Annotated in this window: 54 protein-coding genes and 2 pseudogenes (1 of these 56 only partly in view); 36 read left to right on the top strand and 20 right to left on the bottom strand. The window is 62.3% G+C overall.

Features of this window, described 5'->3' with window-relative positions; all coding sequences use genetic code 11:
- Positions 1-351 carry the 3' portion of a Ros/MucR family transcriptional regulator gene (locus U1708_RS17230; protein ID WP_332747232.1) on the top strand. It extends 147 nt beyond the left edge of the window, so only the last 351 of its 498 coding nucleotides appear in the window; its start codon lies beyond the left edge, outside the window; its stop codon occupies positions 349-351.
- A gap of 346 nt (positions 352-697) precedes the next feature.
- Here U1708_RS17230 and U1708_RS17225 read toward each other — a convergent pair.
- The 3 genes and pseudogenes from U1708_RS17225 to U1708_RS17215 all read right to left on the bottom strand — a co-directional run bounded on the left by U1708_RS17225 (position 698) and on the right by U1708_RS17215 (position 6,046).
- Positions 698-4,916: pseudogene (locus U1708_RS17225) on the bottom strand (strawberry notch-like NTP hydrolase domain-containing protein).
- 36 nt (positions 4,917-4,952) lie between these two features.
- The gene (locus U1708_RS17220) at positions 4,953-5,807 is read right to left on the bottom strand and encodes a DUF7146 domain-containing protein (protein ID WP_332747230.1); all 855 of its coding nucleotides are present in this window, start codon (positions 5,805-5,807) and stop codon (positions 4,953-4,955) included.
- Positions 5,804-6,046 carry a hypothetical protein gene (locus U1708_RS17215; protein ID WP_332747229.1) on the bottom strand — a complete coding sequence of 81 codons (243 nt, stop codon included), beginning with the start codon at positions 6,044-6,046 and terminating at the stop codon, positions 5,804-5,806. The genes U1708_RS17220 and U1708_RS17215 overlap by 4 nt, the downstream gene beginning before the upstream one ends.
- 235 nt (positions 6,047-6,281) lie before the next feature.
- On the opposite strand from U1708_RS17215, the gene U1708_RS17210 reads away from it, so the two are divergent.
- Positions 6,282-6,551 carry a hypothetical protein gene (locus U1708_RS17210; protein WP_332747228.1) on the top strand — a complete coding sequence of 90 codons (270 nt, stop codon included), beginning with the start codon at positions 6,282-6,284 and terminating at the stop codon, positions 6,549-6,551.
- Positions 6,552-6,555: 4 nt separating this feature from the next.
- Here U1708_RS17210 and U1708_RS17205 read toward each other — a convergent pair whose 3' ends face one another.
- Positions 6,556-7,848 (bottom strand): DUF8535 domain-containing protein, encoded by a 1,293-nt coding sequence (locus U1708_RS17205; protein ID WP_332747227.1) that lies wholly within the window; start codon positions 7,846-7,848, stop codon positions 6,556-6,558.
- A gap of 113 nt (positions 7,849-7,961) precedes the next feature.
- On the opposite strand from U1708_RS17205, the gene U1708_RS17200 reads away from it, so the two are divergent.
- Entirely contained in the window at positions 7,962-8,858 is an 897-nt protein-coding gene (locus U1708_RS17200) for a lytic transglycosylase domain-containing protein (RefSeq protein WP_332747225.1), read from the top strand.
- A gap of 197 nt (positions 8,859-9,055) precedes the next feature.
- Here the strand turns inward: U1708_RS17200 and U1708_RS17195 are convergent, their stop codons facing one another.
- From U1708_RS17195 to U1708_RS17180, 4 genes are all read right to left on the bottom strand, one after another.
- The gene (locus U1708_RS17195; protein ID WP_332747223.1) at positions 9,056-9,844 is read right to left on the bottom strand and encodes a helix-turn-helix domain-containing protein; all 789 of its coding nucleotides are present in this window, start codon (positions 9,842-9,844) and stop codon (positions 9,056-9,058) included.
- 408 nt (positions 9,845-10,252) lie between these two features.
- Positions 10,253-11,149, bottom strand: a complete 897-nt coding sequence (locus tag U1708_RS17190) for a replication initiator protein A (protein WP_332747221.1) — start codon at positions 11,147-11,149, stop codon at positions 10,253-10,255.
- Positions 11,150-11,843: 694 nt separating this feature from the next.
- Positions 11,844-12,356 carry a hypothetical protein gene (locus U1708_RS17185; RefSeq protein WP_332747220.1) on the bottom strand — a complete coding sequence of 171 codons (513 nt, stop codon included), beginning with the start codon at positions 12,354-12,356 and terminating at the stop codon, positions 11,844-11,846.
- A gap of 92 nt (positions 12,357-12,448) precedes the next feature.
- Positions 12,449-12,976 (bottom strand): hypothetical protein, encoded by a 528-nt coding sequence (locus U1708_RS17180; RefSeq protein WP_332747219.1) that lies wholly within the window; start codon positions 12,974-12,976, stop codon positions 12,449-12,451.
- Positions 12,977-13,306: 330 nt separating this feature from the next.
- Between U1708_RS17180 and U1708_RS17175 the strand changes: the two genes are divergently transcribed.
- The 20 genes from U1708_RS17175 (at position 13,307) to U1708_RS17080 (ending at position 32,640) form a co-directional block, all read left to right on the top strand.
- Positions 13,307-13,627, top strand: coding sequence for a TrbC/VirB2 family protein (locus U1708_RS17175; RefSeq protein WP_332747217.1), 321 nt, complete (start codon positions 13,307-13,309; stop codon positions 13,625-13,627).
- Between the two features lie 59 nt (positions 13,628-13,686).
- Entirely contained in the window at positions 13,687-13,977 is a 291-nt protein-coding gene (traL, locus tag U1708_RS17170; protein WP_283514569.1) for a type IV conjugative transfer system protein TraL, read from the top strand.
- A 1-nt stretch (position 13,978) separates the two neighbouring features.
- Positions 13,979-14,551 (top strand): type IV conjugative transfer system protein TraE, encoded by a 573-nt coding sequence (locus U1708_RS17165; RefSeq protein ID WP_332747213.1) that lies wholly within the window; start codon positions 13,979-13,981, stop codon positions 14,549-14,551.
- Positions 14,548-15,366, top strand: a complete 819-nt coding sequence (locus tag U1708_RS17160) for a type-F conjugative transfer system secretin TraK (protein ID WP_332747212.1) — start codon at positions 14,548-14,550, stop codon at positions 15,364-15,366. The genes U1708_RS17165 and U1708_RS17160 overlap by 4 nt, the downstream gene beginning before the upstream one ends.
- 3 nt (positions 15,367-15,369) lie before the next feature.
- Positions 15,370-16,704 (top strand): TraB/VirB10 family protein, encoded by a 1,335-nt coding sequence (locus U1708_RS17155; protein WP_332747210.1) that lies wholly within the window; start codon positions 15,370-15,372, stop codon positions 16,702-16,704.
- Entirely contained in the window at positions 16,691-17,569 is an 879-nt protein-coding gene (locus tag U1708_RS17150) for a DsbC family protein (protein ID WP_443030077.1), read from the top strand. Before U1708_RS17155 ends, U1708_RS17150 begins: the two co-directional genes overlap by 14 nt.
- Positions 17,566-18,522, top strand: a complete 957-nt coding sequence (locus U1708_RS17145; protein WP_332747208.1) for a conjugal transfer protein TraV — start codon at positions 17,566-17,568, stop codon at positions 18,520-18,522. Before U1708_RS17150 ends, U1708_RS17145 begins: the two co-directional genes overlap by 4 nt.
- A complete protein-coding gene (gene traC / locus U1708_RS17140) occupies positions 18,519-21,101 on the top strand; it encodes a type IV secretion system protein TraC (RefSeq protein WP_332747206.1) in 2,583 nt (860 codons plus the stop codon). The genes U1708_RS17145 and traC overlap by 4 nt, the downstream gene beginning before the upstream one ends.
- 5 nt (positions 21,102-21,106) lie before the next feature.
- The gene (locus U1708_RS17135) at positions 21,107-21,448 is read left to right on the top strand and encodes a hypothetical protein (protein WP_332747205.1); all 342 of its coding nucleotides are present in this window, start codon (positions 21,107-21,109) and stop codon (positions 21,446-21,448) included.
- Positions 21,445-22,098 (top strand): TrbI F-type domain-containing protein, encoded by a 654-nt coding sequence (locus tag U1708_RS17130; RefSeq protein WP_332747203.1) that lies wholly within the window; start codon positions 21,445-21,447, stop codon positions 22,096-22,098. Before U1708_RS17135 ends, U1708_RS17130 begins: the two co-directional genes overlap by 4 nt.
- Positions 22,079-22,630 (top strand): S26 family signal peptidase, encoded by a 552-nt coding sequence (locus U1708_RS17125; protein ID WP_332747282.1) that lies wholly within the window; start codon positions 22,079-22,081, stop codon positions 22,628-22,630. The genes U1708_RS17130 and U1708_RS17125 overlap by 20 nt, the downstream gene beginning before the upstream one ends.
- Positions 22,627-23,259 (top strand): type-F conjugative transfer system protein TraW, encoded by a 633-nt coding sequence (gene traW / locus U1708_RS17120; RefSeq protein WP_332747201.1) that lies wholly within the window; start codon positions 22,627-22,629, stop codon positions 23,257-23,259. The genes U1708_RS17125 and traW overlap by 4 nt, the downstream gene beginning before the upstream one ends.
- Positions 23,260-23,263: 4 nt before the next feature.
- Positions 23,264-23,542 carry a hypothetical protein gene (locus U1708_RS17115; RefSeq protein ID WP_332747199.1) on the top strand — a complete coding sequence of 93 codons (279 nt, stop codon included), beginning with the start codon at positions 23,264-23,266 and terminating at the stop codon, positions 23,540-23,542.
- Positions 23,539-24,555: a conjugal transfer pilus assembly protein TraU gene (gene traU / locus U1708_RS17110; RefSeq protein WP_332747197.1), complete on the top strand. Its 1,017-nt coding sequence runs from the start codon at positions 23,539-23,541 to the stop codon at positions 24,553-24,555. The genes U1708_RS17115 and traU overlap by 4 nt, the downstream gene beginning before the upstream one ends.
- 12 nt (positions 24,556-24,567) lie before the next feature.
- On the top strand, positions 24,568-25,308 hold the full coding sequence (gene trbC / locus U1708_RS17105) for a type-F conjugative transfer system pilin assembly protein TrbC (protein WP_332747195.1): 741 nt from the start codon (positions 24,568-24,570) through the stop codon (positions 25,306-25,308).
- The gene (locus U1708_RS17100; RefSeq protein WP_332747193.1) at positions 25,308-27,101 is read left to right on the top strand and encodes a conjugal transfer protein TraN; all 1,794 of its coding nucleotides are present in this window, start codon (positions 25,308-25,310) and stop codon (positions 27,099-27,101) included. Before trbC ends, U1708_RS17100 begins: the two co-directional genes overlap by 1 nt.
- Before the next feature lie 34 nt (positions 27,102-27,135).
- Complete coding sequence (locus U1708_RS17095) at positions 27,136-27,486, top strand: hypothetical protein (protein ID WP_332747191.1); 351 nt, start codon at positions 27,136-27,138, stop codon at positions 27,484-27,486.
- A 148-nt stretch (positions 27,487-27,634) separates the two neighbouring features.
- Complete coding sequence (locus tag U1708_RS17090) at positions 27,635-28,393, top strand: conjugal transfer protein TraF (RefSeq protein WP_332747281.1); 759 nt, start codon at positions 27,635-27,637, stop codon at positions 28,391-28,393.
- 68 nt (positions 28,394-28,461) lie between these two features.
- Positions 28,462-29,853 carry a conjugal transfer protein TraH gene (locus tag U1708_RS17085; RefSeq protein ID WP_332747279.1) on the top strand — a complete coding sequence of 464 codons (1,392 nt, stop codon included), beginning with the start codon at positions 28,462-28,464 and terminating at the stop codon, positions 29,851-29,853.
- A 12-nt stretch (positions 29,854-29,865) separates the two neighbouring features.
- Entirely contained in the window at positions 29,866-32,640 is a 2,775-nt protein-coding gene (locus U1708_RS17080; protein WP_332747190.1) for a conjugal transfer protein TraG N-terminal domain-containing protein, read from the top strand.
- 546 nt (positions 32,641-33,186) lie between these two features.
- Here U1708_RS17080 and U1708_RS17075 read toward each other — a convergent pair.
- Entirely contained in the window at positions 33,187-33,504 is a 318-nt protein-coding gene (locus U1708_RS17075) for a hypothetical protein (protein WP_332747189.1), read from the bottom strand.
- A gap of 241 nt (positions 33,505-33,745) precedes the next feature.
- Between U1708_RS17075 and tnpA the strand changes: the two genes are divergently transcribed.
- The 3 genes from tnpA (at position 33,746) to tnpC (ending at position 36,163) form a co-directional block, all read left to right on the top strand.
- The gene (gene tnpA / locus U1708_RS17070; protein ID WP_332747188.1) at positions 33,746-34,093 is read left to right on the top strand and encodes an IS66-like element accessory protein TnpA; all 348 of its coding nucleotides are present in this window, start codon (positions 33,746-33,748) and stop codon (positions 34,091-34,093) included.
- On the top strand, positions 34,090-34,437 hold the full coding sequence (gene tnpB, locus U1708_RS17065) for an IS66 family insertion sequence element accessory protein TnpB (RefSeq protein ID WP_332747187.1): 348 nt from the start codon (positions 34,090-34,092) through the stop codon (positions 34,435-34,437). Before tnpA ends, tnpB begins: the two co-directional genes overlap by 4 nt.
- Positions 34,438-34,513: 76 nt before the next feature.
- Complete coding sequence (gene tnpC / locus U1708_RS17060) at positions 34,514-36,163, top strand: IS66 family transposase (protein ID WP_332747186.1); 1,650 nt, start codon at positions 34,514-34,516, stop codon at positions 36,161-36,163.
- 243 nt (positions 36,164-36,406) lie between these two features.
- Here tnpC and U1708_RS17055 read toward each other — a convergent pair whose 3' ends face one another.
- The 4 genes from U1708_RS17055 to U1708_RS17040 are packed head-to-tail and all read right to left on the bottom strand — an operon-like array spanning position 36,407 to position 42,418.
- Positions 36,407-36,664: a hypothetical protein gene (locus U1708_RS17055; RefSeq protein ID WP_332747184.1), complete on the bottom strand. Its 258-nt coding sequence runs from the start codon at positions 36,662-36,664 to the stop codon at positions 36,407-36,409.
- Between the two features lie 33 nt (positions 36,665-36,697).
- A complete protein-coding gene (locus U1708_RS17050; protein WP_332747182.1) occupies positions 36,698-39,961 on the bottom strand; it encodes an error-prone DNA polymerase in 3,264 nt (1,087 codons plus the stop codon).
- Positions 39,958-41,742, bottom strand: a complete 1,785-nt coding sequence (locus U1708_RS17045) for a Y-family DNA polymerase (RefSeq protein ID WP_332747179.1) — start codon at positions 41,740-41,742, stop codon at positions 39,958-39,960. Before U1708_RS17045 ends, U1708_RS17050 begins: the two co-directional genes overlap by 4 nt.
- Entirely contained in the window at positions 41,657-42,418 is a 762-nt protein-coding gene (locus U1708_RS17040; protein ID WP_332747277.1) for an ImuA family protein, read from the bottom strand. Before U1708_RS17040 ends, U1708_RS17045 begins: the two co-directional genes overlap by 86 nt.
- A 196-nt stretch (positions 42,419-42,614) precedes the next feature.
- Here U1708_RS17040 and U1708_RS17035 point away from each other — a divergent pair, with 196 nt between their 5' ends.
- Complete coding sequence (locus tag U1708_RS17035) at positions 42,615-43,061, top strand: hypothetical protein (RefSeq protein ID WP_332747177.1); 447 nt, start codon at positions 42,615-42,617, stop codon at positions 43,059-43,061.
- Here U1708_RS17035 and U1708_RS17030 read toward each other — a convergent pair.
- Positions 43,058-43,234, bottom strand: coding sequence for a hypothetical protein (locus U1708_RS17030; protein ID WP_332747175.1), 177 nt, complete (start codon positions 43,232-43,234; stop codon positions 43,058-43,060). The genes U1708_RS17035 and U1708_RS17030 overlap by 4 nt on opposite strands.
- Before the next feature lie 41 nt (positions 43,235-43,275).
- On the opposite strand from U1708_RS17030, the gene U1708_RS17025 reads away from it, so the two are divergent.
- From U1708_RS17025 to treF, 7 genes are all read left to right on the top strand, one after another.
- Positions 43,276-43,545, top strand: a complete 270-nt coding sequence (locus U1708_RS17025; protein WP_332747173.1) for an HU family DNA-binding protein — start codon at positions 43,276-43,278, stop codon at positions 43,543-43,545.
- A 71-nt stretch (positions 43,546-43,616) separates the two neighbouring features.
- Positions 43,617-43,910, top strand: a complete 294-nt coding sequence (locus U1708_RS17020; RefSeq protein ID WP_332747171.1) for a hypothetical protein — start codon at positions 43,617-43,619, stop codon at positions 43,908-43,910.
- A gap of 1 nt (position 43,911) precedes the next feature.
- Positions 43,912-44,145 (top strand): SOS response-associated peptidase family protein, encoded by a 234-nt coding sequence (locus U1708_RS17015; protein ID WP_332747169.1) that lies wholly within the window; start codon positions 43,912-43,914, stop codon positions 44,143-44,145.
- 779 nt (positions 44,146-44,924) lie between these two features.
- Positions 44,925-45,419: an RNA polymerase sigma factor gene (locus U1708_RS17010; RefSeq protein ID WP_332747167.1), complete on the top strand. Its 495-nt coding sequence runs from the start codon at positions 44,925-44,927 to the stop codon at positions 45,417-45,419.
- Positions 45,416-46,420 carry a FecR family protein gene (locus U1708_RS17005; protein ID WP_332747165.1) on the top strand — a complete coding sequence of 335 codons (1,005 nt, stop codon included), beginning with the start codon at positions 45,416-45,418 and terminating at the stop codon, positions 46,418-46,420. Before U1708_RS17010 ends, U1708_RS17005 begins: the two co-directional genes overlap by 4 nt.
- A 125-nt stretch (positions 46,421-46,545) precedes the next feature.
- Positions 46,546-49,209 carry a TonB-dependent receptor domain-containing protein gene (locus tag U1708_RS17000; protein WP_332747163.1) on the top strand — a complete coding sequence of 888 codons (2,664 nt, stop codon included), beginning with the start codon at positions 46,546-46,548 and terminating at the stop codon, positions 49,207-49,209.
- A gap of 91 nt (positions 49,210-49,300) precedes the next feature.
- On the top strand, positions 49,301-50,884 hold the full coding sequence (gene treF / locus U1708_RS16995) for an alpha,alpha-trehalase TreF (RefSeq protein ID WP_332747161.1): 1,584 nt from the start codon (positions 49,301-49,303) through the stop codon (positions 50,882-50,884).
- Between the two features lie 388 nt (positions 50,885-51,272).
- Here treF and U1708_RS16990 read toward each other — a convergent pair whose 3' ends face one another.
- The 3 genes from U1708_RS16990 to U1708_RS16980 form a co-directional block, all read right to left on the bottom strand.
- Positions 51,273-52,292 (bottom strand): IS110 family RNA-guided transposase, encoded by a 1,020-nt coding sequence (locus tag U1708_RS16990; protein WP_332747159.1) that lies wholly within the window; start codon positions 52,290-52,292, stop codon positions 51,273-51,275.
- Between the two features lie 215 nt (positions 52,293-52,507).
- Entirely contained in the window at positions 52,508-52,777 is a 270-nt protein-coding gene (locus U1708_RS16985; RefSeq protein ID WP_332747157.1) for a DapH/DapD/GlmU-related protein, read from the bottom strand.
- Between the two features lie 511 nt (positions 52,778-53,288).
- Complete coding sequence (locus U1708_RS16980; protein WP_332747155.1) at positions 53,289-53,705, bottom strand: hypothetical protein; 417 nt, start codon at positions 53,703-53,705, stop codon at positions 53,289-53,291.
- 100 nt (positions 53,706-53,805) lie between these two features.
- Here U1708_RS16980 and U1708_RS16975 point away from each other — a divergent pair, with 100 nt between their 5' ends.
- Positions 53,806-54,222 (top strand): hypothetical protein, encoded by a 417-nt coding sequence (locus tag U1708_RS16975; protein WP_332747154.1) that lies wholly within the window; start codon positions 53,806-53,808, stop codon positions 54,220-54,222.
- A gap of 129 nt (positions 54,223-54,351) precedes the next feature.
- Here U1708_RS16975 and U1708_RS16970 read toward each other — a convergent pair whose 3' ends face one another.
- A complete protein-coding gene (locus tag U1708_RS16970) occupies positions 54,352-55,638 on the bottom strand; it encodes a type II toxin-antitoxin system HipA family toxin (RefSeq protein WP_332747153.1) in 1,287 nt (428 codons plus the stop codon).
- The gene (locus tag U1708_RS16965) at positions 55,635-55,919 is read right to left on the bottom strand and encodes a helix-turn-helix domain-containing protein (RefSeq protein ID WP_332747152.1); all 285 of its coding nucleotides are present in this window, start codon (positions 55,917-55,919) and stop codon (positions 55,635-55,637) included. The genes U1708_RS16970 and U1708_RS16965 overlap by 4 nt, the downstream gene beginning before the upstream one ends.
- Before the next feature lie 335 nt (positions 55,920-56,254).
- On the opposite strand from U1708_RS16965, the gene U1708_RS16960 reads away from it, so the two are divergent.
- Entirely contained in the window at positions 56,255-56,461 is a 207-nt protein-coding gene (locus tag U1708_RS16960; protein WP_332747151.1) for a hypothetical protein, read from the top strand.
- Positions 56,462-56,596: 135 nt separating this feature from the next.
- Here U1708_RS16960 and U1708_RS20740 read toward each other — a convergent pair.
- Positions 56,597-56,697: pseudogene (locus tag U1708_RS20740) on the bottom strand (IS630 family transposase); the annotation flags it as partial.

Raw genomic sequence — 56,697 nt, 5'->3', positions numbered from 1 at the left:
AGCGTAGATGCTCCGGAAGCGCCAGCCCAGGAGTACACGCCTGCCGTGACGGCACGAAAGTCGCTTGCCAGCAAGGACCACATCATCAGCATGGTCGACGGCAAGCCGTACAAGACGTTGCGTCGTCATCTCGCGACCAATGGCATGACGCCTGCGGAGTACCGCGAACGGTATAATCTCAAGGCCGACTATCCGATGGTTGCAGAGGCCTATAGCGAGAGCCGTCGTGCCATGGCCAAGAAGATCGGCCTCGGCCGTAAGCCCGGTCAGACCGTGCAGAAGGCTGAAGAGTCTGCTCCCGCCAAGCCGCGTCGCAACGCGAAGGCCGCAGCAACGGCAGATGCCGAATAGGCAGTCTTGAGCATTGGTGCGTGGTCGATGCCACGCCCCAATGTCCTAGCTCTTTGGGCCCAGTGCCTAGGCGTAAAACAAAAGGCCGCCCCTTTCGGGACGGCCTTTCCATTGTCAGCCATTAATGGCTTAATCCTTGAAGCTGGACAGCCCCGCCAGCGGGGGTCGCACTCATCCGGCTTGCCGTTAGCGGCGTATAACAATGAGACATTCGACCACCTCCTTCTAGTTGTTGAACAGTGAAGCGGATATGGGTGCCAAGGCGGATCGTTCAAGGATTTCAGCCACATAACTGGGTGCCTCCAGCGCATGCGGCAGGACTGGCGCGATAGCCTGATAGCTGTCGTCAGGCCGCTTTCAGGATCCGGCCCAGCACGGTCTCGGCCTCGCTCGCTGGCACGAAGACCCGGGTCCGGTAAGCGATGATTTCGGAAAAGCATCCAAGCGATTTCAGCCAGGGCAGCTGCGAGACGGGTGCGTCTACGATCTCGACCCGCTGATTGCCGTTCACGATCGCCCGTTTGATGGTCATTGGGAACGGTCGCACGACATCGACGCTCCGCCCGGACAGGACCGAGCTCGCAATCGCATCCACCGGCAGATCATCGGTCTTGGCGATCCCAAGCTTGGTATAGAGTTGGACGACGTGCTTGTCGAAAACGAGGCGGCCGAGCCAAGAATTGCCATGAGCGTCCGCGATCCGGTTCACCGCGAGGTGATCAGACGGCAGCGCCGACCAGATCGGGAGCAACAGGCCAGTCGCCAGCCGGATCGTCTCGGTATCGATCTGGTCGGCCGCTTCGGTGACCTCTTCGGTCCACTTGGCAGTGAAAGAGGCTTCATCGACGACGTCCCACGCGCTCTCCAGTAGGTCTGCCTCGCGCAGATACTCGCGACGGCAGGGCCTCTGCAGCTCGATGCGCGCGATCGGCTGACCGTCGTCGTCCATCCACGACCGCGCACGTGTGCGCAGAGCGACGCGCCCAGACCGGGCGTTGACTACGAACGCAACGTCGTCCTGCCATTTTGCGAGGTCGAGGATCCGTTCGAGCGAGATCGGATTTCGACGGCGGGCAATCTCGATCGTCAAAAGATGCGACGTCGCACCCGACTGCGGATCGGTCCGCAGAAGCGTGTCGTCGATGACGGTCGCAGTATCGGCTGTGATCGTCTCAACGCCGACATCAAGAGTGCCAGCCTCGCGGGCAGCGGCGATGCGAGTCTCCCCCAGCGACAGAAATTCGTCGAAGATCAGGTTCTGGATGCCGATCGGCAGCGCCAGCAGGCGGTTCAGCCAACGCTGGATAGGCGGCAGGTCCTCCTTCAGGACGCCGTCACTGTCATGGAGCTCGAGCCCGGTGCGGGAACAGAAGTCATCCATCGTCGTGCTGGTGAGCTTGCCTGCATCGAGCAGGGCGAACCAGGTCAGGAGCGCATCCTTGGCGTATTCGCTTTCGAGATTATCGGCCGGGTCGAACAGGTTCTGCCCGCCGGTCTGACGCTGCCCGCGAGTTAGCGCACCAAGACTGTCCAACCGTCGCGCGATCGTTGAGGTAAAGCGCAGTTCGCCTTTGCAGTCAGTGGTGACCGGCCTGAATAGTGGCGTCGACGCCTGATGGGTGCGGTGGGTGCGCCCGAGGCCCTGGATCGCACGATCGGCGCGCCAGCCCGGTTCGAGCAGGAAGTGCGCACGCTGCTGCTGGTTCTTGGCATCGAGGCTGGCATGGTAGGAGCGCCCGGTGCCGCCTGCGTCAGAGAAGACCAAGACCCGTTTGGTGCCAGCCATGAACGCCGCGGCCTCGACTTGTGACGATCGGCCTGAGCGGGTTTCGATCTTCTGGCGACCGTCCGATGTCAGGACCAGACGCCGTGACCGGCCGGTCACCTCGGCGACCATGTCTGTCCCAAAATGCTCGATCAGGGCATCGAGCGCCGATTTAACAGGCGGCAGTCCGCAAATGTGTTCGAGCAGTTGGTCACGGGCGGCGATCGCATCGGGATTGTGGACCGGGTTGCCGTCGGCGTCGCTCATCGGCAGCGAGCGGGCGGTGCCGGTGTCGTCCGTGAAGGTCTGCATCTGTCGCGTCGGGAAGGCACGCGTGAGGTAGTCTGCGACGTATTCGGTGGGCGAGAGGTCGACGACAGGGTCCGCGCGCTCCTCAGCCGACATCTGGGCAAGGCGGCGATCGAGGATCGCTTCTGCGGTTGTCACCAGCTGCAGCACCACGGACTGGTCAGCCTTCAGATGCTGTTCGACCGCGGCAATGACGGTCGGCAGCTTCATCGAGAGCAGGACCTGGCCAAAGAAGCGCTGCTTGGTCGATTCCAGTCGTGAGCGAGCTGACGCCTTTGCACCGCTGTTGAGAGTAGCCTTTTCCAGGCCGTCGACGACGCCGGTCAGTTCCAGCGCCTCTTCCATGTTCTGGTGAATGACGCTCCACGCTTTCGCATAGGTGTCGTAGATCTCGATCTGTGCCGGGGTCAGCGCGTGCCGCAGCACATCGTACTCGACGCCGGCGAAGCTGAGTGCGCGCGACGTATAGAGGCCAAGCGCCTTGAGGTCGCGTGCGACCAGCTCCATCGCTGCGATGCCACCTTTTCGGATCTCGGCAATGAACGCTTCGCAGTCGGCAAACGCCGTCTCCGGTCCCCACAAGCCGAGCCGCACGGCATAAGCGAGATTGTTGACGTCGGACGCGCCGGTTGCCGAAGCGTAGAGGACGCGAGCACCTGGCAGGTTGTTTTGGAGGAGGACACCGCAGACGCCCTGCTGGGAGCCTTCCTTCTTGCCCATGGCACCCTCGCCGCCCGCGACGCCGCCCATCTCGTGCGCTTCGTCGAACGCGATGACGCCGTCAAAAATCGGTGCCGGCCCAATCGAGGATCTGCTGAAGGCGGCTATTGTCGGAACGCATGGAACGGAGCGTCGGATAGGTGACGAACAAGACGCCCTCGGTCAGTTTGATCGGCTGATCGATTTTCCAGTTCGACACCGGCTGCACGTCGCCGGACATGCCGCCAAGCGCGGTCCAGTCGCGTCGCGCGTCTTCGAGCAATGGCTCGTTCTTCGAGACCCAGATATGCCGGCGTCTGCCCTGCAACCAGTTGTCGAGGATGCAGGCCGCGACCTGCCGGCCTTTGCCAGCACCAGTGCCGTCGCCGAGAAAGAACCCCTTGCGGTAGCGGCTTCCCGCCTCGTCGATAGTAATGCCCACGCCTTTGTCGGCAGGCTTGAAGGTGCCGGGGAGCATCTGGTTCCAGGCGTGCCCCGCATAGACGACCGTTTCGAGCTGTGACGACGACAACATCCGCTCGGTGACGGTCCGTTCGGGTAGGTGTGCGACATGGGTTGGGATTGGTGCCGGGATCGAGCCCATCGCCACGGACTCGACCAGGGCGGTCGGGTGGTCACCGGCCGTGTCGAATACGATCCGGCTCGGCCGGTAGGGCAGGTAGCAGCCGACCTGTTCGGCTAGGGGCGCGGGCGTCGGAAGCGTCTGATAGGCGACCGGCAGGACGTTGTTGCGGACCGGCGCATGATAGGTCCGAGCTACCGTCGCCTTGGCCTGACGCGCTGCGCCGAACAGGCTGGGCTTGGCGATCGGCGCCATCGCTATCGTGGTATCGCCCACTAGGGCGGCGCGCGGTGGGACGGTGATGGCGTCGAGGAAGTCCCCGACCGAGCTGCGCTGGATCACGACGTGTGACGTCCCGCCCGCCACCTTGTCGATGACGTAGAGCCGCACTGCGATGTCGGTGCCATGCTTGCGGTAGCAATGCTCCAGCCGCAGCGACGTCCGGACGGTGCAACCCGTCAGCACCGCCTCATACGCCGCCTTCAGCCGCGCGCTGGGCGTGAACCAGTCGGGCATGATCGCCACGACCCGGCCGCCTTTCGCGACGCGGCGGATCGCGGCCTGCAGATGGCGCAGCGCGGCAAGGTCGTCTTCACCGCGGCCAACACTGCGCGAGAAGGGTGGATTCATCACCACCACCGTCGGCCGCGGCATGCGCGCATGCAGACTGACCAGTGCCGCGCCGTCATGCCCAGTGACGATCGCGTCGGGGAATATACCGGCAAGACGTTCGCGCCGTTTGGCATCGATCTCGTTCAGCTGCAGGCTTGCGCACACCGGAGCCTGGACGATCAGGAGACCGTTGCCGGCGCTGGGTTCGAGCACAATGTCGTTCGGACCAATCGCCGCCGTGAGGACCGCGATCGCTGCGATATCGACCGGGGTCGAGAATTGCTGGAGGTTGATCTGCTCCTCGCTGCGTACCGTCTGCGTCGGCAGCAGCGCCATGATCGCTGATGCCTGTGCCACGTCCGCCAAGGCCTTGAGTTGGTAGGGCCGCGACGCGAGGTGGAGAGCAATGCCGTGCTCAAGCATTTCGAAGCTGTCGCGCTGGGTCCAGTGACCGTCGGCATCAGATCCGCCGAACGCAGCTATCATCGCCTCATTTAGGTTTCGGCGGGCGATCGAAGTGCCGGCTGCCAGTAATCCGGCAATGCGTTGCGCTGCGCTGTGATCGTTGACGGGCGGGAGATCGAGCAGATCGTACATGGCAGGGTTCCTTCGGTTGGCTGCCAATCCGACAGCTCACCGCCTCCCTCCCCCTCCTCTCTCTGCCGCCTCGAGGGCCTCGGCCCAGTCCTTGTGGCCTTGCGGATAGTCAACCCGGATCACCCGGTTGGCGTTGGCGTAGCGGGCGATGCTCCGCGCTACCGCGCGACGTCCGGGCACATCGTTGTCACCGGCAAGGATCAGCTTGGTAACGCTGTCAGGGATCGTCACAAGATCGAGACGGCGCGAGCCGAGCGTTGCCCAGCACGGCAATCCACGGATCTGCGACCAGGCACGCGCTGTCTCGAATCCTTCGGCGAGGCCAATGGTCGCACCAACTCCACCGCCACGCCATGCACCGCTCCCCAGCGTGCCGAGCGTTGCCTTCTCGGAATAGCCACCGTCAGCCTTCAGGAATATTCGTTGGAAGGCGACCAAGCGCTGTGCTTCACGCACCCCAACCAGCAACGCCGGCTTGAACACCGTCACCGGTTTGGGGCCGAGCGGGCAGCGCGGGTGGAAGCGAACGTCGCTCGGCACCGGCAACAGTCCCCGGAAGGCGAGATAGCGTTCCGCCATGGTCCTGGTCACACTGACCGCCTCATTCCATAGCCGGTCAATATTGGCCGTGCCCATCGCCTGCGCCGGAGCCGGGGGATCATAGCGGCGACCAAGCGGTATCCGGTCCAGTTCGCGCAGGATGTCACCGGCATCGCATCCCGCAAAGCAGGTGACCAGCAAGCCCCGGTCACCCTGCCTGATCGAAAGGCTTGGTGTACCGTCGGCATGCGCAGGGCATCGGCACATTGCGGTGTTCCCATGCCAAGAGCCCCCAAGTGCTCCTACCAGGTCGACCAGCTGCTGGGATGGGCGGCGAGCGATCAGCGTCATGATGGAATACCATTGCTCGGTACGGGCTTGCGCATCCGGGCGATGACGTAATCAGCCGCCTCGCGCTCAAAGTAGACTTCGATCGCCTCGTCGTCTTCGAGCGATGCGATAGCGTCCTTCTGACCCAAGCGCTGGCGGACATAAGCAGCGAGCGCTTTTCGGGCGTCCCTTTCGCTCGGATGTATATCGGTGTGGTCGGTTTTACCTGCATCTCTGATAAACAGGAGATAGCGTTCCATGGCGAAATGCCTCGTTTGAAGGCGAGCCGTTAACGGTCCGCCCAAAGTTCAAGGGTTGCTGGAGCCATCTCTTCATGACCCCGCCTTTCCACCCCTCTCTCTCCACTCCGTATTTAGGGAATCACCGCGACGTCGCGGCGTTTACCCGCTGCTAAAACGTCATCGCTATGGAGCTTGGGAACTAGAATCATTCTGCGCTGGTTTGTCGACCGCGCCCTTTTCATCCGAGGTGTCGATGAACCAGTTTTCTGAAGGCGAGATTGCCAACTGGATCGCCATTTATCTGGCGGCAGCTATGTGCTGCGCCATCGCTATGGCGATGTCGGTATCCGTGACGATCCATGGCATGTACCGGGATAAGGCCTGGGAAGATGTGCGGAGTGTTCGTGGCGCCGTTCTATTCCTGCCAAAGGCATGGTGGCGCTGGCAAAAGCTTTATCTTCTGTCGACCCCGGTAACACTTGGAATCGTTAGCTATTTCGCGGCTACAATGACTTGGAGCTGAGTGCTTAAATATTGAGAACCTGGAGGAGTTTGGTCGATGCCAGATCCTGGTCCATTTCCGATCTATCAAGTGTCACAAGGTCACCGAGGACAGCCATACGTGGGTGAGTGATGGCCTTTGCAGCCTCATAATCCTTCTTATCGAAACCCATGGCTTCGACCACCACTGTCCGTAGCTCTCCCGTCACTCGCGACCTTGCCTCCAGGATAAAGTCAGGTCGACACGGACCGTGCGGCGTCATGGTGTCGAACAGTGGCTTGTTAATAGCGAGGTCGACGCCGCGTGTGTGCAACTCGCGTTGGGTATGCAGGATCGCGCGCAGCGCCCGCCGCTCGAAGTCAGATTCCACCGGTACGAACATCCGGCCGTTGTAGATCGGTTGAGCGTAAGCCCGCAGCGGCGCATAGCCGCGTGCCTCTGGATACTCTCCGGCCACAATCAGAACGATGTAGGGTCCAGTGATGTGGTTGCCCCGGATCGACGGCGACTGAACCCTGGTCGCGATAGCGACTGGGTCGCCGTCAGGCACATGGATTTCGTTGCCTTTGATCGATTTCGCGTAAAGCGCCAGGAAGCCTTGCGGCGCGTGCGTCTTGGGCCATTTTGTCGCCAACGCGCGAAGGGTGCCGTAGACTGTGTTCGTCTCGAGCGGTCGGGCGTGTGTCCAAAAAGCGCGAGCCAGCTCGACTCCCGGCGCGATCTCGATCTTGCCGGCCGCGCGACCCAGCGCTGCGAACTCTTCCCTAATCGACCATTCGTAGGCCATTCCCAACGGGGCGATCGTGTTGCAACCCGCGCTGTCCAGCAGACGCCAAAGGAGCCGCGCGAGCCGCGGGGTTGAGGCATTGCGGGTCCGATCATCCAGGCTGTCGTCCTCAGGTCGCTGTGCGAGCTTCTCAGGCGCCGGTCGAAGAACCTCGAAAAAGCCTGATGGCGGATCAGTCGGAGTGTTGTGCGACCTGACCTCTGAAATACGGTTGGTCGCCTGATCGCGGAAGAATGGACAGTCGGGGCGGTGCTCGGGACGTCTGGTGCTCGTCAACCGGCGCAAATAGTAGGTCTCGGCTTCGGAAAGGTAAGCCGGCGTCAGGATAGGAGGGGCTCTATCCGGGCCAAGGCACCCGCAGGCGATCCAACGATGACCTATCCTGGCATTTTGGACGAGAGTGACCCCCGCTTGTTCGTCATGGAAGGAACCCTCACCGACATACCAGCGCACTAGCGCCTCGTGCAGGGGTGCTGGCAGCGGGATCCTGTCCCTGCTTTTTCCGTCGGTTTCGCGGTGGATCAACCACATGCTCGAGTGCCCTTCAGGCGCTTAGTCGAGGCAGTTTCGGCAGGTCTGGTGGTCTTGACAAGCGTAAATCGCATGATCTCAACTCTTGGATATCACTTCGCTTGGGGTTTTCCGTGCGTTATCCACTCGTTGTTGCTGGCCTTTGCGCCGGTCTTATTGTCGGTTCGCAAGCCGGTGCTGCGGCAAGAGGGGCAGCCCTCCGAAAGGTCGAGCTTATCTCGATGACAGGAAGCTTGCCGATCGCGGAAGCGGCATCCTCGCCCAACGTCTTGGCCTCGATGAACGAGGCGTCTCCTTTGCCCGACGCTTTCCAGGTACATGATCTCAGTCGTCGCTACGTCCAGTTCCGAATGCAGCAGGAGATGGCAGCCTCCGGAGCAACCCCGGCGGTTGCCCCTGTATTGAATCAGCAAACGGCTGGTATCGCAGCCTTCTCGTCGATCCAAGTTCCGGGCTGGCTCCGCGGGGGGACCACTGTCCAGCCGATCTCGTTCAAAGCCGGTTGCGCTCCGCTCGCTTATCGTCCGTCGGGGTTTCTCGCGCGTAGCGCAGAAGCACGCCGCGCCGCCTATTATGGCATGATGAGCGCGGTCGCTTGCGAGCATGGCATTCCGACGGGATTGTTTGACGCCATGATAATTCGCGAGAGCGGGTACAACCCGATCGCGACTTCAACCGCAAACGCTTACGGCCTCGCGCAGTTGATGCCAGGGACTGCGGTCGGCCTAGGCGTAAATCGGTATGATCCCCTTCAGAATATGCGCGGTGGAGCCCGCTACCTCCGCCAGCAGTTAGACCATTTCGGTCAAGTCCACCTTGCCCTTGCCGCGTACAATGCAGGACCTGGGCGCGTACGCGGAGGGTTGGTGCCACGAATCACTGAGACGCAGGCCTATGTGACGAACATTATCGCCAACTGGTCGCGGCTCACCTCTCCAATGGGTTCGCCGTCAACGATGTCGACACTTTCCAAGGGTTATTCCCGTGCGGTGACGTTAGCGCAGTTCTGATTTCAACCGATCGAGCACCTCCGCGTTAAGGGGGAAAGACAGCAGAAGTCGCATGCTCCACTCGGGAGCATTGTGGCGGCCTTGGCCGACACTCCTGTCTTATCCTCTTGGTTAAATCGGTTTTGGCTTGATCGGTCGTCGACGGCGGCCTCCCAAAATTTGCGCGTTGGCCGTCTAAGGCCAACTCCGATTATTCCTTATCTAATAGATTCCAATAGCGGTTGCGTTCCGTTGTGAGCCTCACGCTCCGCCCGATCAACACCGGCACCGAGGCGAGCAAGAATCTTCCCGAGAGCTCCTCCAACGGTGGCCTCGGCGAATTCCCTGCAAGAGAGGGTAGCGAGCATTGCCTTCGTCTCGCCAATTTGCTCGAGGTGGTGCTGCTCCAGATCCACAGGGATCGGCGCAGGACGCAACCAGCGCGGAACGAGCGTCACCAGACGCTGAGGAAGCTGCATTCGATAGGCATTCGACGTCTGGTGGTATCGCGGCCCAGCTCCCTCGCCTGCCACGCGCTTGAAGCGCCGTTGGCGAATGACGAAGCCTAACCGTTCCAGAGTGGCCAGCGCTCGTGTTATGGTCGCGCGGCCAATGCTGGTCCTATCCATCAGATATTCGTAGCTCGGGTAGACCTGCCCCTTGTTCAATCGAGCAAGGGTCAGCAGCTCCTCGAGCACCCGCAGTCCCTTTTCCGTCAGACCAAGCAGAATGCGCTCAGCGACGGTCATTGTCCGCTCGCCGCTACGTGCGACACGGCGCAACCTATTGGCTTCGTCCACGGCTCTTTTTGCGGTTGCGTATATTTTGTGGAGTTCGCCCGCGGCCGGCAGCGTGAAGAAACTCTCTTCGAACGTTCCCGCCTCGATGCTGTTGCGAAGCACCGGCGCACCGGTGTGACGCAGCGCTCCAGACCGCGCAGGCTTGCGCCTGACGGGCATGCCGGAGAGCAAACTGGTGAATGCTCCGCCGATGTTAATAGCTTCCATTGCCTTCCCCCTCGATGGAGGCCGGACCAGGCAAAGCGATAGCGTGGCGCGAAACGCGCATCCTTGAACCGAAGCTCAGAAAGGCCTATGTCAGAAATCGTGGTGATCTCGATCGCGCTTGCCGGCGCGGACATCGAACTTTCAGGGTGCCCGGCTTCGTGCCGGGCATTCGTTTATGTGGTCACAGCCAAGTCCTATCTGGCCTTCGCAAATTGCGAAAACTCTCGCTCGGAATGTGGCTGAGAAATTCCGTTAATAAAACCTTGGCGATTCGTGCTTTCGACGACGTTCGTCAGAAAACATTCGTGCTTTCGACGACACTAAGTCTCGTCGGCTCGTGCTTTCGACGACAGTATGCGCTCGTCTTCGTGCTATTGACGACAGTCAGAACGTAAAAAATGGGGGTGTTCAGTCGACGTCAGGCTCATCAAGCTTATGGATCACCTGATTCGCTTTCCGGTGGATCCCGGCTTCGGGTGTTATCTGGACGATCTCGAACGCCACTTTTCGCGACTTTAGTCCATCGGTCGGAGATGGCTCGGCAATTGAGAAGACAAAACCAGGAATGGAGTTCTCGTCTATTACATCTTTGAGAATGGATTTCAGATGCCGAGGGGAGCTTTGGTAACCCAGCTGAAGGCGGAGATCTTCCAACGTCATGCTCACGGGCCCATCGATACAGGAAGATCGAGCCACCTCGTACAAACGGCGCTCGACAGGCCCTAGTTGAAAGTAAGTCGACGTATATTCAAGCACGTGGCGATCCCTAAGTATCGCTCGAAAGAGCCAGTCACAAAGTCGAACTCTGACAGCCTTTAGACGTCTCTCGTTGCTGTTGTTCGTCGTGTATTGCAGTCTAGCGGACTCTAGCCAAGAGAAGAACCCGGCCTCGCCTTCACCGCCAGCTTGTATATCGGTCTTTATTTGGGTTCCCTGAAGCCGCTCTAAAGCGTCCGATAGTCTAGTATACGACCGCGACGACGCATTCACTCCCGTCACCCGAAATAGATCATTTGCGGTGAAATAGAACTCTTGAGATACTGGGAGTCCTGCCTCCAGTTTCGAAACCATCAGACTCGCGATATATAAAAGTATCTCTTTGTCATAGATGGTCGCTATTCCTTTTGGCCCCGGACCTACCTCGATCGAGACGGAGTCCGTCTTATACACGAGTGGTTTAGTCCAAGCAGTCTTCGCCAACGCGAAGAATGGATATGCCATCAACGAGCGCTCGCCCTGAAGTCCGGTCAGAAGCGGGCTATCAAAGGTGAACAGGTCGCCCTGGCCGGTTTTCTTGTCGGTCATCTTGATCTCCTGAGGCCGGTCAGAGGCTAGCGTTTGGCGGTGGGACGCTCGCTTCCGCAAAAATCCTATGCGGTCATCAGCTGTCTTCGAAAGCACGAAGAGTGTCGTCGAAAGCACGAATCTAGGCTCGATTTCCTATGCTGAGCGGGCGTCCGCGCTCCGTTTTCGCCCGATCCTCGTGCTTTCGACGACACTTCGTCGAAGCTAGTCAGCTGCCGGCCCGACTTGCTGCCCCCATCCTCCTACCCCCTTCCCCCTCCACTCAAAGCCTGGGTGCCTCCGACGACCGGGTCGTGAGTTGCCCCGCGGATCGTCTGGAGCAGGCTTGGATTTCGGCTGATTAGCTCCATGACGGCATTCACGGTCAGTTCGCGGCTGCTAACAGATAGCTCGCTCCTCAGCTGATCGAGGGCGCTTACCGACTCTGGTGAAAGCCAGAAGTTGTTTCGAACCCATCCCTTTTCCCGAAAACTTGCCGTTCGGGCGCGCATGGATCGGGCCGCGGATTTGGAGGATGGCGGGCTCGTCATAGCCCGATCTACGTCAGCGCGATCGCAAGTGCAATTCAGCACTGAAAGCGTCGGCTCAATATCGAGGTCGCGATAGGAGGAGGTTGGCGGCGATAGACTGCCTGCCCGATGTCGGCGCCATGCCAGACAGCATGCTTCTTCGATTCCGTCAGGTTACGGCTTTGCTATTCCTCGTTACGGCCAAGCCGAAGGCCCTTCCGTCGGACCAGGTCCTCATAACCCTTTTCAAAGCCGTCCAAAACAAGGTCCTGGATCTGGTGGCCATGCTCAGGCTTAACGTCGCTTAAGTCGAGGCCGCTGATACTAACCACGGCCGTTGCCAACCGAGGTGCTAATCCTACGAAAAGAGTTGCCATAAATGCCGCGAGGTTGCTCGCTTCCTCGGGGCGGTCGTTCAACTCGCCCTCCAGTAGCTCGCAGCCGAACGCGGCTTCCCACTGACTTATTCCAAGCGCTGCGCAGATCGCCTTGCCCTCATCCATCCGCATTGGGCGGCGCTTCGATCGGTCGGGATGCACAATAGAGTGAAGGCGACTTTTGCGAATATTGGGGGTCGCCGCTTTCAACATTCGGATACTGAAGCGCATCTCTACCATGCGGATCCGAATGAAATCCACCAACTCTGGGGTGGCATTGTCTTCGCTAACCCTTTGTTCAAACTGCTCTGACGGTTCCATCGTCCCAGACCCCAGCCGTGTCCCGTCAGGTAGGCATTAATCTCCGATGAAGGCAACCCTTCATTAACCTTTTGTCATTTAATGCAGATCAATCACCGGAATGGGATCACATTCGTTTCCACTCGGCGGGCAGCCGCTCGAAATGCAGCGGCATCCTCGGCGTTGAGACCAAGCTTTGTCATGGCTTCCGTCCTGGCCTCCTCAACAATAAAGTCGAAAAGTACCAATGAGACCGCAGAGGCGAAACTAACGGACGAGCCTATCATTTTCTCAAGACCCGGAACACTACCGTCAATCGCCGATACGCTAGATTCTAGAATCTCCAGCTCTACGCCGATTTCGCCATTGGTGGGAATTATCCGCAAATGTTCTGTAAGCGAGCTGGGCCGATAATGTGCCTGCAGAGTAGACGCCTCCAGAGCTCGGTCGTTTACAACATCGCTAATGCTAGCGAAGCGCATGCTTTTATTTGAAAAAAGGCGAACACTTTCTGTCATCAAGCGCCATAGCGACTCAGATATCTTGACGCTGAATGCGCGTTGCATTGCTTGGTCTTCAGTATTCATCCGCGCCGATACCACCGCATTGCTAAACCTCCTAACAGCATGGGCTATCTGCATTCGGTTTCGCGTTAATGCCACACCTCAGGTCGTGATTCGTAGCCATTCCAGAAGCGGAATATCGCCTGTCCGCCTGTGCGGACAAGTGTCCGTGTAGGCGGACAGTCGTCCGCGTGGGCGGACATCTGTCCGTGACGCCGGACGAATCGTCCGTAACGACGGACAGAGGTGTCTTTTGGATGCGTCGTGGAACTCCACTCGTCGCATTTTCGCTTAAATCGACGGCCTCCTAATAAGTTCCGTAAGCCGGCGATTGCTGCGAAAGAATCCCTGCCTCAGCCTTCTTTGTGGGCGCGCTGAAATGCGCTCGATCGAAGGAGACTCCTTATCATGAAGACCATGCTCAAGATCGGCCGTCGTGCTGAGACGACCGCCCTGGCGGTCATTGGTGCGGCAGCAGCAGCAACCGTTCTCGCCTCGCCGGCATTCGCTGGTGCGGACGCTACGTTCAATACGGCGCTCAACGCCTTCACCGGCTTCCTCGAAGGTTCGGGCGGCAAGATCATCACTGTTCTGTCGCTCGCTGGCGGTGTCGTCGGTCTGGCCTCGGGTCGCTTCTCGCTCGGCCAGGTCGCAATCCCGGTCGGCGTGGGCGTCGGTGCTGGCACCGGTATCCCGATCGTCACCTCGACCGTCACCGCAACCATCTGACCCGACCCGGTGCCGGCGTTGATAGCAGCCTCGCCGGCATCGTCTTTGAAGGTGGCGTGATGTCAGCCGATAAGTACGTGATCCCATCGCACCTCGACGACCCTGAGCTGATCGGGTTTTGGACGCTCGACGAGTTCCTAGCGATGGTCATCCCCTTCGTTTGGGGGATCCTGTCTCAACACATCGTCATCGGGATCGGCTTGGCCGTTCTGGGTTGGTGGGCCTTGCGAAGGGCTAAAGCTGGGCGGGCGACTTCGTGGCTGATTCATCTGGCGTATTGGCATCTTCCCGGCGGTTTCCCGTCGCTGCGCGCCACGCCACCTTCCTACCTCCGACTGATGGTGGGCTGACATGGATTTTAGCTATCAGCACGCGCAGTCGCAGCGCGTCCTACGCCAGCGCAATGTCCTCGGCATCGCCGCGCTGGTTCTCGCAGGAATTGTCGCGCTTCTGCTTCTGATGTCGGCAACGCGCAGTCGCGAAATCGTGCTGCAGCCTGTTCTGGGTTCGCCGGTCACCCTGTCCACGTCGGGTGTCTCGCGCGAGTATCTGGAGCTCGTGACCCGCGACACGGCCGTGCTGACGCTCAACCGCACGCCGAGCAGCCTCGACTATTGGATGAAGTCGGTCCTCGCGATCGTCTCGCCCAAGTCGCAGGGCAAGATCAAAGCCGACCTCCTCAAGATCGTTGACGAGCAGCGCGGCTCCAGCATGTCGCAGTATTTCACGCTCGACGGCATGGAGATCGACCCCAAGGCGCTCCAGTCCACCGTGACGGGTAAGCTCAACACGGTCATCGGTCAGAAGGTCGTTTCGTCCGAGCAGCGCACCTTTGTCTACGACTGGGAATATGCCGGCATGACCCTGAAGCTCGTCGGCTTCAGCATGGTCCAGCCCAAGACCCGTCCGGGAGCCATGATGTGACCCCAATCTATGCCATCGGTAGCGCCGCGCTCGGTACTGCCCTCTCCACCCGCACGTTCTGCTGGCTGAGCCGCATCATCGGCGCGGCGTTGATCGCCGTCGCCCTCTTCGTCTTCGCGGCGCCTGCCTTTGCGGCCGGTGACCAGACCTTGATGGCCGACGACGGCGCGCAGGTCTCATGTAATGCGTCCGCCAAGGATCTCACCCGGATCAGCCTCGTCGGCGATGAGTTCGCCGGCGTGTCCAAGATCAACACGGGCAACCCGTCGGACGACTTCTCGGTCGTCAACGAGCCGGTCCGTGGCGACATCTACTTGTCGGTTCCGGAGGGCTTTGGCCGCCAGCTTCTGTCGTTCTTCGGCACCAGCAAGCGCGGCTACGTCTACAAGTTCCAGTGCCGGATCAGCGGCGACCAAGCGGTACAGGTGTTCGTCTCGAACCCCGCGATCGCCAAGGCCGACGCCGCGGAAGCCGGCACGACCCCCAAGGTTGCACAGACGTCCTCCCCGGAAGAGGCCGCTGTAACGCTGGTGCAGGCGATGTACGCCAACAAGACGGTCGACGGCTTTGAGATGCGTCAGCGCTCGCTCAAGCCCGTCTATGTCGGCGACCTCAAGGTTCAGATGATCGCCGAATATCGCGGCGACGCTCTCACCGGCCGCGTCCTGCGCATCGAAAACAAAGGCACCAAGGAAACAGTGCTCACCGAGGCCAGCGTGGCGCCATCGAGCGCGCTCGCGGTGTCGATCGCCGAACCCAAGCTCGCGCCAGGTCGGGTCACGACCGCTTACCTCGTCTCGCGGAACGGAAACTAAGCCATGGGCATCAAAGATATCTTTTCTCGCGAGCGCAAGCCGCTCGACGCTCCTGAAGTCGCTGACGGCGACGGTGTGTCCCCGATCGCATCGGAACTGGATGGCAATGTCGAGACCCGCAAGAAGCAGCAGATGAAGCTCGCTGTCGGGTGCGGTGTGGTCCTGGTGGCCTCCTCGTTCTGGATCTTCGGCGGTGACGACGCGGCCAAGAAGATCGATCCCGATAGCGCGGACAGGAAGACGGTCTCGGTCAGCGACATGACCAACAAGACCAAGTCCGAGCAGGAGTGGATGGCGCAGTCCGAAAACCGCTTCCAGTCCAACGAGAACCAGCTGAAGGGTGTCGAGGGCACGAACGCCCGCGTCGCGCAGCTCGCCGAGCAGCTCGATGCGATGCGCGCGCAAAATCAGTCGATGTCGGCAGACGGCCAGCGTGTGGTCTCTGCCTATCAAGCTGAGAACGACCAGCTCCGCCGCCAGGTCAATGAGCGCGCGGCCGCGCCCGCGCCGGTGCCCGGGCCGCAGGCAATGTACGGCCCCGGCAGTGCCGCGCTGTACGGTAACCCTGGCGCTACCGGCCCTGGTGCAGCGCCCGCGCCCGCCCGCCTCAGCGAAGTTAAAATGGTCTCGTTCGGATCGGCTGAGACTGGCAATGCCTCCAAGGTTTCGAAGGGTAACACGGTCTATACCGACAGCCCGAACTACCTCCCTGCGAACAGCTTCGCTTCGGCAAAGGTCGTCGTGGGTGTCGATGCCTCGGCTGGTGTTAACAGCCAGAGCGATCCGCTGCCCGTGGTGTTACGCATCACCGGGCCAGCGCGCTCGGTGCTACAGAACGGCAAGCTTCTCACCACTAAAATCCAGGGCTGCCTCATCAACGGCGCGGCGCGCGGCGATCTGTCGAGTGAGAAGGTCTACATCAAGCTCCAGAAGATGACATGCCCGCAGCCGGGCGGGCGGTACGCGGAGTCCGAGGTCAAGGGCTTCATAGCCTTTGGCGGCAAGACGGGTGTCCGTGGTCGTGTTGTAAGCCGCGAGGGTTCGCTTGCCATGCAGGCATTCTTCGCCGGCCTAGTTGGCGGGGCGGGCACGGCCCTCAATTCCGCATTCAACATGCCGGTCGCGACGATCAGTGGCAACGGCGGGAGTGGCATCAACCAGACGCCAAACCTCGGCAACGTTGGTCTTCGGGCTCTGGGTGGCGGTGCCCAGGAGTCCGGCAAAGACTTGTCGAAATATCTGATCGAGCGCGCCGAGCAGTACCAGCCGGTCATCGAAATGCCGACTGGCGTCGACGTCGAAATCGTCTTCCTGGAGGGTGTTTATGTCCGCAATTGATAGCAGCGGCGGTCGGCGCGAGCTCGCCGGCTTGGCACTGATCGCTTTCCTGATCGTGGCGGCGTTCTTCGCAGCCATGATCGGGGCAAAGGATGCCTTTGCTGCGCTTCGTCCTGCCGATGCGTCCGTGATCGAGCTCCTGAAGGCCCGCTTGCCCAAGACGAAGGTCAGCAAGGTTGATTGCGCTGTCGTCGGCGGCCTCTGCGAAGTGACGGCGGGCAACAATCTGTTCTACGTCGATCGCTCGGGACGCTACCTTGTCATCGGCCGGGTCTACGACATGGAGACGCGGCAGGATCTGACAGCCACCCGCCTTCTCGAGATCAATCCGGACACGCTGATTGGCGGGGCCGCCAAGGCAAACAATGCGGCTGACAGCGGCGAGCCCCCGATCGCCAAGGCGGTCGGTGCCGGTTCGCAGCCTACGACGCCGGCGACGCCGTCGCGCATCTCGCTCGATGGTCTCCCCAAGGATGGCGCAATCGTCTGGGGCAATCCGTCGGGCAAGACGGTTACGGTCTTCAGTGACTTTCGCTGTGGCTACTGCCGTGCGCTGTCGAACACGCTGCGCTCGATGAACGTCAGGGTGGTCGAACGTCCGATCTCGGTACTGGGCAGCCGCGACCTCGCCAATCAGGTGTATTGCGCCAAGAACCGCGAGACCGCGCTTCATCAGGCCTATGCCGGCGAGCCGCTGCGCAACGCCGCAACCTGCGACACCTCGGGCCTCGATGCCAATGAGCGCTTTGCCCGGTCGCATGGCCTCAACGGAACACCCGTCATCGTCCGCGCCGATGGCGCGATGATCGAGGGCTATCGTCCCAAGGAGGCACTCGCTTCCTTCATCGCTGGAGGCCGGTCGTGAATAAGGTCCACGTTTGTCTCGCTGTGACGCTCGCAGCCGGTACTATGATGACCGGCTGCACGACGCTCGGCGGAAATGTGAAGGGCAGCTTCAGCTGTGTCGCGCCGGACGGTATCTGCGCGCCCAGTTCGGTCATCGACGATCGCGCGCTGGCGTTGATCTCCGGCCAAGATGGCGATCGCCTGATTACTCCCGCGGGACCGTACACGGCGCCGCATAGCGAGGGCCGTGGGTTCGATACCGCGGCTGCTGTACCTGCACGCAGCCAGGAGCGCGTGCTGCGCATCATTTTCCCAGCGCAGATCGATGCGGCGGGCCGGTTGCATGAGCAGACAGCCGTACATGCGGTCGTTGAGCGTGGTGAATGGCAGCAGGCCCTTGCGAGCAATACGGTCGCCACAACGCCGGCTCAGGTCCGCGCAGCCACCGGCGGTGACACCCTGCTTGCTGCAATTGATCACGCCGATCAGCCTCAATCCGCAAGCGATGAAGCGGCTGTTGATCCGGACCTGCCAAGCGCCGCTGCCGTTGCCGCAGCACGGGTTCAGGCCGATCCGGTCGGTGACATCAAGGACCAGGTCGCGCGTCGGCTCTCGAAGACGCCACGCCGGCTTTCGGTGTCACCTTCCGCTCTCCGCGCTCCTACCGCTTTGACCTATGGCTCGAAGCCAGCGGCCCCCACGACAAACACGCCGGTAGCGGTTGGCATGACCGCCAACGCCAAGCCTCTCCCGTCACCTGCGCCTGTTCGTCCGGTCGTCACGTCGACCTCGGCGGTTATCACGCCGAAGTACGTGACCCCGGCCAGTCGCACCGCGATCGCCGCGGTCGGCGCCAACCCAGCCGTTCGTGGCGCCCTTGCACGTGCCGAGCCTGAAGCGCGGGAGGCGGCAAAGAGCGTGAACCCGCTGCCGGTGCTGCGCGCATCCTCATTCCCCGGAGTTGTCCAGTGAGCATCTTCAAAGGCCTGCTCTCCACGCTCCTCGGAGACTCCGCCAAGCCTGAGAACGGCCGTCCGGACACAGCCGTCCCACGGTTCGTCCATTGGCTGCCCTACCGCGGCTACGACCCCAAGACGCAGATCTACTACAACAGCGCATCGCGTGGTTTTTTCCTCGAGGCAACGCCGATGATCGGCGCGACCGAGCAAAGCCACGAGATGTTGGCACAGCTGCTGTCCGAGGGCATTCCGACGCCGGGTGCCCTGCAGGTGCATGGCTGGATGAGCCCGCGCATCAGCGAGAAGCTGTCGCAGTGGTACATGCCACGCTATTCGGCATCGGGCATCTACGAGCGCATGGCGCGGCACCGCACCGAGTATCTGATGGGCGGCGTCTGGAACTCGCTGTCGGCATCGGCGCCTTTCTGCCTGCGTAATCATCGTCTCGGCCTGTCCTACTCGACTCCGGAATCGAGCCGCGTGTCGAACGAGGAAATCACCTCGGTCATGGAGGGGCTGATCTCCGCGCTAGAGTCGCTCGGCGTCCACGCACGGGCAATTGATCCCAAGGGCCTCATCTCGTGGATCGATGACATCACTTCGCCCACGACAGCACCCGGTGACGACACGATCACCTACAATCCGTTCGACCCGATCGCAGACCAGGCCGTGCGTCACGACCTCGAAATGAGGATCGAGCCGGACCGCATCCTCCTACGCACCGAGCGGTTTCGTCCGACTGGCAAGACTGTCGACCATGCCCCGGAGATCGGCGAGATCTATCCGGACACATTTGATGTCCGCTCCTTCTCGGTCCGTAACCTGCCGCAGCGCTGGGCGCCGTGGGACATGGCCAAGCTGATCGGCGACATGTTCGCCGACAAGCTGCGCATGCCCTGCCCCGTGTCGACCAACCTGTGCCTCGACTTCCCTGACGCCGAAGCCTCCGGGCAGCGCGCCGGCCGGAAGTTCATGCGCACCACCAGTCTCGCCGACAGCAAGTCCGCCCGCATGTTACCACAGCTGAAGGACCAGTCCGAAGAGTGGCGTTTCGTGAAGGACGAGCTGCGCCAGGGCCGCAAGCTCGTGCAGGCCTTCTACTCGGTCACCTCGTTCAGCCCGAAGGGCAAGGGCGACGCCAATGAGCGCATCCTGAAGTCGGTATACCGTGCGGCAGGCTGGGACCTGCTCGACGATCGATATCTGCAGATCCAGGGGCTGCTCGCGGCGATGCCGATGACGATGGCCAATGGCCTGTCGTTCGACCTCAAGAACATGAAGCGGCTGCGCACCGTCCTGACCACGACGGCCGCAAGCTTGATGCCGCTGCAGGGTGAGTATCTGGGCGGCAACAACCCGCATCTGATGCTGATCGGTCGGCGCGGCCAGCCCTTCTTCTGGTCGCCATTCGAGAACACGGCGGGCAACCATAACGTGGCGGTCTTCGGCAAGTCCGGCTCGGGCAAGTCGGTGGCCCTGCAGGAGCTGTGCGCCTCGATGGTCGGCGCCGGAGCCAAGGTCGTCGTGATCGACGATGGCCGGTCGTTCGAGCATTCTGCCAAGCTGCAGGGCGGCGCGTTCGTCGAGTTCACGATGTCATCGGGCTTCTGCATCAACCCGTTCTCGATGATCGATCCGGTGCTGGCGGAGACCGATGAGGATTACCTCATGGACTGCTTCGCCATGCTGAAATCGATCGTGAACCAGATGGCGCGGCACATCGACAAGCTCGACGATACCGAGCGCGGCCTGATCGATGGCGCGATCAACAAGGTCTGGGCCGAGAAAGGCCGGCAGGGCTCGGTCAACGACGTCATCGCAGCGCTCGACGAAACCACAAACCCTCTCGCCATCAATCTCGCGATCGCGATGCGCCCCTTCTCGACCAACGGCACCTATGGCCGCTTCTTCGAGGGCGAGGTGTCCTTCCAGCTCAAGAACAACCTGACGGTGTTCGAACTGTCGGATCTGTCATCGCGCGAGGAGCTTCGTTCGGTCGCCCTGACGGCGATCATGTTCATGGCGTCACAGGCGATGCGCCGCGAGGACCGCTCGGTCCCAAAGGCGCTGCTGCTCGATGAGGCGTGGCAGATGCTCAAGGGCGGCTCGATGGCCGACTTCATCGAAGCCTATGCCCGTACCTGCCGCAAATACGGCGCGTCGCTGGTGACCGCCACGCAGAGCCTCAACGACTATTACAAGTCGGATGGGTCGAAGGCGGCACTCGAGAACAGCGACTGGTTCGTCATCCTGCAGCAGAAGGCGGAGACGATCGCCGACTTCAAGAAGCACGATCGCTTCGAGATGGACGATTACACCGATGCGCTGCTCCGCTCGTTGAAGCGCAACGGCTCAGAATACTCCGACGTGATGATCAAGGGGCCAGAGACGCTGGCGGTCGGCCGGCTCGTCCTCGATCCCTATTCTGCGACGGTCTACTCGTCTTCGCCCCGCACCTTCGCGGCCATCCATGACCTGCTCGCGCAGGGGCTGACGATGGAAGAGTCGATCGAACGGGTCGCCTACCCCGACAATCCCGAGAAATGGACCGATCCGAGCGCCGATGACGCGCTGGCGATCGCAGCGGAGTGACCACCATGGCAACCGTTCTTCAGCCCCTCCACGTCGAGCGCAAAATCGACTACGGCTACCTCCTCTATTTCGGACTGCACTTCGCCGGCTTCATGGCCACGACGCTGCTGATGACGTGGGGCGTCTTCGTCCTGTTTTTCCTGCTCATCGGCAGCTTCTCGCTCGATGGCATGATGAACCATCTCCAGAACATGACCAGCCGCTACCTCGCGGCCGATGGGCCCCGAGTGAGCCAGTTCAAAATGATCGTGGGCGTGGTCCACATGGTGATCTCCGGCGCGTGTCTGTTCTTCCGCCGTCACGCAATTTTGCCGCGTGATACCGGTCGCCGGGAGCGTCACGCATGACCGGGGCCGTCAAAACCGCAACGATTGAGCCCGTTGCCTCACCTGTAGCTGTTGCTGTCCGACGCAAGACGGTGTTCGCCGGCTATACCGCCGCGCAGCTGCTAATCGCTGCCGCCCTCGTCCTGGCGCTGGTATGGGGCATGTGGGTCACCAAGTTGGTGATGGCTGATAAGCCGCAGCACATCGTCAAGGCAGACCTGTCCCGTATCGTTGGCGAGTATGTGCAGGCGCAGGCCCGTAGCGCGACCCCGCCCGACCAGGTACAGGCGCAGATGCGCACGTTCATGGCATCGCTCGATACGGAGTTGCAGCGTCGCGGTGCAGCTGGTCAGGTTGTTCTCGTGGGTGAGGCAGTTCTGTCCAAGAGCGTGCCCGACATCACGGCCGACGTGGCGAGAGCCGTCTATGCCTCCGGCGTGAAGGCACCGATGCCGGCGACGCCCGCGCAGATGGGGTCGATGATGCGGGGTCAGGTGCCTGCCGCGCCGGCGATCGCGCCTGTCGAAATGGCGCATGTCGCCCCCGTACCCGCCGCGCCAAACCCCTTTGCCGCAGTGCCTGCCCCCGCGACAGCGCAGGAAGCCGCCACGGTTGATCCGTCGGTTGCCGGCGCGATGGTCTCGAGCTTTGGTGGTCCCGGTGGCCAGTAAGGCAATTGCGGCGCCAGCAGCGCCCGAGGGCTTCCGTCCCCGCAAACGCCTCTGGGCAGCGCTTGGCTTGTTCGTCGCCGGTGGGATCTCGCTGAACGCGATCGCCGAGTGGCGGGACACGCACGGGCTGCTCATCAATGCATCGGAATCGCTGCCGAACTGGGCATTCGTGATCCACAAGACGGCAGTGCCCAAGCGTGCCGAGTACGTCTTTTTCGTGCCGCCTGCCGTGCCGCTCGTCATCAAGCATTTCGGTGCGAAGAAGCAGATGTTCGGCAAGATTGTCTACGGCATGCCGGGTGACACGGTCGTGCACCGCGGCGCGGACGTGTTCGTCGCCGGCAAGCTCGTCAGCCACATGAAGCCTGTCACTAAACTGGGCGAGCCGCTGGTGGCCGGCCCGACAGGCGTGATCCCGCAGGGCTGCTACTATGTCGGCAGCCCCCACAAGGACGGTTTTGACAGCCGCTATGCCGCAATCGGCTACGCCTGCTCGAACAAGATCGTCGGTGTCGGGCAGCCCATCCTGTGAAGCGAGCGATCGAGTCCTTCGCGATCGTCGCCCTGCTATCGATTTCGCTGACCTCGGCAACGCGCGCGAGCGATCACGGCGTCGTCGGCCAGGTCTTTCCGATTATCGAGCCGGATCTGCTGGCGACGATCGAGGCCCGCCTGCAGCGTCTCCAAGCCACCGGCGGGATCGACCGCATGAACGCCGAGTTCGCCAAACGGTCCGAGGCGCGCGTGCGTCGGCCGAAGCCCGTCGCCGGTATCAATGCGACGACGGAGCCACGCAGCTGGGCCTATGATCCGACGATCGTCATCGAGCGCGACGTTCAGGACCAGAAGGGCAACTACATCGCTCGTGCCGGCCAGACCGTGAATCCTCTCGATTTCGTGGCGGTCCATCAGGCGCTGGTTTTCGTCGACGGCGATGACGCCGCACAGATGGAATGGGCGACGTCGCAATACAGCGACCTGAAAGCCAAGATCATCCTCGTGAACGGCTCGCCGATCGAGGAGATGACCAACCGCAAGCGGCGCTTCTATTTCGATCAGGAAGGTCGACTCACCGGCAAACTCGGGATCCGGCACACGCCGGCCGTCGCCGTCCAGAACGGCCGCGTCCTGAAGCTCTCCGAAATCAAGCTGAAGGGATAAGCTGATGCCGTTGTGGCTCGACCTCCTGCGCACGCCGATGGCTGCACCTGAAACCGACGACCTGCGCACCATGCGCCGGACCTTCCAGGTGCTCTGCGTGCTGTCGGGTATCGGTGTGATAGCAATCTCGCCGCTTGTTGCCCTGTTCGGCCGTCCCGCCTCGTTCGTCGTAGCGGCGATCCTGGCCACGACCGCGTTGCATACCGCGCTCTACGTTTTCCGGAAGAACCGCGCCGACAACGCGTTCCTCGATGCCGCCCAGTCGTCAGAAGAGCACGCATGAAGCTCTTGCGCTTCCTGACGTTGTTGCTGGGTGCGTTCGTGCTTTCGACGACACTTAGCCCGCGCGCGGAGGCACAATCGAAGTGCTCGGGCAAATTCGTGAACCCGATCACTGACGTCTGCTGGTCGTGCCTGTTCCCGCTCTCCGTGGGTGGCCTGAAGATCTGGCCGAGCAATCGCGCCGACACGGAAAACCCGTCCCTCCCCGTCTGTGCGTGTGGCAGTCCGGTGCCGCGCATCGGCATTTCGGCCGGCTTCTGGGAGCCCGTTCGTCTTGCCGACGTCACCACCAAGCCGTGGTGCTTCGTCAATCTGGGTGGCACGAAGATCGCGCCCGGCTTCGACATCGGCCAGGGCCAGCTATCCGGACCATCGCAGACCGGCGGAAACGGGCAGAACACGTCCAAGTGGCACGTCCACTGGTACGTCTATCCGCTGCTCTACTGGATGGAGATCCTGACCGATTTCCTGTGCTTCGAGCAGGCGTCGTTCGATATTGCCTACATGACCGAGGTCGACCCGCTCTGGCAGGATGACTCGCTGACCGCGCTTATCAATCCCGAAGCCGTGCTCTTCTCGTCGCCGATCGCGCAGGCTGCGTGCGCAGGCGACTGCATCGCGGCAACGGCCAAGCTGCCGCTCGATGCGACCTTCTGGTGCGCTGGCTGTCAGGGACCGATGTACCCGGTCAACGGCAACATCGCCGCCTCGATCGGCCATGTGCAGGCGTCGCGTCTCGCGCTTGCCCGCTTCGCCTTCAAGATACACCGCGAAGGTCTAGCCTGGGGCACGATGGGCTCCAAGGGCCTGTGCAACAAGTACCCGATGCCGGTGCTGCGCAAGCAGCAATACCGCGTCCAGATGGTTAATCCGATCCCGATGGTCAGCGGCAAGATGGCCTGCTCGCCGCTTGGGGCCTCGACCATGCCACCACAGGCAGGCCGGTCCTTCCCCGTGAAGGGCGAGGACATGGGCTACCTCGTCTGGCGCAAGCGCAACTGCTGCGTGCTCTGAGGAGAGACAATCATGCGCCGCATCACCATCGTCATTGCTGCACTTGCCGGTCTCGCCGGCATTCAGGCGATCGCACAGACCGTCGACGGGCTCGACCTTGAGGCCATCAAGCGCCGCTCGGCCGCCATGCAGGGTGACGCCGACATCTTTGCCGAACACGTCCGTAACCGCGGCGATGCCTTTCGCGAAGAAGCCGTGGCCATCCAGGCGAAAAGCGGCGCAAATCTCGCATCGCTCGCAAAAGCGGATCTACGGGTGAACGGTGATGGCGCATTCGATTTCGACGAAATCATCAAGGGCGCAAGCCAGAATGTCGCTGGCACCAGGGGTGACGCGCCGCAGTTCATCGCCTTTGCGAGCTTGTCGATGCCGCCAGCAGCCTTGCGTCAGCTCATTGCTGACACGGCCAAGGCGGGCGGTGTGGTTGTCTTCCGGGGCTTCCCGAACAACTCGATGAAGGCCTTCAGCGCCATGCTGGGCAAGGTCGTCACCGACAAGGATCAGCTGTCCAATGTCGGCATCGATCCCCGCCTCTTTCGCGCGTTCAACGTCGAGGCAGTCCCGACCTATGTCGCCGTATCGACCGACTTCGATCTCTGCTCGGGCCTGAATTGCACCACTTCGGTGCCGACCCACGACAAGATCACGGGCAATGTCTCGGTTCGCTACGTGCTCGACACCTTTGTTGCGGCGCACGGCCCCGGTGCCGGCGTGGCGTCGGTCGCGCGGCGCAATCTCGGCAAGGGTCTTTAGTGAAGCGCGTCGCTCTCTCCTTGCTGCTCGCCGTCCTCGCGGGCGCCACCAGTGGCGTGGTCGCGCAGACGACGATCGAGGAAGCACGCAAGCAGGGCGCCGATCTCGGCAAAACGATGCGCGCTGACGAAAGCCTCGGGCCGAACGACGCCAAGCTCTCACAACTGCCGGGCTATGGCGGCACCGATTTGGCGGAGAAGGTCTATTTCGACGACCCCGACCGGCTGGTGGTCGATGGTGGTTCGAAGGCCGGCACCGACGAGGCGTTCGGCACCGTGACCGATCGCGCGCGCACGCGGGCGACCTTCAGCAATGCGGAGATCTTGGCGGCGACGTCGCGCGGCACTGCGATCGAGAAGGACCCTGACACCTATCTGGGCGGTCAGAGCCTGGGCGGTGCCGAAGGAACCTGCACTGCCCTTCCGCCGTCGGTAGGCTCAAAGGGGTATTATGAGGCCACCTGCAACAAGGGTTCTAAGGTCACCGACACGGTCGAGGCCTGCCGCGAGAACCTCGTACCGACCGTCATCAACACCGCTCGCTGGTTCTACTATGGTGCGCCTGACAAAAACGAAGGGAACGGCTTTGCCCGGACTACGGTCATGCAGGCCAAGGCCGCATCCGGTATCTGTCGGGCTGAACCCGTCTCAAAGCATATTTGCGACGCACAGATCGAACTTGGCGCAGGCGGAGGCAACGTCGAGGACTACCGCAAATACTGCAAACGGAATCTCAACGCGACCGCGCAGCTCTACTCGTGCTCTTCCGAGATCGCGGCCTCCGAAATCCCGTATCATCAGAATTTTGCTACCGGGACTGTCTATCTGAAAAAGGAAGGGACGCTTAGCGTTACCCTCGCCCGCAACGAGGGCACCTGCCCGGCGCTGGCGGCCGACACGACGTGTGTCCCGCAAGCGACAGAGGTCTGCACCGAAGGCCCTGAAACCCGCATCATCGAAGGCGTGCCGGTCACGCAGGCATGCTGGGCCTGGTCGCGTTCCTTCACCTGTCAGCGTCTCACGCCGGCCAGCGATTGCAGCTCGCTCGACGGCAACAAGCTGTGCAAATTCCTCCGCGACGAGTGTCTCGACGAGCCGCAAAGCGGCGCATGCAAGGTGTCGCAGCGCGTCTATAGCTGCCCCCTGCCCGACGATAAGGCGCCGACCGACAAGCAATATGTCTGTGGCGGCGACGTTTATTGCCTCAACGGCAGCTGCGAGACAATCGAGCGCGAGGCCTCGACTGAGTTCAAGGACGCGCTGGTCGCGCTTCACTCGATCGGCGATGCCGGCAAGCAGTTCGACCCAGCCAATCTGACCGTGTTTTCGGGCGAGCGGGGCACCTGCAATAAGAAGATATTCGGTGCGTCGAATTGCTGCTCAGGGAGCGGCGTCCCGCTTTTGACGCCGTGGCTGTGTAGCTCGGCCGAAAAGCAGCTCGACGAGAAGGACGACAAGGGGCTCTGCCATAAGGTCGGGTCGTACTGTTCGGACAAGGTGCTTGGCATCTGTGTCACGTCGAAGGACGCCTATTGCTGCTTCGGTAGCAAGCTCTCGCGCATCCTCCAGGAACAGGGTCGCCAGCAGATCGGCAAGGCTTGGGGCAAACCCAAAGACGAGACCTGCAAGGGCTTCGGACTCGAGGAGTTTCAGCGCCTCGACCTGAGCCAGATGGATTTTTCCGAGGTCTATGCGGAGTTCATGGACGCAGCAAAGCTACCCAGTGAGGTCTCCGTGATGGCCGACATTCAAACCAAAATTCAGGGGTACTATGACCTTCACGGGAGCAAATGATGCAAGCGGTCCGGGGGGGCCATGTTCGATCGACATGTCGGTGCTCGATCTTGCCATTTTCCTCCGCATCCACCGGTCCGGCCGGGGCACCTCGGCTGGCGAGGTCGCGCAGACCATCTCGCATTGGTTTCAGTGCGACATCGATCCGCATGAGGTCGAGCAGGCTTTTCCCCGCATGGCCGACAAGGGCTGGCTTGTCCGCCGCGCGACCGGAATGCGCGCGACCATCAAGGGGCGAAAGCACGGCCGCAGCCACCTTCGCGGCATCGTCCGGATGCTCGATCAGGGCACTAGGATGCTCGACGTCGCCGCGATGATGTCAGTTCTCAAACTCGCAATGATTGAGCTCGACGGGGAGCATGATGATGACGACGATCAAGACTAAGCGTGCCGGTCGGCTGACCGCTACCGTTCTTATGCTGCTGGCCGCGACCGCGCCTGTTGCAACCCCAGCGCTCGCTCAGGCGGTCGACCTGCAGAGCGCGTCGATGGCTGAGGCGATCGATGACGACGATGCGCAGGCAACCGACGCTATGGTCGAGCCTCAATTTGATCGTACGTCTGAGGCTGCGGAACAGCAGCAAGCCGGCGACTTCTATTGTGGCGAGCGAAAACTCGGCCAGTGGTTCTACTGCGAGCGGCCCAAGGCCAAGCCGTCCGTTCCCCAGGCGTCCGCACAACCGCAGCAGTCGTCCGCGGCGCAGCTGAAGGCGATCACCAAGCAGCTCGACGAACTGAAGGCACGCGCCATCCTCGAGCCGAGCGAAACGAATGTGATCGCCTATGTTCGCTACCAGCGCGAACAGCTCGATCGCGCGTCGACGTTCTCCGATACCTGGCAGCGAGCGCTCTGGCAGAACCCGGATATCGACTACACGCTGCAGCGGCCGGTCTCGACCGTGGGCAAGCGCGCATGGACGGACAACCGTGCTGCTACGCGTGACCAGATCCTTTCCCGGCTCGGCCAGCGCTACGGCATGTTCTATTTCTTTGCGCAGTCCTGTGCTGCCTGCGAGGTCTTCTCGCCGATCCTGCGCTCGGTTGCCGACAGCCACCGCATTACCGTCATGGCTGTGTCGACGGACGGCGGTCCAAGCCGCCAGTTTCCCAATTACGTAGTCGACAGCGGGCAGCGTCAGCGCATGGGCGTGCCGTTGGCCACGCCGGCGCTCGTCCTGTTCGACACTGTGACGCGCAAGACGGTCCCGGTCGGGTTCGGCGTCATGTCGGCCGACGAAGTCATGGAGCGCATTTTCATGCTGACCAACTCCAAGCCGGGAGGTGACTTCTAATGACGCACACCCCCTCCCCTCGCCCCTCACCCCTCCGCGCCTTCCTTCGCCGAACCGCGGCGGTCGCTATGAGTCTTGGGGCTGCCAGCGTGATCCCCGCTGGTATGGCCCGGGCCGACGTTGCCGGGCAGATGAATGACTTCTTCCAGGACGCAGGTGGGGCCGCCAACGTCACCGGTCCAAGCGCCTATCAGGGTCAGACGGCCGGCTATTACTCGATGGGCAACGTCTGGAGCCGCTTCCCACAGAAGAGCGTGCAGCCCTTCAATCTGCAGATGCCAAAGGTGTCGGCGGGTTGTGGCGGTATCGATCTGTTCACCGGCTCATTCAGCTTCATCAATGGCGCGGAGATGGTCGCCATGCTGAAGGCGACCGCCAACAACGCGTTGGGCTTTGCCTTCCAGCTCGCGATTGACAGCGTCTCGCCCGAGATCGGCAAGGTCATGGATAGCATGGCCAACAAAGCGCAGCAGATGAACCAGATGAACATCTCGTCGTGTGAAGCGGCGCAAGGTCTGGTCGGGTCGGTCTGGCCGAAAATGGCGGGCGCACGCTCGACGGTCTGCGCAGCGGTCGGCAATTCGCAGGGTAAGTTTTCCGACTGGGCGCGGTCGCGGCAAGGCTGCGGTGCCGGCGGGGAGCAGGATGCCACGCTCGAGGGAAACACCGATCCGACGATGGCCGACAAGATCCCGGGCGCGCCGCGTAACTACACCTGGGATGCGATCAAGAAGTCGAACAAATTCGGCAGCGACAAGGAGTTCTCCGAGTTTCTGATGACGTTGGTTGGCACGATCGTTATCAACCCGAAGGCTGCGGAAGGAAAGATCGTCGGCTTTGTCGGTCCGGCCGAGGATGCCGTCGTAACAGCTCTCCTCGACGGTCCCGGCACCGGAACGCCGGTGAAGATCCTGCACTGCGACGACGACGAGAAGTGCCTGAACATGACCGAGCAGACACTCCGTCCGGGGCCTGGTCTGCGCTCCAAGATCAAGGCGATGATCGACTCGATCAACGGCAAGATCCGTACCGATGCGGCACTGGATGCGCAGGAGCAGCAGCTCCTCAACATGACGACGCTGCCGCTTTACAAGATGCTCGCGGTTCAGGCGATGGCGCACCAGAGCTTCTCGCCCGGTGAGACCAACGCGCTTGCCGAGATCGTCTCGGTCAACCTTCTGTCCGCGATGATCGAGAACATGCTCGACCGGATCAGCCAGTCGACCGTGCAGGTGCAGCCCGCCGATGCCGAGATGGGTAAAATGTGGCGCGACCAGCTGAGCGAGGCGCGCAACCGCTATGCGCAGCGCAACGTCGAGTTGAAGGCGGTGCTCAACCAGACGCTCGCGCTCATCAACCAGTCGGTGATGGTGGAGTCGACCCTGCAAAACAGCATGTCGCCGGCGATGGCAGCCTCGCTCAATTTCTCGCGCGGGCTGAGCGCGCAGGGCCTCAACTAAGGACGATTGGCGATGCTCGAGGTCTTCACGATTGGCGGTGGCGAATACATCGTCAACACGTTCAACGCGGTAGCAGCATGGACTGGAGGCGGGGGTTACCGCTCGCTTCTACGCGTGGTGATGGTCCTCGGCTTGATTTACGCTTTGCTCGCTGTCGCCTTCACGATGAACGTGCGTGCATGGCTAAACTGGTTTCTCGGCTCGTCGCTTATCTACACGTGCCTGATGGTGCCAACCGTCACCGTGAAGGTTACCGACCGCGTAAATCCGTCGCTTGCCCCTGCCGTCGTGGCAAACGTGCCCCTTGGCCTTGGTGTCATCGCCAGCTTTACCAGCCAGGTCGGTGACTGGCTGACGCGCACCGCGGAAACGGTTTTCACGATGCCAAGCCAGCTCAGCTACTCGACGAACGGCATGGTCTATGGCGCACGGCTGCTTGATGCCACACGCAGCTTCCAGATCCGTGACGCGGAGTTTGCGACGAACCTGTCGGCGCACTTCAAAAACTGCGTCTTCGGCGACATCATGCTCGGCCAGAAGTCCATGACGGACCTCGCCTCGGCCAAAGATCTCTGGGCGGCTATGGGCCCTGGGTCGGCTGCGCGCTCCCAACCCTGGGTTGAGCGTTCGGGCGCCGCGACCACCAGCAGCATCGTTCCCTGCCGTCAGGCCTACGGCATGCTCGACGGCCTTTGGCATACCATGATCGAGGCGCACACGTCGCTTTGGGCCAAGGAAACCTATCCCAAGCTGTCCACCTCGGTCGCCTCTGCCAAGCTCCGCAGCGATGTGCCGATCGTCAATCAGGCCTTCACGGCGTCCAGCGCGAACTACGAGACGATCTTGCGCCAAAACACAGCCATCAATGCCTTTATGCAGGCGCGTGACGGCATGGCAGGTGGTCCGGGCGCGGCGTCGATCGATACGTTCGCGACCACGCGCGCGGACATCCAGGCGCGCAACACGTACAATTCCATCGCGCAGCAAGCGATGAGCTGGGTCCCGATCCTCAACATCGTCCTCACCGTCGTCTTTTATGCGATGTTCCCGGTCATCTTCCCTCTGTTTCTGATGCCGCAGACCGGCGTCGCCGCCCTCAAGGGGTATTTGACCGGGTTTTTCTATCTCGCTGCGTGGGGGCCGCTTTACGTGATCCTCCACATGATCTGCATGACGCGGGCGACCAGCGCGGCGCAGGGCGTCGCGGAACGTGGGATGTCGCTGGGGACCTATGCCGGCATCGGTGCGGTCAACGCGGAAACTGCGACAATCGCAGGCTTCATGCTGATGTCAGTGCCGTTCCTCGCGGCCGGTCTCGCTAAGGGTGCCATGAGCATCTCCGGCCAGGCAACGTCGGTCCTCAGTCCAGCGCAGAATGCGGCCGAGGCTGCGGCAGCCGAGCAGACGACCGGGAATTACAGCTACGGCAACACCAGCTTTGCCAACTCGACGTCGAACATGCGGCAGAGCAATCAGTGGTCGGATGCACCTACCTTCTCGACAGGAGGGATGGGATCGAGTTTCCGCCATGACAACGGCGCAACGACCAACTCCTTCGGGAACGGCCAGAACGTCTACGATACCTCGAAGGCAATATCGAACCTGCCATTCAGTGCTTCGATGACGTCAGGCTCGGTGGCGACAGAAAGCCGTCAGTCCGCCATGGCCGCCCGTGTGGCTGATGGTTTCGAACAAGCCAGTCGGCGTGAAATCTCACATTTGAACTCACTTCGGAATGGTCATTCGTGGTCCAGCGAGAACTCGTCCGGCTTTGACTCAAGCTCCGGCATTCGAGGAGGTAGCAATTCCGAACTTAGTGACCGCAACACTGTTAGCAGCGGGTCGAGTGTGCAGAACCGTGACGCAGTTGGCAGCGGTACTCGGCACCAAAATGAGAGCGGTAGTAATACGAACGACTCCGGGCAGCGCTCTGGTCAGATCCGCGCCGGTGTAAGTGTAGGCGGCGGCAAAGGCGGCGGGGGCGTGGTTGGAAAGATTGCTAGCGCTGTGGGTCTCCAAGGCGACGCGAGCGTCGCATATACGCGGAGCAAAACGAACTCCGACACGACGTCAGTCAGCGACTCCTCAAATTCTAGCAGAGATCAGTCGGTTGCCGCCTCCGACCAGACCGGCCGTGACCATTCTTCTAGTGGCACAGTCAGTGTTAGCGACGGTACGTTCCATCAGAATGGAGAGTTTGCCCGGTCACAAAACTCAGAGTCCAGGAGTAAGGCGATTGAGGAGTCGCTGAGCCGTATCCAGTCGTATAACGAACAGGCCCGCCATTACCGAGAGCTGTCTCAGTCCCTAGAGCAGCACGCAAGTTATGCGGAAAGCCATGGCTTCAATATGTCACAAGATCTTCGTCAGGACCTCGCGCAGTTTTACGATAAGGAAGTGGGCAACGCGCCTCGTGGCGTTCTCCCTGGACTTTGGGATACGAACCTTTCTTACCCGCAGGAACACGCTCGCAACGCGGTCATCGAAAAGTGGGCCGGTGAACGATCTTCGGGTATTGAGCGCGACATTCAGTCCGCACTTAGCAATCCAGCCCTTGCAGGTATGACCATTCCGGCTGTTGCTACCGAAAACAGCGTTGCTGCCCGCTATTCCGGTGGCGGGTCTGTCACTGCTGCACACCCTGTTTCCACGGGAGCCCCTTCGACTGTCGCTGCCGACAGTCAAATCATAGCTGGTGCCGAAGAGTTGCTTGGGGACGAGCATCGGCGAAAGATCGACTTTCGCCAGTCATTGCATGGTGCACCGGCAGGACCGAAGGTCGACTGATGCTACAGAAAGAGATTGGTAATCGAAGCGACGACCAACCCGCCTCCGATGAGGATAGCGACGGTAAGCCTCGCGATTACGGAAACCCGGTCGGTAGCTTGATTGACATCAACCCGCCGTTCCACACCCGTGCTTGGGTGCAGCTGCCACGTGCCTGCACCTTTCCCTGGCATAGCATCCGTATCGAACATGATCGGCTGGCTCGTATCAGTTTGCATGGCGCACCTCGCTCAAAAAGGTAGAGCGAAATGAACATCTTGGCAACGCTAGATCAAAGTCGATTTGTGGCCTCTCAGCACCGTCCGCCGGCGCTCAGCGATCTACCCGGGACACTCATTTTTGGCTTCTCGTGGCTGTTGGTTATGGCGATCGGTCTTATGCCTATAGCAGAGGCTTCGCTATCTCGTTCACCCTCCATTACCATGCCAACGACGATCGCGTTCTTCGTTGCGGTTGGAAGCACTGTCCTGCTTCGCCGACGCTATTCCTGGATGGGCCTCGTCCTCCACATCTTCGGTCAGATCGCGATCTGGCTTTCGCTATTTGTCATGTGGCTCGCTGCCGTCCTCGTCTTGATCCCGAAAGGCTGCCCTCTCCCTTCAACACGTCGTTTGTTCGGGGCGATGGGACATAGGGATGAGCTGCGCGGACCACTGCCGCAGCTTTCTCGATCGCCTCAATCTCCGCTGGCTTACCCTTTGGATTGATCCGCCAGTTTGACCTGGGATGAATCACAATCGGAAGGGCAATGACGGGGCCGATGAGGTTTTTCCAGTACGCCTCGGTCAGGCCAACCGCCCCCTCGAGCAGATGGGCGAGAAGGTCCTGCATCTCGTCCACTGTGGTCGGTTTGTCCTGAGCCATCGCATGCCATCTTAGACTAAAGCCTAAGGACCGAAACAGGCGTGACCGTGGCGTGCCCGCGGCGCCGGCAGGTAGTGCAACGCAAACGGGTAATCGCTTGGGTAACTGGACCGTCCGATCGAAAGCGCTCGACGATTTTCAGTCTGCCTCCGGTGAGGGGCATCTGGCGGGTGACGGTCTGAGCTGAGATGTTAGCCACAGTGCAAGCACCGTGGTTTGCACCGTGGCTAGAGACGTGGCGATGACCCAGATCACTGTACTGTCCGGCGTTGAGCGGCGTCGCCATTGGAGCGACGAGCGCAAGCTTGCCCTGGTGGAGGCAGCCATTGCGCCTGGCGCGTCGGTTGCCGCCATCGCGCGCGATGCCGACGTCTCGCCGTCGTCGATCTATCGTTGGCGGCGCAACCTGTGCAGCAAGCTTGCGCAGCCGACCGGCTTTGCGGCCGTGGCCGTTCATGCGGATCCGCCCGAGATCGACCACGGTGCGTCCGACATGCTGGTCATCGAGCTCCGCGGTGTGACCATCCGTGCGGCTGGCGGCGTGTCTGCGAGCTTGCTGGCGGCGGCGTTGCGCGAGCTCAAAGCATGATTCCTGTTCCGGGCGGGGCCCGGGTCTGGATAGCCACCGGCAAGACGGACATGCGCAAGGGGATGTCGTCGCTGGCGATGCAGATCCAGCAGGGTTTCGGACGCAACCCGCATGCCGGCGACCTTTATGTTTTCAGAGGTCGCCGCGGCGATCTGCTGAAGATTCTGTGGCACGATGGCCTCGGAATGTCGCTCTACGCAAAACGGCTGGAGCGCGGTCGGTTCACCTGGCCGGCGACATCTGACGGCGTCATTTCGATCTCGGCGGGGCAACTCGGCTTCCTGCTGGAAGGCGTCGACTGGCGGAATCCACAATACACGTTCAGGCCCGAACTGGCGGGCTAAAACGCTTGGTTTTCCTAGGCTTTTGGCACCAAACGCCTCGACAAATTGGCGGTTTTCTGCTGTAAAATGAGCTTCGATGGACACCGGTGCCGAGGCTCTTCCCGATGATATCGAGGCGCTCAAAGCGCTGCTAATTGCCGAGCGTCACACCGTCATCATCGCTCGTGCAGCTCTATTCGAGGCCGAGGCACTCGCCGCCATCGCTCAGGCTCAGGTCGCCGACGCACATGCCATTATCGAAGATCTCAAGCTGCGCATCGCCAAGGCGCGTCAGGACAAATGGGGGCAGTCGTCCGAGCGGCACAGGCAGTTGCTCGACCAGCTTGAGATGCAGCTTGAGGACGTCGTCACTACCGCAACCGAGGATGAGCTCGCCGCTGAGATAGCCGTCGCCAAAGCCAGTGCAGCCGGCGTTCCCGTGGTGCCATTTACCCGCAAGAAGCCGACCCGCGCTCCGCTATCTGCCGATCTTCCCCGGCACCGCGTCGTCGTGCCCGCCCCAGAGAGCTGCCCATGCTGCCACGGTGCAGAGCTCAAGAAGATTGGCGAGACCATCACGGAAAGCCGTGAGGTCGTTCCCCGCCAGTGGATCATCGTGCAGACGGTCCGTGAGAAGTTCATCTGCAAGACCTGCGAAACCATCACGCAGCCACCAGCGCCCTTCCACCCCATTCCGCGTGCATCCGCTGGCCCCAACCTGCTGGCGATGGTCCTGTTCAACAAGTTCGGCCTGCACCAGCCGCTCAACCGCCAGAGCGAGACCTATGCCGCGGAAGGCATGAGCATCAGCGTGTCGACGCTTGCCGACTATGTCGGCCACGGCACCGTCCTGCTGCGCGGCCTGGTCGATCTCATCGAGGCGCACATCCTCGCCGGCGAGCGCATCCATCATGACGATACGACCGTGCCGGTCATGGCAGCCGGCAAGACCATAACGGGCAGGATCTGGGCATCCGTTCGCGACGACCGCCCCTTTGGCGGCACCGACCCGCCCGCCGTCTGCTATTACTACACCCGCGACCGCACAGGCGCCCATCCGCAGCGACAGCTCGCTCGGTATGCCGGCATCCTGCAGGCTGATGCCTATAGCGGCTATGACGCGCTCTACGCTGCAGGCCGCAAACCAGGGCCCATCCTGGAGGCAGCGTGCTGGGCACACGCCCGTTGCCCGTTCTTAAAGGAGGCTCGCCTGAGCCGGACACCGCTCGCGGTCGACGTCGTCACCCGCATGGATGCGATCTTCGCTGCCGAACGCGTGATCTGGGGTCGGAACGCAAGCGAACGGCTCGCGTCGCGGCAGGTCCACGTGGCCCCGCTCGTAGGCGAGCTCGAACAGTTCCTGCGCCAGCAATATGGCCGCCTGTCGCGCAAGGGCGATCTGGCCAAGGCCATCAACTACATGCTGTCACGCTGGGACAGCTTTGCCCGCTTCGTGTCTGACGGCAGGATCTGCATGACCAACAATGCGGCGGAACGCCGGGTCCGAACCGTCGCGGTCGGGCGCCGGAACTGGACCTTCTGCGGCTCCGACCGCGGCGGTGACCGCGCGGCCGCCATGTACACGCTGATCCAGACCTGCCGCCTCAACGACGTCGACCCGCATGCCTGGCTCCGCGATGTTATCGCGCGGATCTCCGACCACCCGCAGAACCGACTTCACGAGCTATTGCCGTGGGAATGGAAAGCTCGACAACAGCGCCCCGAAGCCATCGCGCAAGCAGCGTAGCATCAGTCGCGCCAAACTAGAGGGCGCTCACCGAATGCATACGATTTTCACAGCCGGGAGATTGATCGTCCGGCCGCACGGGCACGTAATTCGCATGTCCTCGCGCGCTGACGCCCATTCACCAAGGCTGGTGAATTTGGATTGGTTCAGCGCCGGCACTGGCAACGGACAAAGTGGGTGAGACTCTGACAAAGAGATTGAGACAGTCTCATCCTCTTTGTCCCGCCTGTTTCATATCGCGGGTCATGGCGGCGTGACTTCCTCGTAGCAGCCGGCCCGACGAAGCTGGCGAATGATCCCGTTGAGCGCAGCAGTGACGCCCTGAGCCCGGCCAATTTCGTTGTCCTGCGCGGCTGCGTCCCAAAACAAGGTGAGTGGCCACTTCTCGGGGCAATGCGGCAACAGGCAACGAAGAGCGAGACGGATTTCCGGCACATCAACGCGGACGTCGGAACAACGGGTGACGCCCGTCCGCAAAATATGCACGGATAGCGCGATCACGACACGCTGATGCCTCGGCAAATGCGACACGGATCAATGGAAGTCATGCGACTTGAACCGCATGACCTCCTCCGGGTCCATGCCGTCTGCGTGGGGCGGCCAGTATTGGTTGCGTGGTTCTGGATTCCATCCCTTGTCGCCACGATCTGGCGAGCCTGGATGTTGCGCGGCATCGCCGCGCCCGGTCCGGTGCGGAAACGACATGTCACCAACGCGGTGGAGGAGGTCGCCGTGGTCGACGATCCGGCTGCAGATCACATGGATGATCTCACCTTCCTTCTGGACCTGTCCCTTCATGCCGACCATCGACGCCGACATAATCGTTCGGCGTTGTGCCTCGAAACGGTCGGGCCAGAGGATTCCATTGGCGACCCCAGTTTCGTCCTCGATTGTTATGAACAGCACGCCCTTGGCAGAGCCAGGTTTCTGACGGACCAGGACAATGCCGGCGACCTCGACGTATCGGCCGTCCCGGATGTTGGCGAGGTCGGCACATTTGGTGACGCCGCGCCGCGTCAACTCGTCGCGCACGAACGTTAGCGGATGCGCGCGAAGCGAGAGCTGCAGCGCCCGGTAATCCTCAATCACCTCTCTTCCGTCAGTCAGCGGCCGCAGTGCGACGTCGGGTTCCATCCCTTCGGCGCTGAAGGTCTCGGCCAAACGGTCGGCAGCAGCAAACAGAGGTAGCGGCGCGTCACCAAGCCCCCTCACCTTCCAGAGACCCTGCCGGCGATCGACGCTGAAGCCGTGGAAGGCGTCGCCATCGGCCAGCTTCTCGATTGCAGCGCGCTGGACGCCCGACCGCCGCCAAACGTCTTCGACGCTTTCGAAAGCGGTAAGCTCACGCGCACCGACGATCTTTGCGCCATCGGCGTTCGACAGCCCGCGGATCTGCCGCAGCCCGAGCCGTACCGCGAGATAGCGCCCGCCGTTCTTCTCCAGCGTGCAGTCCCACCGGCTCGCGTTGACGCATGGCGGTCGAACCTCGACGCCGTGCGCGCGTGCATCGCCGACGATCTGCGCCGGCGCGTAGAACCCCATCGGCTGCGCGTTCATCAGTGCCGCGCAGAACACATCGGGGTGATGATGCTTTATCCACGACGACGCGTAGGAGATCTTGGCGAACGAGGCGGCATGGCTTTCCGGGAAGCCGTATGAGCCAAAGCCTTCGAGCTGGCGGAAGGTGCGCTCAGCGAAATCACGCGGGTAACCGCGCTCGACCATGCCCTCGACCAGCTTCTCCGAGAAATGGGATACGCCGCCCGTCACCTTGAAGGTCGCCATGGCACGGCGCAGCTGATCCGCCTCGGCCGGGGTGAATCCGGCACCAACGATCGCGACTTTCATCGCCTGCTCCTGGAACAGCGGCACGCCGAGTGTCTTCTCCAGCACGGCACGCAGCTCCGGCCGCGGATACTCCGGCTTTTCCAGTCCCTCGCGCCGGCGCAGATACGGGTGGACCATATCGCCCTGGATCGGTCCCGGCCGCACGATCGCGACCTGAATGACGAGATCGTAGAAGCGGCGCGGTTTCATCCGCGGCAACATCGACATCTGCGCCCGGCTCTCGATCTGGAAGGTGCCGAGCGTGTCGGCCTTCGAGATCATGGCGTAGACGTCGGGATCATCGTCCTGCAGATCGGCCAAGCCTATTCGCAGCCCCTTGTCCGCCTCGAGCATGTTGAAGGCGCGGTTCATGCAGCCGAGCATGCCGAGGCCCAGCACGTCGACCTTCATGAACTTAAGCGCATCGATGTCGTCCTTGTCCCATTCGATGATTTGGCGGTCTTCCATGGCCGCGGGCTCTATCGGGACGAGGTCATCTAGGCGGTCATGGGTTAGGACGAACCCGCCGGGGTGCTGCGACATGTGGCGCGGTACGCCAATCAGCTTGCGCGCTAACTCCAGCGTCAGCCTAAGCCGGCGATCGCCGATGTCGAGGTTAAGCTCCTCGACCTGCTTCTCGCCGACGCCATCGGCCGACCAGCCCCAGGCAAGCCCCGCCAGTGACGAGGTGAGGTCTTCCGGCAGACCGAGCACCTTGCCGACGTCACGCACCGCACCGCGCGCGCGGTAGCGCGTCACGACGGCCGTCAGCGCGGAGTGGTTGCGACCGTAGGTCTCGTAGATCCACTGGATGATCTCTTCACGACGCTCATGCTCGAAATCGACGTCGATGTCGGGCGGCTCCCGGCGCTCCCCCGACACGAACCGTTCGAATAGCAGCTCATGCTTGATCGGATCGATCGAGGTCACGCCAAGCACGAAACAGACGCACGAGTTGGCCGCCGATCCCCGCCCCTGACACAGGATCCCGCGCCGACGGGCTTCCCGCACGATCGCGTAAACGGTGAGGAAGTACGGCGCATAGCCAAGCTCGCCGATCAAGCGCATCTCATGGGCGATCTGATCGGTATAGGCCTGCGGCACGTCGCCATCAAACATCCGCTCGACCGCTTCTGTGGCGAGCTTCTGGAGCGCTTCCTGTGCCGTCAGACCGTCGATCAGCTTCTCGTGCGGGTACTGGTACTGAAGCTCGCCAAGGTTGAAGGTGCAGATCCGCGCGATATCGACGCTCGCCTGCAGTGCGTCGGGATAGGCGCGGAAGCGCCGGACCATCTCGTCCGGCGATTTCAGCGCGCGATCAGCGTTCACCTCACGGCGATAGCCAAGCTCGTCGACGGTGCATTTCTCGCGCACCGCTGTCACTACGTCCTGCAGCAGCCGCGCGTCTGGCGCGTGATATAGCACGTCGCCTGTCACAACGGCGCGCACGCCGGCACCGCCAGCCTGCCGCGCGAGCGCATCGATCCGAACTGCGTCTCCTGGTCGGCGCCGCTGGAACAGCGCCATGTAGCCGCGACGACCGTAGATCGCCTTCAGGTCGACTAACGCGGCCAGGTTCTCGTTGTCCGCCTCATGCGGCAGCAGGATGGCAATGACGCCGTCCGACCATGGCTCCAGATCGTGCCAATGCAGTAGGCAACCGCCCTTCCCTGCCCGCTTCTTGCCGACGGTCAGCAGTCGCGTAATTCGCGACCAGGCCGATCGATCGATTGGGTAGAGCAGCAGGCGTCGGCTGCAGGACAGATCGACGCGCGTGCCGGCGATCGAGCGGACGCCTGTCGCCTTCTGCGCTTCCCACGCACGCACGACGCCGGCCACGGTGCCGATGTCGCTGATCCCGATCGAGGGATACCCAAGCACCGCTGCGGCCGCGAACAGCTCGTCCGGACTGGACGCACCGCGCAGCAGCGAGAAGTGTGTCAGCACCTGAAGCTCGACATAGTGGGTCATCCGAAGACCCCGTGCATCCACCAGGACAGATCGCCAGTGTCGTCCTCGAAGCCATCGCCTCGGCGAAAAACCCAGTAGCGGCCACCAGTCTCGTCCTCGACGCGGTAATAGTCACGGACCGCCCACACTTCCGCGTCGCGCCGCCACCATTCACCGTGGACGCGCTCGGGACCGTCGCCCCCAACCACCTTGTACGTGGTACCGCGCCACTCGAAGCGGCGCGGAGGTTGGTCGGGCATCAGGGCGATCACGCGATGCAGTGGCTCTGGATGCGCGAAGAGACGGATCGGCCGCTTCCAAGCCGGCCATGTTCCCGGCAGCTTGTTAGGATCGGATTTGACCACAGCCCGCTCCGGGACATGGCTTTCGACGGGAGCGATACGGAAGACCGAGTGCATTCCGATCCTGCCTGCGATCAGGTCGACCAGGCGCGCCGGGTCGCGCACCAGCGTCTCGCCTGCGAGGACGGCGCCGAGATCAACCGCGTCGAGTTGCTCGGTGTGCGGTGCCACCATTTGAAAATGCTCGAGCCCCATGCCGGGATCGATGCGCTCGATCCGCAGCTTCAGCAGCCGCAGGAGGTGAGAGACCTCCCGTGTCGGCCGGGATGTGCCGATCGCCACGATTTGCTCGGTGCCATCGACGCGCATTCCCGTCAGGCGGATCGAGCGTGCGCCAACGCCTTTCCCCTGCAGCAGCACGACAAGATCGCCCAAGAGGTCACCCATGACCTGTTCGATCGCCTCGGCCGTGCTGATCGGTTCTAGGAGCCGGCGTTCGACCGCAGGGACCTCGATGTCCTCTCGCGGGGTAATTGGCTCTGCAACACCACCCAAGGCCTGATCGAGGCGTGTGATGGTCGGCAGTCCGAGACGGCGCGCGAGGGGTCCGCGCGCGATCGGCAGGAGATCCGCGATCCGCTCGAAACCGAATTTGCGCGCGGCACTCAACGCCGTGGGCGTCAGGCGCAATGCGGCTATGGGCAATGAGCTGAGTGCCTCGACTGTGCCGTGCGGCTCGACGCGAGTGAGATCGGTTTTGCCAAAACGGGCCAGCGCGTGGGCGGCCCCCGGCGTGTCGGCGACCGCCACGCGCGCGGTAAAGCCTGCACGACGGCAAAAGGCGAGCAGACGACGGCAGAACCGCTCTTCCCCGCCGTGGAGGTGGTCGCAGCCAGCGAGATCGATCCAGAGACCATCAGCCGGTGTGACAGCCGCGATCGGCGACCAGCGCCTTACCGCCAGCAGCGCAAGGCGATCAAGGAGCGCAGCATCGGCTTCCGGCTCGACCGGACGGAAGTCGAGATCGGACACCAGCGCGCGGGCGTGGGTGGCGGCCATCCCGGAATGGATGCCGAGCGCCTGCGCGCCGGTGCAGGCAGCGACGACCTCCTCCCGCCGACCGACCTTGCCGACGAGAGCAAGCGGCGCGTGCTGGACTGGTACTACGAGGGGCGGGACGACCAGCAGCGTAGGCATTTCCGCCTTGTACGGGTGGCTTGCCGCTTCCGATCGCCGGCCAAGCTCGCGCATGGGCGGCTTTGCGTGAACTGGAAGCGACGCGATCTGCGCCTCGACCTCTTCTCGCGACTGCGCGCTGGTCCGCGCCCACCTGGCACCAGGCCGCCAACCGCCGCCCCGCGGCACCGAACAGGTACCCGGGTCGTCGTCGACCGGCAGTTGCAAGGCGGGCCGCTCAGGCGGCCGCGTAGCGGGCCGTTCCAACCGTCTCAGCCGCTCGATGGCCAAGTTCGGCAGGAACAGCGAGACGACCCGTCTCATCGCTGCCCTCCAGTATAAGGGAAAAGCCCTCACCGCCGCGTTGCCGCGCCAGTTCGACCATCCATCTCGCGCGTCCTACACCCGCGACCTTCAGCCGCGCCGAAGGCACGGAGCCAATCCGCCAGCGTGTCCACGCGGCGGATGGTTCCGAGAAAGGATCCTGGTTACGGCCACGTCGGCGACGCAGCAACAGCACCGGCATATCGCATTCCGCCGCCACTAGCTGCAGGCGGCGGGTTGCAACCATCGACACCTTGTTGGCTTCCGCGATGATCGCGGATGGCGTCCCGTCGCGAACTGCGTCCTCGATCACGGCGAGCAATGCCGCGTCATCATAGGGTTGAGCATAGATTACATCGGACGAGGAGAGACCTGCCTGAGCCAAAGCCGGTGCGTAGAGGTCGGTGCGGCACGTGGCCCACAAAACAGGGCCGCTGGCATTGGCGGCCTCGCGCGCCGCAATACCGGCAAGGAACAACGTGGTTGCGGCGTCATCCGCCAGTGATCCGCTACGCGCCGTCGCCTCGTGAAGCGCGCCGGCACGCAAGCCTTTAGCTCCAAGTCTGCTGTCGATAGCAGCCACGCCGAACGGCAGCACGCGGTAGTCGGTGACCGGCGTGGCGATCGTCCGCAGTTGGGCAAGGCTGGTTGCAAGGGACTCGGGGGCGGGGGACATCATGGTCTAAGACTCTACTCGTTCCCCTTATGTTCCGTTACCATCTCCAACATTGCAAGCGCTTTGATCGTCCCGATCCGGGCTGATGATCTCCCTTTCCCCTCGGCGCACGAAGGGGAACGAAAAAAATACGGAACGGCAACAAATGGCGAATTATTCGCTTTCGTTTGCCCGGTGGGTGACTCATAGAATCGTCATGCCGATCCGACCCGAGAACCGCTGGCTCTACCCGATCGACTGGCGGCAGCTGTCGCAGACGGTTCGGTTCGATCGCGCTGGCGCCAAGTGCGAGGGATGCGGCCGACCACATCTCCGCCGGGTGGTCCATCTCGGCGACGGACGCTGGTGGGATGCCGATGTGCGATGCTGGCGGTCGGACCGCGGCAAGCGTATCTCCATGAAAACAGGGTTCGTGCTGGCGTCGATCCGGGTGACTTATGTCGTCCTCGCGTGCGCGCACCTTGATCATGATCCCGGCAATAGCGCGTCTTCGAACCTCAAGGCACTATGTCAGCGCTGCCACATGATCCATGATGCGGCTGAGCATCGCTGGCAGCGCTGGTGGAACGTCTTTCGGCTCCGCGCGATCCGCGATCTCTACGAGGATCCTCGCGTCACGCGCGAACGCATCGCCAACCACTAAAGATCGATGTTTCGGGCGCGCATCGCGTCTGCTGTGAGGTCGGCGACCGGCCCCCGCCCTGAGGTGGCCTCATAGACTTCGGCTACGTCGTGATCGGCAAGCTTATTCAGCATCAGCCGCACAGCCGCGACGCTGGCGTCGTCCAGTACGGTCTTTGTCTCGTCGTTCGCCATGGCTAAGGTCCCGCCGGTGTTTCCAATGGAGAACGAATAGCATGAACGTAAGTGACCTGGCCAAGGGCGTCGCGGAAGCGACCGGTTCGAACGAAGCCGATGCAAAGAGGGCGATTACCGCCGTATTCGACCAGATCGCGGCAGCAGCCGTGAAGGGCGAAGAGGTTACCATTCCAGGGTTCGGCAAGTTCACCGTCAAGGACCGCCCGGAGCGCGAGGGCCGTAACCCCGGCACCGGTGAGGCGATCACGATCGCGGCTTCCAAGAAGGTTGCGTTCACGGCCGCCAAGGGCCTGAAGGACAAGATGTAAGACTTGTGCGCCGGCGACTGATCTCGCCGGCGCCAACCCTAGGAATACGCTTCGTGTGCAACCGGTATCGTATGACGGCGAAGGAAGCTGACCTTGCGGTCACCTTCGGTATCCGGCCTCCTTATGAGAAGGACGAGGAATACCCCATCGGTGACATCTTCCCGACGGGCAAGAAGACCCCGTTCTACGGCAAGGTGATCGTGCAGGACGGCAACGAGCGGAAGCTTGAGCGGATGGAATGGGGCGTACCAACGCAGGTGGCCAGCGCGCGCAACCCTGCGGTTAAGCTTACCAAGTACGTGACGAACTTGCGGAACTTGAGCTCCAGCTTCTGGCGAAGACGGCAAGCCGCTGCACTGGTTTGACGTGCGGAGCCGCCCGATCTTCGCCTTTGCAGGCATCTGGCGTCCGACCGAGCGTAGGAAAGCCTATGGTTTTCTGACGACCGAGCCGAACGCGATCGTCGCGCCCATCCACCCCAAGGCTATGCCGGTCAACTTGCACGACGAGGATTACAATCGTTGGCTGATCGCTCCCTGGGACGAACTGAAGGATCTTCCAGCGCCCTATCCGTCGCCGCTTATACAAGTTCGCAGTTAGAAACGCATGATCTACCATATGGCCGTGGCAGCGTGTTGGTGATTAGGCTTGAGGCCGTTTGTCATCTTCAAGTGGGACCCGAAATAGCAAAAGCCTCGAACTTTACCGCCGCTCCCAAAGAGGGAACGATGGCCCCTCAAACTTCAGTCAGCTTGATCGTCGCGTGCCCCGTCTGCGCCACACTGAATCGCGCACCGCGTAACACGCTGGGTACTGGCGGGGCCTGTGGCAAATGCAAGAACGCCCTGTTCTCGGCCAAGCCGATCACGATCATAGCGGTTAACTTCGACGCGCACGCATCACTATCTGACTTACCGCTACTCGTCGACTTCTAGGCATCGTGGCGCGATCCGTTGACCTCGAGCTAGAGCGCAAGTTTACTCTTTGCGTTCACCGAACGAGGCCTTCGGCAACGGTTTTGCTGAAGTCGGGCAGCGCGGGTGTGATAGGGCTATCTGCGACAAAGCCTAGGTGTTTAGTTCCGGACATTCGTCAGACGTTTTCTACTGCCCCAGTTTGAACGTCCGTCCAGTTTCGTACGCTATCGCGTCGCGATTCAGGCGCAAGGGGCTAAAAAGGCACACTCACGCAAACTAGCGTTAACGGCCATACCATGTCGGGTTTCCGGATTGATAAAGCGGCTCTTCTCTGAGAGCCTTCTCGCGATCACGACCGTAGCAAGATCTGGACTGCGCGATTGACGACGAATGCAGACGCTCTAGACATCGCGCATGGGGTCGGGGGGACAACGAGCACCGGAGCCGGGTGACAGGACAACGATGCTGCGAACGCTCGTCGATGCGTATAGCCGACCGCTAAGCCGCTATTTCAACCGTCGCGTCTCGGCGCAGCACGACGTTCCTGACCTCGTCCAAGAGGTGTTCCTGCGGCTTAGCCGGTTGGCCGACCCGAACGATATCCGCCAGCGCGACAGCTTCATCTTCGTCACCGCCGCCAATGTGCTGAAGGATCAGGCGCGCCGGGACCAAGTGCGCGGCGCCGGCTTGTCCGACCCAATCGACGATTTTTCTCTCGAAGGTTCGGATTTTGCGCCCGACCGCGTCTTGGCAAGTAGGCAGGTCGCGAATGCGTTGCGGCAAGCGCTTGCGGAACTGCCCGAGCGCACGCGCGACGTGTTCGTGCTGAGGATGCTTGAGGGATTGAAGATGGCTGACGTCGCACATGCCCTCGCCATCTCGACGCGCGCGGCCGAGAAGCATCAGGCACGTGCGCTCGCGCATGTCGCCGAGCAGCTGAAGGACTGGCGACCGTGATCGCCCCGGACCAAGACGATCCGCTGATGATCGAAGCCGCCGAATGGGCCGAGCTTCTGGTTGACGATCCCAGCGACGCGACGCGCTTGCGGTTCGAACAATGGCGGTCGCACGCCGGCCATGCCTTAGCGTTCGCGGCGGTTGCTGAGGCGCGCACCACGAGTTCCGCCCTCGCGGATCATCCCGAGATGCTGGCGTTGCGTCATGCCGCGGTGGCGCGCATCGCGCTGGCACGCGAAACGCGACGGACTCTGCCGTGGATGCTGGCGGCGGCTGCCTGTGCCGCGGTGGTCGCGCCGATCGCCTGGTCACGTCTCGCCGACGATGCAACGACGACGGGACAGGCGGCGCAGATCGCAGAAGCGCCCGTGTATCGCACCGCGACCGGGCAACGGCTTATGGTGACGTTGACCGACGGGTCGCGGTTGACGCTCGATACCGACAGTCGGGTGCGGATCGCCTATAGCGATGCCGAGCGGCGACTGGTGCTTGAACGCGGCCAGGCGCTGTTCGAGGTCGCAAAGCATCAGCGACGCCCGTTCGTCGTCACCGCGGGATCGCAATCGGTGACCGCGCACGGCACCGCGTTCGACATCAGGCTCGACCCCGGTGCGGTACGGGTCGCTCTCGTCGAGGGGTTGGTGAGCGTTGGCTCCAAGGGCGGACACGCGAAGCCGGTTGCGATGGTACCCGACGACGTCCTGACTGCCGCAGCGGGCAGCGTCTCGCTGCGTCATGTGCCCGGCATCGCCTCTGCGCTGTCGAGCTGGAGCGGAGGACTGCTAGTGTTCGAGGACACCACCCTGCGTCACGCGATCGCCGAAATGAACCGCTATGGCACGCCGCGGATCGCGGTCGCCGACAAGCGGGCCGGCGATGTCCGGATCAGCGGATCGTTCCGCACCGGTGAGGTCGAGCCATTCCTAGATGCGTTGCAAATGGGCTTTCCCGTAACCGTTGCGCGCAGCGCCGACGGGATTACCATCGCTACGAAAAAATAATTCGGAAGGGGGTTCGGGATTTTTGGAATCTTGCGTCTTTATCCCCGGATCGACCCCGGCAGAGGGATCGCACACAAAGGGAGGGTTGCATGACATCCATAGGCAGGACCGCACTTTTGCGCGGCATGATGATGACCGCTCTGGCACTGGGCGCAGGCGGCATTCCGATCGGCGTGACCGCTAAGGCGGCCGTCGGCGTCCGGATCGCAAGACAGGATATGAGCAACGCGCTGCTCTCCTTCTCCCGCCAGAGCGGCAAGCAGATCCTGTTCTCGCCGACGCTCGTCCGCAACAAGACCGCGCGCGCGGTTACCGGCCGAATGGAGGTCGGCGACGCACTGACGACGATCCTCAAGGGCTCGGGGCTCCGTCATAAGCTGACGCCGAGCGGCGCGTTCCTGATCGTCGCGACCCAGGACCAGCCTGCCGGTACGGAGCCGGCCCCGGCCCAGGCTGCACCGGTGCAGGCCGCACCGGATCCCACCGTCGCCCAAGCCCCGCCCGAGGAGCCGTCCGCGGATATCGTCGTGATCGGCACCGCAGGCGCGGGCACTCGCCGACAGGATGCGGCGTTCGCGGTCACCACGATCGACAGCACGATGGCCCAGCGTCTCGGCACCGCCAGCACCGCCGAGGTGCTGCGCGCAGTACCGGGCGTCAGCACCGAGAGCTCGGGCGGCAAGACCGGCGCGAACATCTTCGTCCGCGGCTATCCGTCGGGCGGCGATGCGGAATACGTCACCTTCCAGACGCAGGGCGTGCCGTTCTTCCCGCCGCCGACGCTGTCGTTCCTCGAGAACACGCAGCTGATCCGGATCGACGAGACGATCCAGCGCGTCGAGGCGGTCCGCGGCGGCACCGGCGCACTGTTCTCGAACGGACAGCCGGGCCTGACCGTCAACCTCGTCCAGCGCGAGGGCAAGCAGACGCCCGCCGGATTGCTGAAGCTCAGCGGCACCGATTTCGGCGAATTCCGCGTCGACAGCTATGTCTCGGGTCCGATCGACGACAGCACGACCTATATGGTCGGCGGCTATTACTCGACCTCGCGCGGGATCCGCGATGCGCAGTTCGAGGCGGAGCGCGGCGGTCAGATCACCGGCAATATCCGGCATGATTTCGACAAGGGCTCGATCCTGGTGTTCGGCCGCTATCTCGACGATCGCGGCCAGTGGCTGCTGCCGATCCCGGTGGTGCAGGACGGCGACAAGATCCGCGAATATGCCGGCTTCGACGCGGGCACGGGCACGCTCGTCGGGCGCGACACGCGGATCGGCGTGCGCAACGACGGCAGCCGGGTCGACCTGGCCGACGGCCGCAGCGCGAAGACTTATAATCTAGGCGGCAATTTCGACTATGAACTCGGCAGCGGCATCACCGTCCGCGACCGCGGCAGCTGGATGGAGGGCGATGCCGACACGATCGGGCTGGTCCCCGGCGGCACCCCGCCGATCACCGCCGCCGCCTATGCCGCCGGCGAGGGCGGCACGATCGGATCGCTCACCTACGTCACCGGCGGTGCCGCGGCATCACCCAACACCGCGGTCGTCGAGGCTGGGCTGTGGAGCGTCGAGAAGCATATCCAGGCGTTCGTCAACGATTTCGCGCTGGCGTGGAAGTCGGGCGGCAACACGCTAACCGGCGGCGTCTATTACACGCGCTACAAGTCGCGCGACCGGTGGAATCTCGGCAACAGCATGCTGCTCACCGCCGAACCCAATGCGCGCCGGCTCAACCTGACGCTAGCGGACGGCCGGATCGTCACGCGCGATGGCTTTTCGGGCGGTTCGACGTTCAAGGTCAACGCGCGCTACACCGGTGAAGACGTCGCCGGCTATGCGGTCGACGAGTTGCAGATCACCGAGAAACTGCGCGTCGATGGCGGCGTCCGCTATCAGCACCACTCGGTCGACGGCACGCTTGAGAACCTCGCTGGCATGGTCCCGGCGGCGGGCGCTGACGGCAATCCGCTGACGCTGTACGACAATGGCGATGCGCAGTTGAACGGCACCTTCCGCACGATCCGCTACCGCGGCGATGCCTGGTCGTGGACCGGCGGCGTCAATTACGATCTGACGCGAGAGATCGGCGCGTTCGTCCGCTACAGCCGCGGCAACAGCTTCCCGTTCTTCGACAATCTGCGCGACGGGATCGACGTCGCACCGCAGGTCGACAGCTATGAGGGCGGCGTGAAGGTCTCGACCGGGATCGCCAACCTGTATGCGACGGTGTTCCACAATACTTTCGACGGGCTCGCGACAACGGTCATCACCAGCGGCGCACCGATCGCATCGGTTGGCGGTGCCAAGGCGACCGGTGTCGAGTTCGAGGGGCAGTTGCGGCCGTTCGGCGGCTTCACGCTCAGCGGCTCGGCGACCTATCTCGACGCGAAATACCGTGATTTCTTCACCGATGGCGGCCTGACCGACCTGACCGGCAACCGGGTCCAGCGGCAGCCGAAATGGCAGTGGCGCGTCACCCCCGCCTATGATCTGGAACTCGGCGGCGACGCCAAGGCCGGCGTGTATGCGACGATCGGCTATGTCGGCGACCGGTTCTCCGACGTCCAGAACGCGCAGGTCCTGCCGAGCTATTACAAACTCGACGCAGGCGCCACGCTCGATCTGACCCCGCAGATCCAGTTCCAGGTGATCGGCGACAATCTGACCGACGAGATCGGGCTGACCGAGGGCAATCCGCGCACGCTCGGATCGCAGGGCAGCGGCACGATCCTCGCCCGGCCGATCGTCGGTCGCTCGATCCGGTTCGGCGCCGCGTTCAAGTTCTGATCGGCACGACGGCAAACTCTGATAAGCGCTCCGGCGATCGATCCCGCCACGTCGGCGGGATCGATCGCTCTACCGGGATGATCGCGACGTGATGAAGACTATCAGCCGTTTTGCCGTGTTGGCCTCGGTCGCCGCGGTGGCGCCCGCCCAGTCTGGTCCGGCCCCCGCGCCCCTTTCCTCCACCGCGATCCGATCGCCGGCGGATCTCTACGGGCCGCTGTTCCAGGCCGTACAACAAGGCCATGTGTTCGCGGACGGCAAGACGTTCGTGGACGCAATACCCAAGCGCGCTGCCGATGCGATCATGGCGGACTATGCACGGGCCAAGCCCGAAGGCCCTGCGCTGAAGGCCTTCATCCTCGCCAATTTCATCGTGCCCGGCGAGAATGATCGCGGTTCAGGCGATCTCCGGACGCATGTCCGCACGCTGTGGCCGCAACTCGTGCGCCAGCCGGTCGCGCCGGTCGCGGGCAGTTCCGCGCTGCCGCTGCCGGCGCCGTATGTCGTCCCCGGCGGACGCTTCCGTGAAATCTATTACTGGGACAGCTATTTCACGATGCTCGGGCTGAAGGTCGACGGCCAGCAGCCGCTCATCGAATCGATGCTCGAGGACTTTACCAGCCTGATCGAGCGATACGGCCATATCCCGAACGGCACGCGGACCTATTATCTCAGCCGCTCGCAGCCGCCCTATTATGCGATGATGCTCGATCTCTCGACCGACACGGATCCGGTGATAGCGAAGCGTCGGCTGGCGGCGCTGCGCGCGGAACACGCGTTCTGGATGAAGGGCGAGACCTGCGTCGGCGGCAAGCCCGCCTGCCTGCGCGTGGTGCGGATGCCCGACGGCAGCGTGCTCAACCGCTATTACGACGACCGCGATACGCCGCGCGACGAATCCTATGCCGAGGACGTCACAACCGCGGCGAAGGCTGCACCCCGCCCCGCCGCCGACACCCAGCGCAACCTGCGCGCCGGTGCGGAAAGCGGATGGGATTTCAGTTCGCGGTGGCTGCGCGATCCGCAATCGCTGACGACGATCCACACCACCGATATCGTGCCCGTTGATCTCAACAGCCTGTTATGGGCGATGGAGCGGCGCATCGCCGAACGCTGTCGTAAGGCTGACGACGCGCCTTGCGCGATCGCGTTCACGACCCTTGCGGCCAAGCGCAAGGCGGCGATCGACCGCTATCTCTGGCAGGCGACGAACGCGCGGTACGCCGACTGGGACCTGTCGACGCGCAAGCCCACCGCGAGCCTCAACGCGGCGACGCTGCACCCGCTGTTCGTCGGCCTCGCCTCGCCTGCGCAGACGAAGGCGGTCGCCGCGACGGTGCGCAAATCGCTGTTGGCCGAGGGTGGCTTGCGGACCACGACGCTCAACACCGGGCAGCAATGGGACGAACCGAATGGCTGGGCGCCGCTGCAATGGGTCGCGATCGCCGGGCTGGAGGCAAATGGCGAACCGGCGCTGGCGAAGGACATCGCGCGACGCTGGATCGGCACGGTCGGTGCGGCCTATGCCGAGACGGGCAAGATGCTCGAGAAATATAACATCGAGCAGCTTACGCCGGGCGGCGGCGGCGAATATCCGGTGCAGGACGGCTTCGGCTGGACCAACGGCGTCACTAGCGCGATCCTGGACCGCTATCCTGAGCTAGCGCTGCATTGAATCATACTCTGCACAGCGACGTGGAATAAACGCCAGTTTATGTCCGATTGGTGATCAGCGAGCTCATCCCATACATAGTTGTTCGCGTTCCCGACAAAATCTGCGGCGAATGTCTTAGGACCATGTGTGGACGGCCCTCCGTTGGCAAGCTTGAACAGTCGCGTTGCAATGCTGGTTGGTGCGGCCATGTGTCCGACCTGTTAGTGCGGCTCATAGCGCCGCTGGCCATAATGCCATTCGCGCGGTTCGGGTCCCGATCACAAACACACACTCGAGGTGCTTGGGTCTTTGTGGGTTTTCCCGATCCGGCGGTTCAACCGGCTTGTTGCATTAGCTCCTATCCGCCCTTCCCAACCTCGTCCGGTGCGGTCGCCCGCACCGTATCCGGTTACGCGATCTGCGGCTCGCGATAGCGCTCGCCGCTGGCCATCATCGCCCAGATGATGCGGGCGTTCTTGTTAGCGAGCGCGACCGCGGCGACCTTGGTCTTCCCTCTGGCAAGCAGTTGCACAAGCCAGGGCCGCTTAGCCCCGTTCCGCTCGGCATAGCGCACGACTGCCATAGCGCCGACGATCAGCATCTGACGCAGGTATTGGTGGCCCGCCTTCGTGATGCTGCCCAGGCGCTCCTTTCCGCCGCTCGAGTTCTGCCGCGGCACCAGGCCTATCCAAGCAGCCAGGTTGCGGCCCGAGCGGAAGATCGCGGGGTCAGGAACCGTGGCGACGATGGCGCTGGCGAGCAGTGGACCCACGCCGGGTATCTCCATCAGTCGGCGACCAAGCTCGGTCTCGCGTGCGCTCGCCATGCGACGATCGTTCTCAAGGATCTGCTCCTTTACGATGCGTGACTGGGTTGCCAGCATCTCCAAGCAGAACCGCGCATCGGCCGGTACGCGTTCATCGGTAGGATCAGCGATCACGTCGAGGAGCTGCTCGATGTCGTTTCTGCCAATCGGCGCTGCAATCCCGAACTCGGCCAAGTGCGCCCGCATCGCGTTCGACAGCTGCGTGCGCTGGCGGTTGAGGATCAGGCGGACACGATGGAGCATCATCGCGCTCTGCTGCTCGGGCGACTTGATCCCGACGAAGCGCATGGTCGGCCGGGTCACGGCCTCGCAGATCGCCTCGGCATCAGCCGCGTCGTTCTTGCCTCGCTTGACGTACGGCTTCACGTACTGCGCCGGCATCAGCTTCACGTCATGCCCGAGCGCGACCAGCTCGCGCGCCCAGAAGTGTGATGTCGCACACGCCTCAATGCCGATCAGACACCGGGGCAGCTTGGCGAAGAACTTCAACATCCGCCCACGCGTCAGACGCTGGCGAACAACCGCTGCGCCATCACCATCCACTCCGTGCACCTGAAACACGTTTTTCGCGATATCCAGACCGATCGTTGTGACGTTTCCCATCGTGACTCTCCTTCGACTCTCCGCAGGACATCCTGCTTGAGGGTTGGAGAGCCGTCCACGTCATCACAAACGGCCCCTCAGGGCTCCATAGCCTCGCCCCAACTCCGGCCGTCCGTTCATTTGGCGATACGCCATTTTTTTCGGCGCCTCGTACGAGAGCTTCGGGCAGATGGAACGTAGAGAGGTGGTCTTGACGACGCGATCGTGATTAGCCGTCACTCGAACTCGAAATCCTTGATACGTAAGGCATATGGCGGACAGTAAAGTCCATGTGCTTCAGTAGATTTCGCAACCACCGAACCGGCGTTGATGACGCACCCCTCTCGCACGATAACGCCCGGATAAATGGTGACGTTGGCGCCTACCCAGCAACCGCGCTCGATCAGGACAGGCCGAAGTCGATCCCCGTCCACGCCCCGTCGCCAGACCGAGCGTGTGATGTGGTGGGTCAGCGAGATGATCGTGCACCGGTAGCTGATCCGCACCGCTTCGCCGATCTCGACGCCACCGCCGGCGTCGATCAGTCCTTCCGGGCCGACGAACGCACCCTTGCGCAGCGTCAGGCGATGCGGATCGATAACCGTGCAGCTCGGATCGATAAAGGCCCCTTCCTCTATCGTGATGAGCTACAGCATGTCTTTGGTCAGCACGGGCGTCTTTTCTCAGTTCTGCAATCCGCCGTCCGTCGTCGAGGCCTCCCTCGGGGTCAACTCCCTACCGTCCCAGTACTTGACCTTCGCCCCCGCATAAAAATACCGACCGACAGGCGAGATCGGCACGTTGGTCTCGAAGCCGATGTCGGCTTCTGGTCGGCGAGGTTGTTGACCCCGCCATAGAATGAGAACCGCGCGTTGACCGCAACCTCCGCCTGCACGTCGTGCTGCCACACCTCCTTGTACCGGAGATAGCGCGGATCGACGAGGCTTGGGTTCGCATCGGTATCGACCTTCGCGAACCGGCGAACTCCGTCCTGCCAGCGCAGGTTGTAGCTCAGCGTCAGCGCCCCCGCCGTCCAGCTCGGCGAGAAGGTGAGGGTATATTTCGGACGGAACGGCTGATCGACATTGTCCCCGGTGATGGCGCCCGGCGTGGCGACTGTTCGAGCTTGTCGAGATAGCCGCCGACTTGCCGGATATCGAACGCGCCTGCTCGCGCCCTCCGGAAGCGATAGGCAATGTTGAGTTCGGCGCCGGCGGTGCGGAACGCCGCAACGTTCTGCGGCTGGACGACATAGCCGTTGATGAACCCGGTGCCGCGCTCGCGGCTGATCGCGTTGCAATAGGCGTTGTCGAGCGTCGCCTGGTCGACGCACAGCGACGCGATCGTGTTCGCATCGGGCGTGTTGATCGCGTCGCGCAACCGGATATCGTACCAGTCGAGGCCGATCGACAACCCCGCAATTGGCCGTACCACGACGCCTCCTTTGCCTTAGTTGTCAGTCACTGGGCGCAATTCTAATTCAACCTGACTCATTGCCGTTGCGCACAAACCACGAACAGCCATCATCCTAGTCATGGAACAGCGGATCATTCACGCCTGCGGTCATGAGCAGGGTCATTATCTTAGCGGTTTTGACAGCCAGCAGGAACGCAAGGCCCGGTGGTTGAAAACGACGATCTGTCGAGACTGCTTCATTGCGGAAAAGCGAGCAGAGGAAGCCGATGCGGCAGCGTTGAGCAGCGCTGCCATCTCCCACCTAGATCTTCCCCCGCTGGCCGGCACCGATCGGCAAATCAGCTGGGCGTCGACGATCAGAACCAAGCGGCTGGCGGCGCTAGCCAATCCCGACAGCGACGCTAATTGTTACGCTTGCCTTCAGGTAACTGACGCAAAATGGTGGATCGATCACCGCGATTTGACGGACATCGATCTGATGGCGGCAGCGGCGCAGGCGACGGACATCCACGGCGTTAAAGCGGTTACCGCGTAAATCTCGATATGCCTCGGACGGCAATCGCTCACGTGGCCACCCGTTCCTGACCCGTTTGGCTACTTCCACCAGATCCAGGCAATCCGCTTCAGCTCGATAGCATATGGCTTGTCATAACATTGCCGTATCTCACGTCATTACCGCTCTTGCAGCATCGCGCTCCCGATGCTCGAAAGCCTCGGCGAAGCTATCAAGGTCAGCGCCGGTCATGCCAAGCGCACGTCCCTCGTCCTGCCAACCCGCGACGGCCTGCTCAATTTGCGAAAGCATTTCCTTCGCGCGCGATTGTGTCAGGCGAAAGTAGGGTAGCACGGACATCAAAGCGTCGATCGTAGCTTCAGGGCCGACCTCTTCCGAGACCCACGTTTTCAACTCGCGCAGCCGCTCCGGGAACGGATTGATGTCGAACGCAGGCGCCAGCCGCCACAGTCCCCTGTCGACGTGCAGGAAGCCGTGATTCATAAGATGATCGTCGACGTTGGTGATCAGGATCGAAAAGGCGATCCGACGCCATAGCTCCTCGATATCGGCAGTGGGGTTGCTTCCGTTCACACGAAGCGCGTCCACGATCTCGGTGTAAGTGTGTTCCTGTGCGTCTCCTGGCTCCGCGCCAATCATCGTCGCCGCCGAAACGTACATCAACCGCCCGCCCCCGGCGGGCCGATCGAACCGTCGGATCAGCGCGATTGCGTCGCCATCGCTCTCGACCAGCCGGGCTTCGGCGGCGTCGATCCCGGCGCGGCGGGCAAGTTGCATTGCCAGCACCTCCCCTCGCGTGACTGAACGCTCGTCGGCGACGCTCGGAAACTTGCCGATCGACAGATGCCCCTCGTCATCGACGACGGTGCATTTGGGGCGGAGTCCGCCGAGCGAAGTGCCGCGACCGCGCAGATAGGCAAGGTCTGCCGCGGTTTCGGTATTGGTCTCGACCGCGCGACTGGCCGCCAGGAGGTGACCCAGCTCGATGAGGGGTGGAGTGGTGCGGCGACCATCCTCGGTCGCGCGCTGAGCGGTTCCTTGTTCGTCAACGAGACGCAGCGCGCCAACCCGGCTGACGTCGTCGACCGCCAACAGATAATCGAGGCTGTTCAAAGCGCGTGCGTCGACCTCGGCGCCGCGGCGGCGGGCGTCCTGCCGGCGCTTGGCATGGTCGCGCTGGATGACGCGCTTGCCCCATCCGTCCGGTTCGGTGTCCGCGATGGCCGCATGGAAGACGGAGCCGGTGCCGATCTTCCGGTGGAATTGCGGACCGGCGACGAGCGGCAGCGCAGGCTCCATCGCGAAGCGGTCGGGAGCGGCCAGCCAGCCGGCGTCATATTCGAAGCCCGCGCTCTCCCGGTTGCCCTGCTGATTGTAGTGCAGCAATCCGACACCGCGGGCTTCGTCGCCGATCTGGATGCCGATCGTCCGCCTCACAGGGAAACCGGCGGTTTGGGTCTGCGGACGCGCTGCGGCATGCGTTCCACGTCGAGCAACAGACCCTGCTGATCGTTCCTGGCGTCGAGGATGTCTCCGAGGCTTTCGCCGAACCCCAGAACGAAAAACGTCATGGCGTACGTGCCCAGCGCGACCGTCGGATCGCCTTTCTCCAGCTTGAGATATGTGCTCTTGGCCACACCGATGCGTTCGGCCATCATGACCACCGTGAGGCTGCGCTTCTTGCGCGCCAGCGCAATATCGGCGCCCAGCTTCGTCAAGCTCCGTCTCACGCGCGGCGGAAGAGTATCAGCGACAGTCGATCGCATCTAGCGTCTCATATAAGCGCCCATCAGGCCAATACGGTACGTTATACACGACCTTACGTCGCCAGTCGAGATAGCCGGTTCGAGACGCGTTGCCCGGGTTCGACAGGAGCGGATGCAAATGCCTGCTCGGGCGGCATCGACAGAACCGGTAATCTCACACAGAGCGTCGGCCGTGGCGGCTTGTTCTTCAGGTCGCCGGCACCGCGGAGCGTGGTACGTGCAAGTCAAATGGCGTGGGGCTATGTCGTTGGTCTACCGATTGGACCGAGCAACCTTCACGAGGCAGAATGAAAGCCCTGGACGCCCTGAAGGCTGCACCCCCTGAGGTGCGCGCAGCAGCGCTTGCCGTTCTCGATCAGGTGTCGGCGCCATTGACCGAGCGACAACTCGCCAGCGCCTTTCGCGCACATGGCACCGGGCTGCTCGATGCCAAACGCATGGCACGAGCCCTGCGCAAGCTCCATATCATCGCGGTCGCACCTCGCGGCCCTTGAAGCGCGAGCATTGTGGGCTTCGGACTGGCACGGACGCGCCCTGCCGGGCTACATTCGAAATTGCGCCAATTCCCACTGTCTCGACGGTCCGACAAGCGATACGGCACGGCAGCCCGACCCTAGAGCGGTTTCTGATCAGTCTGCATCGTAACCAGCGGCTGCAAAATAGTTCGAGCATTCCTGGGGTGAGTAGAGGTCCACGATGCGGCCGATGGCGTCCCAGAGGCCATGGATGG

This window comes from Sphingomonas arabinosi (assembly GCF_036663715.1).
GTDB lineage: Bacteria > Pseudomonadota > Alphaproteobacteria > Sphingomonadales > Sphingomonadaceae > Sphingomonas.
Note: the sequence above shows the minus strand (reverse complement) of the source record. Positions and strands in the feature narration are given on the sequence as shown.

What these genes read in the sequence shown, in the direction of transcription:
- U1708_RS17135 (WP_332747205.1), top strand. Translation starts at nt 21,107, where the DNA reads ATGGCAACCGTTCTTCAGCCCCTCCACGTCGAGCGCAAAATCGACTAC.
- U1708_RS16975 (WP_332747154.1), top strand. Translation starts at nt 53,806, where the DNA reads ATGGAACAGCGGATCATTCACGCCTGCGGTCATGAGCAGGGTCATTAT.
- U1708_RS17195 (WP_332747223.1), bottom strand. Translation starts at nt 9,844, where the DNA reads ATGGAAGCTATTAACATCGGCGGAGCATTCACCAGTTTGCTCTCCGGC.
- U1708_RS17180 (WP_332747219.1), bottom strand. Translation starts at nt 12,976, where the DNA reads ATGCAGATAGCCCATGCTGTTAGGAGGTTTAGCAATGCGGTGGTATCG.
- U1708_RS17205 (WP_332747227.1), bottom strand. Translation starts at nt 7,848, where the DNA reads ATGTGGTTGATCCACCGCGAAACCGACGGAAAAAGCAGGGACAGGATC.
- U1708_RS17000 (WP_332747163.1), top strand. Translation starts at nt 46,546, where the DNA reads ATGATGATGACCGCTCTGGCACTGGGCGCAGGCGGCATTCCGATCGGC.
- treF (WP_332747161.1), top strand. Translation starts at nt 49,301, where the DNA reads ATGAAGACTATCAGCCGTTTTGCCGTGTTGGCCTCGGTCGCCGCGGTG.
- trbC (WP_332747195.1), top strand. Translation starts at nt 24,568, where the DNA reads ATGCGCCGCATCACCATCGTCATTGCTGCACTTGCCGGTCTCGCCGGC.
- U1708_RS16990 (WP_332747159.1), bottom strand. Translation starts at nt 52,292, where the DNA reads ATGGGAAACGTCACAACGATCGGTCTGGATATCGCGAAAAACGTGTTT.
- U1708_RS17130 (WP_332747203.1), top strand. Translation starts at nt 21,445, where the DNA reads ATGACCGGGGCCGTCAAAACCGCAACGATTGAGCCCGTTGCCTCACCT.
- U1708_RS17010 (WP_332747167.1), top strand. Translation starts at nt 44,925, where the DNA reads ATGCTGCGAACGCTCGTCGATGCGTATAGCCGACCGCTAAGCCGCTAT.
- U1708_RS17115 (WP_332747199.1), top strand. Translation starts at nt 23,264, where the DNA reads ATGCCGTTGTGGCTCGACCTCCTGCGCACGCCGATGGCTGCACCTGAA.
- U1708_RS17190 (WP_332747221.1), bottom strand. Translation starts at nt 11,149, where the DNA reads ATGACCGACAAGAAAACCGGCCAGGGCGACCTGTTCACCTTTGATAGC.
- U1708_RS17025 (WP_332747173.1), top strand. Translation starts at nt 43,276, where the DNA reads ATGAACGTAAGTGACCTGGCCAAGGGCGTCGCGGAAGCGACCGGTTCG.
- U1708_RS17090 (WP_332747281.1), top strand. Translation starts at nt 27,635, where the DNA reads ATGGTCGAGCCTCAATTTGATCGTACGTCTGAGGCTGCGGAACAGCAG.
- U1708_RS17040 (WP_332747277.1), bottom strand. Translation starts at nt 42,418, where the DNA reads ATGTCCCCCGCCCCCGAGTCCCTTGCAACCAGCCTTGCCCAACTGCGG.
- U1708_RS17215 (WP_332747229.1), bottom strand. Translation starts at nt 6,046, where the DNA reads ATGGAACGCTATCTCCTGTTTATCAGAGATGCAGGTAAAACCGACCAC.
- U1708_RS17050 (WP_332747182.1), bottom strand. Translation starts at nt 39,961, where the DNA reads ATGACCCACTATGTCGAGCTTCAGGTGCTGACACACTTCTCGCTGCTG.
- U1708_RS17020 (WP_332747171.1), top strand. Translation starts at nt 43,617, where the DNA reads ATGACGGCGAAGGAAGCTGACCTTGCGGTCACCTTCGGTATCCGGCCT.
- traL (WP_283514569.1), top strand. Translation starts at nt 13,687, where the DNA reads ATGTCAGCCGATAAGTACGTGATCCCATCGCACCTCGACGACCCTGAG.
- traU (WP_332747197.1), top strand. Translation starts at nt 23,539, where the DNA reads ATGAAGCTCTTGCGCTTCCTGACGTTGTTGCTGGGTGCGTTCGTGCTT.
- U1708_RS17185 (WP_332747220.1), bottom strand. Translation starts at nt 12,356, where the DNA reads ATGGAACCGTCAGAGCAGTTTGAACAAAGGGTTAGCGAAGACAATGCC.
- U1708_RS17035 (WP_332747177.1), top strand. Translation starts at nt 42,615, where the DNA reads ATGCCGATCCGACCCGAGAACCGCTGGCTCTACCCGATCGACTGGCGG.
- U1708_RS17175 (WP_332747217.1), top strand. Translation starts at nt 13,307, where the DNA reads ATGAAGACCATGCTCAAGATCGGCCGTCGTGCTGAGACGACCGCCCTG.
- U1708_RS17210 (WP_332747228.1), top strand. Translation starts at nt 6,282, where the DNA reads ATGAACCAGTTTTCTGAAGGCGAGATTGCCAACTGGATCGCCATTTAT.
- U1708_RS17030 (WP_332747175.1), bottom strand. Translation starts at nt 43,234, where the DNA reads ATGGCGAACGACGAGACAAAGACCGTACTGGACGACGCCAGCGTCGCG.
- tnpC (WP_332747186.1), top strand. Translation starts at nt 34,514, where the DNA reads ATGGACACCGGTGCCGAGGCTCTTCCCGATGATATCGAGGCGCTCAAA.
- U1708_RS17085 (WP_332747279.1), top strand. Translation starts at nt 28,462, where the DNA reads ATGAGTCTTGGGGCTGCCAGCGTGATCCCCGCTGGTATGGCCCGGGCC.
- U1708_RS17220 (WP_332747230.1), bottom strand. Translation starts at nt 5,807, where the DNA reads ATGACGCTGATCGCTCGCCGCCCATCCCAGCAGCTGGTCGACCTGGTA.
- U1708_RS17080 (WP_332747190.1), top strand. Translation starts at nt 29,866, where the DNA reads ATGCTCGAGGTCTTCACGATTGGCGGTGGCGAATACATCGTCAACACG.
- U1708_RS17165 (WP_332747213.1), top strand. Translation starts at nt 13,979, where the DNA reads ATGGATTTTAGCTATCAGCACGCGCAGTCGCAGCGCGTCCTACGCCAG.
- tnpB (WP_332747187.1), top strand. Translation starts at nt 34,090, where the DNA reads ATGATTCCTGTTCCGGGCGGGGCCCGGGTCTGGATAGCCACCGGCAAG.
- U1708_RS17155 (WP_332747210.1), top strand. Translation starts at nt 15,370, where the DNA reads ATGGGCATCAAAGATATCTTTTCTCGCGAGCGCAAGCCGCTCGACGCT.
- U1708_RS17075 (WP_332747189.1), bottom strand. Translation starts at nt 33,504, where the DNA reads ATGGCTCAGGACAAACCGACCACAGTGGACGAGATGCAGGACCTTCTC.
- U1708_RS17045 (WP_332747179.1), bottom strand. Translation starts at nt 41,742, where the DNA reads ATGAGACGGGTCGTCTCGCTGTTCCTGCCGAACTTGGCCATCGAGCGG.
- U1708_RS17095 (WP_332747191.1), top strand. Translation starts at nt 27,136, where the DNA reads ATGTCGGTGCTCGATCTTGCCATTTTCCTCCGCATCCACCGGTCCGGC.
- U1708_RS17150 (WP_443030077.1), top strand. Translation starts at nt 16,691, where the DNA reads ATGTCCGCAATTGATAGCAGCGGCGGTCGGCGCGAGCTCGCCGGCTTG.
- tnpA (WP_332747188.1), top strand. Translation starts at nt 33,746, where the DNA reads ATGACCCAGATCACTGTACTGTCCGGCGTTGAGCGGCGTCGCCATTGG.
- U1708_RS16960 (WP_332747151.1), top strand. Translation starts at nt 56,255, where the DNA reads ATGAAAGCCCTGGACGCCCTGAAGGCTGCACCCCCTGAGGTGCGCGCA.